At 44.6% G+C, this 57,671-nt stretch carries 46 protein-coding genes (1 of these 46 running past the window's edge); 15 read left to right on the top strand and 31 right to left on the bottom strand.

What is annotated here, in order from left to right; translation table 11 throughout:
* The 7 genes from EGI32_RS06525 to thrS form a co-directional block, all read right to left on the bottom strand.
* On the bottom strand, nt 1-591 hold the start of the coding sequence (locus EGI32_RS06525; protein ID WP_255154578.1) for a pitrilysin family protein. The gene continues 777 nt to the left of window position 1, outside the view; only the first 591 of its 1,368 coding nucleotides appear in the window; its start codon is at nt 589-591; the stop codon falls past the left edge of the window.
* 56 nt (nt 592-647) lie between these two features.
* The gene (locus EGI32_RS06520; protein ID WP_255154577.1) at nt 648-2,012 is read right to left on the bottom strand and encodes a pitrilysin family protein; all 1,365 of its coding nucleotides are present in this window, start codon (nt 2,010-2,012) and stop codon (nt 648-650) included.
* Between the two features lie 342 nt (nt 2,013-2,354).
* Complete coding sequence (locus tag EGI32_RS06515) at nt 2,355-3,608, bottom strand: multidrug effflux MFS transporter (protein ID WP_255154576.1); 1,254 nt, start codon at nt 3,606-3,608, stop codon at nt 2,355-2,357.
* Between the two features lie 332 nt (nt 3,609-3,940).
* Entirely contained in the window at nt 3,941-4,888 is a 948-nt protein-coding gene (locus EGI32_RS06510; protein ID WP_255154575.1) for an alpha/beta fold hydrolase, read from the bottom strand.
* Nucleotides 4,889-5,105: 217 nt separating this feature from the next.
* Nucleotides 5,106-5,849, bottom strand: coding sequence for a 23S rRNA pseudouridine(2604) synthase RluF (gene rluF, locus EGI32_RS06505; protein WP_255154574.1), 744 nt, complete (start codon nt 5,847-5,849; stop codon nt 5,106-5,108).
* 184 nt (nt 5,850-6,033) lie between these two features.
* The gene (gene infC, locus EGI32_RS06500) at nt 6,034-6,684 is read right to left on the bottom strand and encodes a translation initiation factor IF-3 (RefSeq protein WP_255154573.1); all 651 of its coding nucleotides are present in this window, start codon (nt 6,682-6,684) and stop codon (nt 6,034-6,036) included.
* Nucleotides 6,685-6,837: 153 nt separating this feature from the next.
* Complete coding sequence (gene thrS / locus EGI32_RS06495) at nt 6,838-8,790, bottom strand: threonine--tRNA ligase (RefSeq protein WP_255154572.1); 1,953 nt, start codon at nt 8,788-8,790, stop codon at nt 6,838-6,840.
* A gap of 120 nt (nt 8,791-8,910) precedes the next feature.
* On the opposite strand from thrS, the gene EGI32_RS06490 reads away from it, so the two are divergent.
* Nucleotides 8,911-9,969, top strand: a complete 1,059-nt coding sequence (locus EGI32_RS06490) for a hypothetical protein (protein WP_255154571.1) — start codon at nt 8,911-8,913, stop codon at nt 9,967-9,969.
* A gap of 137 nt (nt 9,970-10,106) precedes the next feature.
* The gene (locus tag EGI32_RS06485; protein ID WP_255154570.1) at nt 10,107-11,051 is read left to right on the top strand and encodes an ion channel; all 945 of its coding nucleotides are present in this window, start codon (nt 10,107-10,109) and stop codon (nt 11,049-11,051) included.
* A 132-nt stretch (nt 11,052-11,183) separates the two neighbouring features.
* Here EGI32_RS06485 and EGI32_RS06480 read toward each other — a convergent pair whose 3' ends face one another.
* The 3 genes from EGI32_RS06480 to EGI32_RS06470 all read right to left on the bottom strand — a co-directional run bounded on the left by EGI32_RS06480 (nt 11,184) and on the right by EGI32_RS06470 (nt 15,393).
* The gene (locus tag EGI32_RS06480) at nt 11,184-13,541 is read right to left on the bottom strand and encodes a TonB-dependent receptor (protein ID WP_255154569.1); all 2,358 of its coding nucleotides are present in this window, start codon (nt 13,539-13,541) and stop codon (nt 11,184-11,186) included.
* A 144-nt stretch (nt 13,542-13,685) separates the two neighbouring features.
* Nucleotides 13,686-14,300 (bottom strand): DUF3347 domain-containing protein, encoded by a 615-nt coding sequence (locus tag EGI32_RS06475; RefSeq protein WP_255154568.1) that lies wholly within the window; start codon nt 14,298-14,300, stop codon nt 13,686-13,688.
* A 94-nt stretch (nt 14,301-14,394) separates the two neighbouring features.
* Nucleotides 14,395-15,393 (bottom strand): D-glycerate dehydrogenase, encoded by a 999-nt coding sequence (locus tag EGI32_RS06470; RefSeq protein WP_255154567.1) that lies wholly within the window; start codon nt 15,391-15,393, stop codon nt 14,395-14,397.
* 156 nt (nt 15,394-15,549) lie between these two features.
* Between EGI32_RS06470 and EGI32_RS06465 the strand changes: the two genes are divergently transcribed.
* From EGI32_RS06465 to EGI32_RS06455, 3 genes are all read left to right on the top strand, one after another.
* A complete protein-coding gene (locus EGI32_RS06465) occupies nt 15,550-17,481 on the top strand; it encodes an ABC-F family ATP-binding cassette domain-containing protein (RefSeq protein WP_255154566.1) in 1,932 nt (643 codons plus the stop codon).
* Between the two features lie 221 nt (nt 17,482-17,702).
* Nucleotides 17,703-18,401: a hypothetical protein gene (locus EGI32_RS06460; RefSeq protein WP_255154565.1), complete on the top strand. Its 699-nt coding sequence runs from the start codon at nt 17,703-17,705 to the stop codon at nt 18,399-18,401.
* Between the two features lie 255 nt (nt 18,402-18,656).
* Nucleotides 18,657-19,751, top strand: coding sequence for a DUF6515 family protein (locus tag EGI32_RS06455; RefSeq protein ID WP_255154564.1), 1,095 nt, complete (start codon nt 18,657-18,659; stop codon nt 19,749-19,751).
* Between the two features lie 151 nt (nt 19,752-19,902).
* Here the strand turns inward: EGI32_RS06455 and EGI32_RS06450 are convergent, their stop codons facing one another.
* From EGI32_RS06450 to EGI32_RS06425, 6 genes are all read right to left on the bottom strand, one after another.
* Nucleotides 19,903-22,416, bottom strand: a complete 2,514-nt coding sequence (locus EGI32_RS06450) for a DNA gyrase/topoisomerase IV subunit A (RefSeq protein ID WP_255154563.1) — start codon at nt 22,414-22,416, stop codon at nt 19,903-19,905.
* A 94-nt stretch (nt 22,417-22,510) separates the two neighbouring features.
* Nucleotides 22,511-22,900, bottom strand: coding sequence for a VOC family protein (locus EGI32_RS06445; RefSeq protein ID WP_255154562.1), 390 nt, complete (start codon nt 22,898-22,900; stop codon nt 22,511-22,513).
* Nucleotides 22,901-23,022: 122 nt separating this feature from the next.
* The gene (locus tag EGI32_RS06440; protein ID WP_255154561.1) at nt 23,023-23,832 is read right to left on the bottom strand and encodes a DUF1835 domain-containing protein; all 810 of its coding nucleotides are present in this window, start codon (nt 23,830-23,832) and stop codon (nt 23,023-23,025) included.
* Between the two features lie 6 nt (nt 23,833-23,838).
* Nucleotides 23,839-24,582 (bottom strand): DUF3667 domain-containing protein, encoded by a 744-nt coding sequence (locus EGI32_RS06435; RefSeq protein ID WP_255154560.1) that lies wholly within the window; start codon nt 24,580-24,582, stop codon nt 23,839-23,841.
* Nucleotides 24,579-25,364, bottom strand: a complete 786-nt coding sequence (locus EGI32_RS06430) for a bifunctional 2-polyprenyl-6-hydroxyphenol methylase/3-demethylubiquinol 3-O-methyltransferase UbiG (protein WP_255154559.1) — start codon at nt 25,362-25,364, stop codon at nt 24,579-24,581. The genes EGI32_RS06435 and EGI32_RS06430 overlap by 4 nt, the downstream gene beginning before the upstream one ends.
* Before the next feature lie 55 nt (nt 25,365-25,419).
* Nucleotides 25,420-27,312: a DNA topoisomerase IV subunit B gene (locus tag EGI32_RS06425; RefSeq protein WP_255154558.1), complete on the bottom strand. Its 1,893-nt coding sequence runs from the start codon at nt 27,310-27,312 to the stop codon at nt 25,420-25,422.
* Nucleotides 27,313-27,710: 398 nt separating this feature from the next.
* On the opposite strand from EGI32_RS06425, the gene EGI32_RS06420 reads away from it, so the two are divergent.
* The 4 genes from EGI32_RS06420 (at nt 27,711) to EGI32_RS06405 (ending at nt 30,530) form a co-directional block, all read left to right on the top strand.
* The gene (locus EGI32_RS06420) at nt 27,711-28,331 is read left to right on the top strand and encodes a hypothetical protein (RefSeq protein WP_255154557.1); all 621 of its coding nucleotides are present in this window, start codon (nt 27,711-27,713) and stop codon (nt 28,329-28,331) included.
* 312 nt (nt 28,332-28,643) lie between these two features.
* A complete protein-coding gene (locus EGI32_RS06415; RefSeq protein ID WP_255154556.1) occupies nt 28,644-29,432 on the top strand; it encodes an SDR family oxidoreductase in 789 nt (262 codons plus the stop codon).
* Between the two features lie 157 nt (nt 29,433-29,589).
* Nucleotides 29,590-30,090, top strand: a complete 501-nt coding sequence (locus EGI32_RS06410; protein WP_255154555.1) for a BON domain-containing protein — start codon at nt 29,590-29,592, stop codon at nt 30,088-30,090.
* 23 nt (nt 30,091-30,113) lie between these two features.
* Nucleotides 30,114-30,530: an SH3 domain-containing protein gene (locus EGI32_RS06405; protein WP_255154554.1), complete on the top strand. Its 417-nt coding sequence runs from the start codon at nt 30,114-30,116 to the stop codon at nt 30,528-30,530.
* Nucleotides 30,531-30,678: 148 nt separating this feature from the next.
* On the opposite strand, the gene ftcD is transcribed toward EGI32_RS06405, so the two are convergent.
* From ftcD to murC, 3 genes are all read right to left on the bottom strand, one after another.
* Nucleotides 30,679-32,352: a glutamate formimidoyltransferase gene (gene ftcD, locus EGI32_RS06400; protein ID WP_255154553.1), complete on the bottom strand. Its 1,674-nt coding sequence runs from the start codon at nt 32,350-32,352 to the stop codon at nt 30,679-30,681.
* A 77-nt stretch (nt 32,353-32,429) separates the two neighbouring features.
* Nucleotides 32,430-33,674, bottom strand: a complete 1,245-nt coding sequence (gene hutI / locus EGI32_RS06395; RefSeq protein ID WP_255154552.1) for an imidazolonepropionase — start codon at nt 33,672-33,674, stop codon at nt 32,430-32,432.
* Nucleotides 33,675-33,682: 8 nt separating this feature from the next.
* On the bottom strand, nt 33,683-35,062 hold the full coding sequence (gene murC / locus EGI32_RS06390; RefSeq protein WP_255154551.1) for a UDP-N-acetylmuramate--L-alanine ligase: 1,380 nt from the start codon (nt 35,060-35,062) through the stop codon (nt 33,683-33,685).
* 244 nt (nt 35,063-35,306) lie between these two features.
* On the opposite strand from murC, the gene msrA reads away from it, so the two are divergent.
* Complete coding sequence (msrA, locus tag EGI32_RS06385) at nt 35,307-35,954, top strand: peptide-methionine (S)-S-oxide reductase MsrA (protein WP_255154550.1); 648 nt, start codon at nt 35,307-35,309, stop codon at nt 35,952-35,954.
* Nucleotides 35,955-36,059: 105 nt separating this feature from the next.
* Here msrA and EGI32_RS06380 read toward each other — a convergent pair whose 3' ends face one another.
* The gene (locus EGI32_RS06380) at nt 36,060-36,530 is read right to left on the bottom strand and encodes a hypothetical protein (protein WP_255154549.1); all 471 of its coding nucleotides are present in this window, start codon (nt 36,528-36,530) and stop codon (nt 36,060-36,062) included.
* 418 nt (nt 36,531-36,948) lie between these two features.
* Between EGI32_RS06380 and EGI32_RS06375 the strand changes: the two genes are divergently transcribed.
* Entirely contained in the window at nt 36,949-37,524 is a 576-nt protein-coding gene (locus EGI32_RS06375) for a hypothetical protein (RefSeq protein ID WP_255154548.1), read from the top strand.
* Nucleotides 37,525-37,722: 198 nt separating this feature from the next.
* On the opposite strand, the gene EGI32_RS06370 is transcribed toward EGI32_RS06375, so the two are convergent.
* Complete coding sequence (locus EGI32_RS06370) at nt 37,723-39,948, bottom strand: FUSC family membrane protein (protein ID WP_255154547.1); 2,226 nt, start codon at nt 39,946-39,948, stop codon at nt 37,723-37,725.
* Nucleotides 39,949-40,159: 211 nt separating this feature from the next.
* Here EGI32_RS06370 and EGI32_RS06365 point away from each other — a divergent pair, with 211 nt between their 5' ends.
* Nucleotides 40,160-40,651, top strand: a complete 492-nt coding sequence (locus EGI32_RS06365) for a glycine zipper domain-containing protein (RefSeq protein WP_255154546.1) — start codon at nt 40,160-40,162, stop codon at nt 40,649-40,651.
* Between the two features lie 78 nt (nt 40,652-40,729).
* The gene (locus EGI32_RS06360) at nt 40,730-40,990 is read left to right on the top strand and encodes a hypothetical protein (protein WP_255154545.1); all 261 of its coding nucleotides are present in this window, start codon (nt 40,730-40,732) and stop codon (nt 40,988-40,990) included.
* 147 nt (nt 40,991-41,137) lie between these two features.
* On the opposite strand, the gene holA is transcribed toward EGI32_RS06360, so the two are convergent.
* The gene (gene holA / locus EGI32_RS06355) at nt 41,138-42,136 is read right to left on the bottom strand and encodes a DNA polymerase III subunit delta (RefSeq protein ID WP_255154544.1); all 999 of its coding nucleotides are present in this window, start codon (nt 42,134-42,136) and stop codon (nt 41,138-41,140) included.
* A 184-nt stretch (nt 42,137-42,320) separates the two neighbouring features.
* Here holA and EGI32_RS06350 point away from each other — a divergent pair, with 184 nt between their 5' ends.
* Nucleotides 42,321-43,319: a hypothetical protein gene (locus tag EGI32_RS06350; protein ID WP_255154543.1), complete on the top strand. Its 999-nt coding sequence runs from the start codon at nt 42,321-42,323 to the stop codon at nt 43,317-43,319.
* A gap of 412 nt (nt 43,320-43,731) precedes the next feature.
* Here the strand turns inward: EGI32_RS06350 and EGI32_RS06345 are convergent, their stop codons facing one another.
* The 8 genes from EGI32_RS06345 to EGI32_RS06310 all read right to left on the bottom strand — a co-directional run bounded on the left by EGI32_RS06345 (nt 43,732) and on the right by EGI32_RS06310 (nt 55,300).
* Entirely contained in the window at nt 43,732-47,229 is a 3,498-nt protein-coding gene (locus EGI32_RS06345; RefSeq protein ID WP_255154542.1) for a hypothetical protein, read from the bottom strand.
* Between the two features lie 204 nt (nt 47,230-47,433).
* A complete protein-coding gene (locus EGI32_RS06340) occupies nt 47,434-48,198 on the bottom strand; it encodes a succinate dehydrogenase/fumarate reductase iron-sulfur subunit (protein ID WP_255154541.1) in 765 nt (254 codons plus the stop codon).
* Between the two features lie 40 nt (nt 48,199-48,238).
* Nucleotides 48,239-50,215 carry a fumarate reductase/succinate dehydrogenase flavoprotein subunit gene (locus EGI32_RS06335; RefSeq protein ID WP_255154540.1) on the bottom strand — a complete coding sequence of 659 codons (1,977 nt, stop codon included), beginning with the start codon at nt 50,213-50,215 and terminating at the stop codon, nt 48,239-48,241.
* Nucleotides 50,216-50,302: 87 nt separating this feature from the next.
* On the bottom strand, nt 50,303-51,010 hold the full coding sequence (locus EGI32_RS06330; RefSeq protein ID WP_255154539.1) for a succinate dehydrogenase cytochrome b subunit: 708 nt from the start codon (nt 51,008-51,010) through the stop codon (nt 50,303-50,305).
* Nucleotides 51,011-51,197: 187 nt separating this feature from the next.
* The gene (locus tag EGI32_RS06325) at nt 51,198-51,761 is read right to left on the bottom strand and encodes a hypothetical protein (protein ID WP_255154538.1); all 564 of its coding nucleotides are present in this window, start codon (nt 51,759-51,761) and stop codon (nt 51,198-51,200) included.
* Between the two features lie 295 nt (nt 51,762-52,056).
* Nucleotides 52,057-53,313, bottom strand: coding sequence for a T9SS type A sorting domain-containing protein (locus EGI32_RS06320; RefSeq protein ID WP_255154537.1), 1,257 nt, complete (start codon nt 53,311-53,313; stop codon nt 52,057-52,059).
* Between the two features lie 300 nt (nt 53,314-53,613).
* On the bottom strand, nt 53,614-54,441 hold the full coding sequence (gene murQ, locus EGI32_RS06315) for an N-acetylmuramic acid 6-phosphate etherase (RefSeq protein ID WP_255154536.1): 828 nt from the start codon (nt 54,439-54,441) through the stop codon (nt 53,614-53,616).
* 10 nt (nt 54,442-54,451) lie between these two features.
* Nucleotides 54,452-55,300, bottom strand: coding sequence for an N-acetylglucosamine kinase (locus EGI32_RS06310; protein ID WP_255154535.1), 849 nt, complete (start codon nt 55,298-55,300; stop codon nt 54,452-54,454).
* A 127-nt stretch (nt 55,301-55,427) separates the two neighbouring features.
* Between EGI32_RS06310 and EGI32_RS06305 the strand changes: the two genes are divergently transcribed.
* On the top strand, nt 55,428-57,026 hold the full coding sequence (locus EGI32_RS06305; protein WP_255154534.1) for a S41 family peptidase: 1,599 nt from the start codon (nt 55,428-55,430) through the stop codon (nt 57,024-57,026).
* Nucleotides 57,027-57,438: 412 nt separating this feature from the next.
* On the opposite strand, the gene EGI32_RS06300 is transcribed toward EGI32_RS06305, so the two are convergent.
* A partial coding sequence (locus EGI32_RS06300) for a hypothetical protein (protein ID WP_255154533.1) occupies nt 57,439-57,671 on the bottom strand: 233 nt, incomplete at its 5' end.

The raw sequence follows: 57,671 nt of genomic DNA, 5'->3' as shown, positions 1-57,671 counted from the left end.
TTCAGCGGCTGTAAGCGTTTTTACCGTGGCTTCGGTGCCTTCGGGACTTTTAGCATAATCTTTTCCTTTAAATGCCGTCTCTTTTGCAAGTTTGGATATAGCATAGTCCGGTTGTGAAGCCTGTGATTTCAGGCTGTTGATGGCATCCTGTTTCATCCGGTCAAACTCTTTCTGATCAAAAGCCGGCTTTGTGATGGCATCCGTGTAGAGCGGCCATACCACATCAAGATCGCTCTTGATACAATTCATATTTACCGAAGAGAAATCCATGCCCGAGTTGCCGTAGATGTAGGCGGTAACCTTGTCGAGTTTATTCTTGAAAGAATTTTTATCATCGTTCAAAGTACCGCATTCCGTAAGGCCCGAAAAGGCCAGGCGCTCGATCCCTTGTTTGTTGAGCGGATAATTCTGCACCCCACCTTTGATCACCGTCTGTATATCCACAATATCGTTGCCGCTTGGCTGCACGATCACTTTCACCCCTTCCACATTCATTTCATACGCGGGGGCCTTTTGCGCCGCGGCATATTGCGTGCCTGTAACAGCCAGCAGGAAAAACGACCATTTAGCTGCGTTAAATAGCTTGTTCATATTGTATGAGTTTAAATTATTTGATGTGATTTGTCCGAAAGATCTTTTCAGACGAATTAAAAATTTGGTTTAAAGAACATAGATGCACCAGTGGACCTGTTCATTTCAGGGTTGATGATCATACCTGCTACATAACTTTTACCAGTGATGTATTTCGCTATGTAATTTTTGATATCGGCCCTTGAAACCTTCATCACATTGTCTATATAATCCGTACCAAATTCATAAGAAGTGCTGCACCACCAGTAAGTAAGCGAGCTAGGCAGCGACGATGGCTTTTCTTTCTGCCTGATATCATTCCGTCTCATCACCTGCTTGGCCAACGCTATTTCATCATCGGTGATGTAATCATCATTGCCCCACATCTTTACCTGGCGGGCAATTTCTTCATAACACTCTTTCAACTTATTTGGATTGGGCAATGTATAAATAACGATCGGCCCCACATATTTTTCCGTCTGATAACTTACGCTTGCATAAGTTGTAAGCCCTTTATCTACCAGCGCCTGCTGCCATTTGGAAGCATTGAGGCCGAGAATTGTATTGAATACATCTGCCGCCATTGTTGCCGCAGAATCGTGGCGATAATCGGGGCCCTGCCACATGTACATCAGGTTGGGTGTTTGGGCAATGGTAGATTCTTTTACGAAATAGTCGGTTGCAGTAAGCGGTTTAAATTCAGGTATAGGAAATTTTTCATGCGGATCAAAACCACTATTCGGCCAGTCGCCATAAATGCTTTCAGCAAGGGCGAAAGCGTTGTCGTGTTTAACATCTCCGGCAATTACCAGCAATGAATTATTGGGATGATAATATTTGTCTTTGATGATCATCATCTTTTCCGGCGTAGCTGTGTTGATGATGTCGTGCTCGCCTATGGGGTTCTTACGGGTAAAAAGATCGCCCCATACTTTTTTGCCGACCGCCATCCAGAGTTGGTTCTGCGGATCGCTTTCTCCCCGCTGAAATTCGCCGTCCACCACCGGGCGTTCCTTCAGCATATCCTCTTTTTTGTAGATGGGAAAACGAATTGCCGCATTCATGAATTTCAGCCCGGCAGCAAGGCTATCGCGATCAAAAGTGAAAAAATAATTCACGCGTTCATCTCCTGTGGTGCCATTCCAGATGGCGCCAAGTTCCTGCACACGTTTCAGGAATTTCTCCTGGTCGGGATAATCCCTGTTTGCTTTGAAGAACATGTGCTCAAACAGATGGCTGAGCCCGCTATATTCAGGGCCTTCGGTGTAGGCGCCATTTTTTACAGCAATTTCGATGGTAGCCAGCGGAACCTTATTGTTTTCGATGACTACCACTTCGAGGCCGTTGGCAAGTTTTTTATAATAGTAATCTTTCGGGAGCCTGGGCTGGGCGATCACTTGTATGGAAGCCAGCAGCAGGATGCAGGTCAATCTGAGGGTCATAGTAGATAGTTTTTAAGGACTGTCAAAGTACATTAATTAATTAAGAATGAAAAATTAAGAATGAAGAATGGTAATCGCAGATTTCAGGAGGATGAAGGGGATTACAGAGATTATTGAAGCGGATAAGATAATCACAGATTACAAAGGGATGAAGGGGATTGCACAGATTGTTTCCTGCTCCGCAGAAAACGAAAATGCAGTTAGTAATTACCGCAATTTATTCAAGTAAACCAAGGCATTATAAACTGCATTTTCGTTTTTCACTGCGTGAAAAACAATCTGTGTAATCCCCTTCATCCTCCTTAAATCTGTGATCCCCTTTTCGCTTTCTATTCTTAATTCTTAATTCTTAATTCTTAATTGACTAACTACCTGTTCCTCCAGGTTCGCCCGATCTGCCGGTTTGGATATCCGGGTAACTCCATATAGCAATATTACTAATGCGATGAGTGCACAGGCAGCCATCACACCCGTTACCGGCAAGGCCGATCTTGCATTCAGCATGCCCACTATCGCTGCTGCAAGGGCGCCCGCTCCCATCTGCATGGCCCCCATCAGGGCCGAAGCGCTTCCTGCATCTTTGGTAAACGGAGCCATTGATAAGGCCGATGAATTGGGAAAACTGAACCCCTGGCAACTGAGGAACATGGCCATCAAAGCGATGGTACTATAGAGGTTAAGCCAGTTCAATAATGTTCCGAAGAAAAGTAATAAACCCACCGCGGTCTGTATGCTCAGCGTTACCACGCTGAGCTGCTGGCTGGTATATTTTTTCAGCAATAAGGTATTGAGCTGGCTGCAGGTGATGAGGCCGGCGGCAATGATGGCGAAAATATAGCCATATTCCTGCTCGGTAGTGCCAAACAATTCCATGAACACATACGGCGAACCGGCCAGGTAAGCAAAAAGCCCGGCGGAAGAGATGGCGCCGGTAAGTGAATAGGTATAAAACTGCGGCACTTTGATCACGTTGTAAAAATTGGTCAGGATCGGTTTTGCCCGTAGTGAATAGGCAGGATCCGGCTTCTTGCTCTCGGGCAGCCAGAAGATCACAGCTATCAATACCAGTGCGGTAATGACTGTGAGTACAAAGAACACGCTGTTCCAGCCGAAATGACTGATGATATAACTTCCGGCGGTGGGCGCTACTATTGGCGATACGCCGAGGATCAGGATCATCAGAGAAAATATTTTCGCGTTTTCTTCCACCGGGAAAAGATCACGTATAACCGCCCTGGGTGCTACAACGCCTACACAGCCGCCGAGTGCCTGTAAGAACCTGAATATCACCAGCATTTCCACACTGTGGGATAAAGCACACCCAATGGACGCGATAATGTACAAGGTGAGCCCGGCCAGCATCGGCATTTTTCGTCCAAACCTGTCGAGCAGCGGGCCAAACAGCAACTGGCCGAAACAGATTCCCACAAAAAAACTCGCCAGCGAATAGGATATCATGTCTACAGATGTGTGAAGATCCTTTGCCATGGCGGGAAAACCGGGCAGGTACATGTCTATGGAAAACGGGCCTATCGCTGATAACAGGCCTAATATTAAAATGATGAGTGACCTGTTCTTACTGTTCATTGCCTGCATGAGGGTATTTAAAATGATGAATCGGCGGCAAGCTATCGAAGGATGGAGGAATTAAAAACATTCCTGTCTGAAATGTAAAAATACCTTTCTCTGGTGTATATCTGCACATTGGGGCAGGTTTGGGTTTATCAATCAGGGAATTTTTTTTGTGATTTTTTTTTGTGAACTTTTTTTGTGGACCTTATCGGGGTTCACCGTGTAGGTCCACACGCATCCAACAGATTGTCAACAAATTAAGTTTGTGGACTTTTGGGCAAAAATGGCCAAAAAGCGTGTGAACTTCCGTATTTGTGGACTTCCTGTGGATTTTAAGGAAACCTGGCAGATCCGTGCTATTTCAGAAATGCTGAAATACTATTTTCAAACGCCGTAATATCCTGAACATGAGGGATATGCCCGACACCCGCTATTTCTTTCAGCATACTTCCTTTGATCTTTGCATGCGCCATTTTACCGAGCGAAGGATAATCGCCATATTTCTTTTTGCCGGCGTCATCCAGTTGATCTTTACCAACAACCGTTCTGTCTGCCTGCCCGATGATCAACAACGTTGGTACAACAAGCCTGTCAAATTCATACAGCACGGGTTGTTCATAGATCATCTGGTAAGTAAAGGCATTGGCCCGGGCAATGTTGTCGAACTGCGGAGAATTAAGATCAGCAGCCTGCGCCTGCACATACTGCTCATACTCCGGTTTCCATTCCGGATAATAGGATTGCTGGTATTTTTTATACGATTCATAGGTGGCCTTTTTTTCTTTCGATAATAATTTTTCAAAAGACTGGTAAGGCACAAACGTTTTGTAATCTTCCAGCCCGATCGGGTTTTCGAGGATGAGTTTTTCCACCATCGACGGAAACATCAGCGCAAACCTGGCTGCCAGCATACCACCCATGGAATGGCCGAGCACAATGGTTTGTTTTATACCCAGGCTATCGAGTAATATTTTGGTATTGTTCGCCAAAAGATGAAAACTGTAATGAATATCAGGATGGTCCGATTTCCCCCATCCTACCTGGTCGGGAATGATGATTCGGTACCCAAGCTTCGTAAAAAACGGAATCACATTTTTCCAGTAATATCCATTGAAGTTTTTGCCGTGCAGCAAAAGGATATTCTTGCCGGTTTCCTTTGCAGGACGGACGTCCATGTACGACATGTTCACCTTTCGGCCTTCGATCGACAGGGAAAAAGTATTGGATGCTGAAGGATATTCAATTTGTGTGTGACCAAAAAAGAAAAGATGCATGAGCAGTGCGGTGGCGAGACTTTTTTTCATGAGCTAAACCCTGAAATAATTGTGCCATTCCTTACCCCCACGCCATTAATGCGGGGCAGGCGCGGAGAACATGAGGGAGCAGAGTTTTCGCAGAGATGAATTTCCGATAGTATAGTCTTGATGAAATATTTATAGCTTCGAAGGTTTCACTATTCACTATTCACCATTCACTATTCACTATTTACTATTCACTATTCACCATTCACCATTCACCAAATCATTCTCCCATCGACTCACTCACTTCACCTCCGGCCGTTTTGCTGCTGTTTGCCACCATGCTGTTGATGGCTTCGAGTTCCTGCGGACTGAAAAAACGCCATTTGCCTGTTGGCAAACCACTTAGTGTGATGTTCATGATACGTACACGTTTGAGCGCAGTCACCCGGTAATCGAGGGCTTCGCACATACGCCTTATCTGCCTGTTGAGCCCCTGCGTAAGGATGATCTTGAAACGGTTGTCGCCTTCCTGTTTTACAAAACAAGGAGCTGTAACGGTTCCTAATATCTTCACCCCGTTCCGCATTTTTTTTATAAAATCGGGCGTGATGGGTTTATCTACATTCACCACATATTCTTTCTCATGGCCATTGCCGGCACGCAATATCTTGTTGACGATATCGCCGTCATTCGTCAGGAATATCAGCCCTTCCGAAAGTTTATCAAGTCTTCCTATCGGGAAAATTCTCGTCTTGAAATTTACAAAATCGATGATATTCGTTTTGTCTTTGAGGTCGGTGGTGCAGGTAACGCCCTTGGGTTTATTGAGTAAAATATATACCGGCGCTTTTTTCTTTTTCAACGGCTCGCCATCAATTTTCACCACATCCCCTTCTTCCACACGATTGCCTTTATCGGCATCACGGCCGTTGATGGTAACGCGGCATTCTTCGATGTAGCGGTCGGCTTCCCTGCGGCTGCAGAAACCGGAATCGCTGATGTATTTGTTTAAACTGATACTCATAAATCAATTACGAATGTATAATTACGAATGACGAATGAAAAGAACGCGCCATTGGCACGTTCCTACAGATCTATCAAAATTGTTTGCGAATGAAAAACTTTTGAAAAACATAAAAAATTTCGAAGGTTTGACCATTCACTATTCACCATTCACAAAAAAGGGAAACGTTAGTTTCCCTTTTAACTTATTCCGGTTTCGCTTCCGGTGCCGCTTCAGGAGCGGGTTTATCTTCTTTTATCAGTTTACCAAGTCCCTGGTCTTTTTTCTTGCTTTGCGCTTTTGGTGCAAACATGACCAGCATCCTCTTACCTTCCATCTTTGGCAAACCTTCCAACGCACCTACATCTTTCAGGCTATCGGCAAATTTCAGCAATAACAATTCGCCCCTTTCCTTGAACATGATCGCACGGCCTTTGAACTGTACGTGTGCTTTTACCTTATCTCCGTCTTTCAGGAATTTTTCGGCATGTTTCACTTTAAATTCAAAATCGTGGTCATCTGTATTTGGGGTAAAACGAATTTCTTTTACTTCACTCGTTTTGGCTTTCGCCTTCATTTCTTTTTTCTTCTTCTTCTCTTCGTACAGGAATTTGTTGTAATCGATGATCCTGCACACCGGCGGGTTAGCACCTGGTGAGATTTCAACAAGATCCAGTTCCTGGTCTTTCGCGATACGCATCGCATCCTGTAAGGAATAAACTCCCGGCTCGATGTTTTCGCCGATCAACCTCACTTCAGGCACCTTGATCATATGATTGGTACGGTGCTCCTGCTGTTGTTCTTTTTTAAATCGTGGATTAAACGCTCCCCGGGGCGGTCTTGGTGGAAATGCCATTTAGATTTTTTAATTTACAATGTTGTTTATTTTTTATTACACGAATTTTGCGAATTACACGAATTAGCGAAGAAACTTTTTATCCCAAAAGAATGCTGTCATTGCGAAGCTTTATTTCGATTCGCCCTTGTCGACATTCTTAATTCGTAATTATTAATTCGTAATTGATTCGTTTCCTCTTCTCTCCTTGATTTCCTGAACCAGCTCTGCCACAAATTCATCCAGTCCTTTCACACCGGCATCGCCTTTCCCTTGTCTGCGAACCGCTACCTGGCGCTCGTTCATTTCTTTTTCTCCTACTACCAGCATGTAAGGCACTTTTGCCATTTCGGTATCGCGGATCTTCTTCCCGATCTTTTCATTACGGTCGTCGATTTCTACACGAATATCTGCTTTTTTTAGCGTTTCCAAAATAGTATTTGCATAATCCATGAATTTATCGCTGATAGGCAATATTTTCACCTGTAATGGCGCCAGCCATGCCGGAAATTTACCCGCATAATGTTCCAGCAGGAACCCGATGAAACGCTCGTGCGTACCCAGCGGCGCCCGGTGGATGATCAACGGAACATCCTGTCCATTCTCCTTATTATTATAAGAAAGCTTGAATTTGTTGCCACTGTTGAAATCTACCTGGTTGGTTGCCAGCGTAAATTCACGGCCGATCGCACTCCATATCTGAACGTCAATTTTCGGACCATAAAAAGCCGCTTCGTCCTGAACTTCAATGTACGGGATGTTGGAATCGATGAGCACCTGGCGCACCATATCTTCGGTTTCCTTCCATAATTCCGGTTCATTCACATATTTCTGTCCCAGCTTCGCCGGATCGTGGAGGCTTAACCTCATCACGTATTTATCTACTCCAAAAATGCCGAAGTATTTGATATACATTTCATTGACCGCCCTGAACTCTTCCGCGAACTGCTCCTTGCTGCAATAGATATGCGCATCGTTCATATGCAGGCAACGCACCCTCATCAGCCCAAACAATTCGCCGCTTTGCTCATAACGATAACAGGTTCCATATTCCGCTATGCGGAAAGGCAGGTCTTTGTAACTCTTGGGTTCCGCGTCAAAGATCTTATGGTGATGCGGGCAGTTCATCGCTTTCAGGTAATATTTTGTACCATCCAGTTCCATCGGCGGAAACATGCTATCCGCATAATACGGAAGATGCCCGCTGGTGAGGTACATACTTTCCTTGGCGATATGCGGGGTAACCACCCGTTTGTACCCTGCCGCTTTTTCGGTCTCTTTCGCCAGTGTTTCCAGTTCTTCAATAATGATAGTACCATTGGGCAACCACAAAGGCAGGCCCTGGCCCACATCATCGTTCATAGTATAAATACCCAGCTCTTTTCCAAGCTTGCGGTGATCGCGTTTCTTTGCTTCTTCGAGCATCGCCAGGTATTCGTCCAGCTCTTTTTGCGCCGGGAACGAAACACCGTAAACACGGGTCAACTGCTTATTTTTTTCATCGCCTTTCCAGTATGCTCCGGCAACACTCATCAGCTTTACAGCTTTGATGAAACCGGTATTCGGGATATGCGGCCCCCGGCAGAGATCGGTAAAACCGCCCTGGCTGTACAAAGTGATATTGCCATCCTGCAGGTTGCTCAGCAGGTCCAGTTTATATTCATCGCCTTTTTCCGTAAACAACTGCACCGCTTCATCTTTTGAGATCGGCTTGCGCAGGTATGGGTTCGCCTGTTTGGCCAGTTCACCCATCTTTTTTTCCAGTTTTACCAGGTCTTCATCTGTCATCACATTATCGCCCAGATCCATATCGTAATAAAACCCTTTTTCCACAGCGGGGCCTACCCAGAATTTCACACCGGGATACATGGTTTCCACCGCTTCAGCCATCAGATGCGCCGTAGAATGCCAGAAAGTAGATTTAGCGTCCGTATCGTCCCACGTCAGCAGTTTCAACGAAACATCCTTGTTAAGGGGCCTTGAGGCATCCCACACTTCGCCATCGACATTCGCTGCCAATACTTTTCTTGCCAGTCCTTCACTGATAGATTTCGCTACGTCCAAAGCCGAAACGCCTTGCTCGTACTCTCTTACAGAACCATCTGGTAGTGTTACTTTGATCATCATTTAATTAATACGGTGTATTTTTAAAGTGCAAATTTAACGAAGTCTTTAGTAATGAAAAGGATAAATCAAAGTTTTCAAGGTTTAAATGCTGTTAATTTGTAGTTCGAAATTTTTTGTTACATGAAGTCTTTGTTACTCTCCCTGATTTTTACCGGCATTTGCATCACCGTTTCAGCCCAGGATTTTACCGGCCAATGGAAAGGTGAATTCATTGATAAAAGCTCGTCTACAAAGAGTTGGGCGGGCGACAAATGCGAATATGTGCTCGACCTGGAGTTCAAAGGAAACCAGGTATCAGGTTTTTCTTATACCTATTTTAATGGTGATGGCAAACGGTTGTACACCATTTGCCGCCTTAAAGGCACCGTAGACAAATCAAAAAATTATGTAGAAATAGAAGAAGTGGAACGCACCAAAACGAATGTTCCTGTACAGTTCAGCAACTGCTTCCAGGTGCACCGCCTTACCTACACCAAAACCGCCGATGGCGAAAGCCTTGCCGGTAGCTGGGTTCCGGCCCCCAACCAGTCTGGCGGATGCGGGTATGGCACCACAGCGCTCTACAAACGTACACTGAGGTCAAGCATTCCTAAATTCAACAGCACCCCGAAATCCGGAGTGGCAAAAACTACCCCGTCAAAAACACCTGCAAAAACATCCACGGCTACCGCTAAAAAACCGGCTGCTACCCCACCGGTTGCCAAAGTAACCACACCCAAAAAGAATGTTCCCGAAACCAGTCTTACCCCCAACAAAGGAAATATGCCTGTGGAAAGCACACCATCCGTTCAGGTACCGGTAACCATCAATAACATTCCCTTGAATTATGAGAAAAGGGGGAATGCTTTGCTGAAGACACTTGAAGTGGAAAATGATGTGGTGAAGGTAGAATTGTACGATAACGGTGAAGTGGACGGCGACAGCATTTCCCTTTACTACAACAACGAATTATTGCTGGGCAAAAAACGGCTGACCACAAAACCTATCACGCTCAACCTGACTGTACCTGCTGGCAGCAATGTGAACGAACTGGTGATGTTTGCCGAAAATCTCGGCACCATCCCTCCAAATACAGCATTGATGGTCGTTACCGACGGAACAAAACGTTACGAAGTAAGGATCACTTCGGATTTGCAGAAAAGCGGAACAATCAGATTTGTTCATAAGAAGAACAATTAGGCTGAATTAATAATTAATAATTTTTCCGGATTGCTGTTTATTGAAGCGTTCGGAATTACATTTGTTTGTATCAATAAGAATAATAGAGTTCCTCAGGTTTTCCAATTATTCATTATTAATTATTAATTATTAACTGAATGGGCTTTTCTAAAAACAAACAACTCAAGGAGCTGGACAACACCGGCTACTCCAACAATAATCAAAGTCTTGATGGCAGGTTCCTGAATAAAGACGGCACTTCCAATGTGATCAAATCGGGACTGAATCCTTTCGAGCGTTTCAGTATTTATCATTACATGCTGAAACTACCCAACTGGAAATTTTTCCTGCTGATCTTTTTATTCTACACTGTCATCAACTTCCTGTTCGCCTGCATTTATTACCTCATCGGACTGGATAAAATGAATGGCCTGATACAAGGCACTCCTTTCGAGAATTTTGAAGAAGCTTATTTCTTTTCGGCACAAACGCTTACTACTGTCGGGTACGGCCGAATCAGCCCGATAGGCCTGCTGGCAAATACCGTATCATCACTGGAAGCGCTCATCGGTATCATGACACTCGCTATCATCACCGGCCTGCTATACGGAAGATTCGTAAACCCCAAAGCATTCATCCGCTACAGCCACAATGCACTTATAGCGCCTTTCCAGGAAGGAAAAGCATTGATGTTCCGGCTGGCGCCAACAAAGAACAGCACATTATCCGAACTAACGGCTACGGTTACACTAACCATGAATGTGGATCAGAATGGTGTACTCACCACCAAGTTCTTTTCATTGCCGCTGCAGCTGGATAAGGTAATGTCACTCGCCCTCAGCTGGACGGTTGTGCACCCCATCAATGAAGATAGCCCGCTGTATAATTTATCCAAAAAAGAGATCGATGATTCCAAAGTGCAGGTGCTGGTAAACATCCGTGCATTTGATGAAGGATACTCCAATACCGTGGTTTCACGCACCAGTTATACCTGGCACGAGATCGTCTATGATGCAAAGTTCAACCCGATGTTCAGGAAGATGCCGGATGATTCGGCGATACTGCTGGAGCTGGAGAAGATCAATGATTATTCGAGAATTTGATTACACGAATTTTTTCGAATTACACGAATTACACGAATTCTTGAAAAAGCTTTATAGGAAATATCGCGTTTTTTCGCGAATTCATGTAATTCGTGTAATCCATCTGCCGCAGGCAGATACTAATTCGTGTAATTAAAATTTAAAGTTCCATGTCACCGCCGGTATTACCGGAAATATCGACACCTGTTTTGCCTGTACTTTCAACGAGCCATCATACGGGCTGCCGGATTGATCGAAATAGATGAAGTAAGGATTCTGCCGGCTGTATACATTGTAAATACTAAAGACCCATTCCGTTTTCCATTTACGGTTTTCATTCTTTTTAGGGGTTAATACCGCGGAAAGGTCAAGACGATGGTAAGATGGAAGCCTGTACTGGTTTATGCTGCTGTATTCCTGCGACAATACACCGCCGATGATATAAAATCGTTGAGGCAACGTGGCGGCGTTACCTGTGCCATAAACAAAGCTACCGGAGAGTTTCCATTTTTTATTCAGTTCATACATCGCCACGATGCTCATGTCGTTCCTGCGATCATATTTTGCAGGGTATTTATTTCCCGCATTCAATGCCGGGAATTTACGCCAGGTATAACTGAATGTGTAACCGATCCAGCCCGTAAACCTGCCTTTCACCTTATTGATGAAAAGTTCCGAACCATAGCTCCATCCTTTTCCAAAAACAAAATCGTCTTCCGTATCCGACAGAGTATTGGGTGTATAACCTTCGCGGTACTCGATCTGGTTTTGCATCTGTTTGTAATAAAACTCGATGGAAGTCTCGTAAGTATTATTCTTAAAATTCCTGAACAAGCCGGCGGCATACAACCAACTCTGCTGCGGCTTTACCTTGTAGGTACTCGGCACCCAGATATCTGTTGGCAATGTAGTACCGGCATTGCTCACCAGGTGGATGTATTGCAGGTTACGCGTAACAGAAGCTTTTACGGAAGTGGCTTCGTCTATGCTATACCGTAAGGTCAGCCTCGGCTCGAACCCTCCGTAGGTTTTCACGGCTTTTCCCCCACTATATACGGTGCTGTCGATGCGGTTGCCATCTGCATCCGTGATGTATTTTTTATATGGACCAACCTGTTGGAAAGCACTGTAACGCAAACCGATATTGGCTTTCAGCCGGCTGCTGATATCCCAGTCGTCCTGTACATAAGCAGCCACTTCATGAGCAAATTTCACCTGCGCATTTAACGGGTTGAACACCACTGTATCCTGTTGGCCACTGATGATCGACGGAGTAAAACGATGGTAAGTATACATGCCACCAAACTTCAACTTATGTTTGGAGAATGGATAAAAATCAAAATCCTGCTTCAGGCTGAAGTCACGGATACCTGAGGCAAGTTTTATCTGGAAATTATTCTGTAACCCCGTAAAGCTGAATTTATAATCGTTGAACACCGCGGTGGTATTGGCGAAGAGTTTGTTGTTGAAAACATGGTTCCAGCGGAAAGTACCGGTAGCATTTCCCCAGGGGATATTCACATTCAGGCTTTGCCTGCTGTTTTTAAAATCGAATACATCGCGTCCAAAATAACCACTCAGGTAAATACGGTCCTTCTCGCTGAATTTATAATTGAACTTTGCATTGAGATCATAGAAATAATATCCCGAACCATAAAACTGGCTCGACTTTTTTACGAATGGTTTCGCGATGGCATCCACATAAGTGCGCCTCGCCGAAATGATGAACGAAGACTTATCTTTTTTGATCGGCCCCTGAATAGAAAATCTCGACGCGATCAGCCCTATGCCGCCCTCCACCTGCATCTTCTGATTGTTGCCTTCTTTCATCGACACATCCAGCACACTTGATAACCTGCCGCCATATTGCGCCGGCATACCACCTTTTATCAGCGACACATTCTTGATCGCATCCGCATTAAAAATAGAAAAGAAGCCGAAAAGATGGCCAGTGTTATATACAACTGCATCATCCAGCATGATAAGGTTCTGATCTGGTCCACCGCCACGCACATAAATGCCCGCACTCCCCTCCCCTGCATTGCGTACGCCGGGCAGCAACTGTACTACCTTCAGCAGGTCCACTTCGCCCAGGAAAGCCGGCACGGACCTTATCTGCTCGATGGGCAAAGTTATTTTTCCCATCTGCGCATTCCTGATATTACTTTCCCGCTTGGTGGCGGTAACGATCACTTCTTCAGACAAAGCCACCCCGGGCGTGAGTGAAATATTGATGACCGTATCTTTGTTAAGATTTGTGCGGAACACGGTGGCCTGGTAACCGATATGCGTGCTGATAAAAGTATACTCGCCTTCCGTAAGTGTGATGGAGTAAAAACCGTACTGGTTACTGCTTACAGCCTTACTATTGCCATTAATGGAAATGGTTGCGCCAATAATCGTTTCACCGCTGGCAGCATCCTTTATATATCCACTGACGGTATGCCGGCTTTGCGCAGCAGAACTTAAGGCAATACAGGAAACGATGCTCAGCAGGAATAAATATTTCATTGAAAATAAATAAGAAATAAAAAACTTTAAATAAGAAATAAGAAAGTCAGCATCAGGAAATAATGAAGGTCCGGTTATCGGGAATAATACAAACTGAAAGTCCCACTTCCTTATTTTTTATTTCTTATTACTTATTTTGTATTTCTATTTAGCAAATATGGAATCTTTCACTTCGCCGCAATGCAGCATGGTAGCCTTGTGTTTGGGATCGTTTTTCCCAAGATAAGGGTTCACCACTTCATCGCTGTTGCTGATCCAGTTGGCAGCCTTATCGTCGCCAAAAGCCATCGGGCAATTTTGCAGGTATAGTTTTTCCCCTTCGTAATTGATCGATTTGAAAAACCCCGGGTACATCATTTCTGTCACCATGCTGAAATCCATACGCATTTCTGTAATGTTGGTTTGTTTCAGCAGGGATTGTGCATTTGATCTTATATCGTTAACACTCGCCTGCGCCGTTTCGAAAATGCTGGCCGTATCTTTTTTAAGTTCATCTAGCGGAATACTGTCAAGTGCGCTGATGAACGCCTCCGTATTTTTTTTCGCGGCAGCGGTATCCCCTTCCACAAAGGCATTTTTAATGGCGAGGTAATCATTCACCAGCTTATCTACACTCTTATTGAATGTTTCGGAATGTTTCTTTAACACGATCGCTGCCTGTTTAGGCGCCCTCGGCCCAGACTCTTTTTTTCTTAACATGAACCAATAAACGCTTACTGCCACCAATACGGCAACGAGTAAAAAAAGGAGTCTTTTCATATGTTTTTTTTGTAAAGTTAAAGCACTATTTACACGAATTATGCGAATTAGTTTATATAATTGGAGAATCCCTATGATTTTCCAACGTTAATGATTAATTTTTAACCTCTAATTTTAAATTTGCATAAATTTCTTCATTCACCACAAACGGCAACCTTTCTCCTGCCAGCCCGGCCAATATATTCCTTGCGGCAATCACAGACATCGCGTTTCTTGTTTCCACCGTTGCGGAGCCAATATGCGGCAGCACTGCTACATTCGGCATGCTCAACAATACATTCGAGGGATCCATCGGTTCCGGATTGGTCACATCCAGTCCTGCTCCCCAGATCAGCTTTTGTTCCAATGCCTGTATCAGGTCTGCTTCATTGTGAATTGCCCCGCGGGCTGTGTTTATAAAAATGGAACCGGGTTTCATCTTTTTAAAAACACCGATGTCAAAGAGGCCTTTTGTTTCGGGAGTGAGCGCCGTATGTACGGTCAGTATATCACTTTGCGCCAGCAATTCATCAAAAGAAACCTTTACTGCGCCCAATTCCTGCTCGGCTTTGAGATTGTTTCCACGATTGTGATAGATCACTTTCATCCCGTATGCACCTACACATTTACGCGCCATTTCAAAGCCGATGCTTCCCAATCCGAATACGCCCAGTGTTTTTCCTTTTATCTCAATGCCAAGTCCGGCAGTGGGCTCAAAAAATCCCCAGTTGCCTTCCAATATACGTTTGTGCTCAGAGAACGCTTTGCGGCTGGTTGCCAGCATGAGCAGGAAAGCCGTATCAGCGGTGGCATCACTCAATACTCCGGGGGTATTGCCGATCGGGATCCTGAGAGCAGTAGCGGCCGCAATGTCCACCTGGTCGAACCCTACAGAATGGAGGGCGATCACCTTGAGATGTTTGCAGGCCTCCAGGAAAGCAGCATCGATCTTACTGGGACCGGCACTCAATAAAGCATCATTTTTCAGGCAAAAATCAATGAGTTCGGATGGAAGCAGGTCACGCTTCTCTTCCCATATGGTGATGGTATGGCCAGATTGTTCCAATAGCTGAAGGCCCGCCTGAGGTATTTTTCTTGTGAGGAAGATGTTCATGGTGTAAAGTTACGGGTTGCGGTTATCAATTGCCCCGGACTTAAGTTCGGGGCAATTGATAACCGCAATCATTTTGCCAAAGAACTCCAAAGATTTCACCATTCACTCTTCACCATTCACTAAATAAGTTACTTTTGCAAAAAAATACGAGTTAAAATGCTGTTAGGTTTACAAAATGTGACTTTTGAGTTTGGGGCAAGAACAATTGTGGAAGATGCTACCTGGCATATACAACCGGGTGAACGCATCGGGTTGATCGGTTACAACGGAACTGGTAAATCTACTTTATTGAAGGTGCTGACCGGCCAATACAGCCCTGCTGCCGGAACGGTAGAAAAAGGCCGTGAAACTTCCATCGGCTTCCTGAACCAGGATCTGCTTGGGTTTGAAACCAACGAATCCATTCTCGAAGTAGCTATGGGCGCTTTTGAAAAAGTGAAAGCGATTGAAAAGGAACTGGAAGTCGTAGGAGCGGAACTGGAAAAGACCGGCGATGAAAAGCTGGTGGAAAAATACAGCGATCTGTTACACGAAATGGATGTACTCGACGGGTACAGCATCCATCACCGTACTGAAGAAATATTGCAGGGACTGGGCTTTCAGAATGCCGACCTGCAGAAACCATACAAACTATTCAGCGGGGGCTGGCGCATGCGTGTGCTGCTGGCGAAAATGATCCTCATGAACCCTGATGTGCTGCTGCTCGATGAACCGACGAACCACCTTGATCTTCCGAGTATCGAATGGCTGGAAAAATACCTTTCGCATTATCCCGGTGCTGTGGTGATCGTAAGCCATGACCGTTTTTTCCTCGACAGGATGGTGAACAAAGTGGTGGAATTATACCAGCGCGAACTTCATTTTTACACCGGAAATTATTCGTACTACGAACAGGAAAAGCAGATAAGGATCGATATGCAGAAGAAGGCATACGAGAACCAGCAGGATTATATCCGCCAGAATGAACGTTTCGTAGAACGCTTTAAGGCGAAAGCCAGTAAGGCCGCGGCTGCGCAAAGTATTGTGAAGCGATTGGAAAAACTGGAACGCATTGAAGATGTGGAACTGGAAAGGCCGAATATGAAGATCAATTTTGCCGTGGAAAAACAACCGGGCAGAACGATCGTTACGCTGAAACATATCAATAAAAGCTTTAAGGAAATAGAGATCGTGAAAGATGCTCATGCGGAGATCGAACGGGGCGACAAGATCGCTCTCATCGGTGCCAACGGCAAGGGTAAATCTACCCTGCTAAGGATCATCGCCGATGCGGAAACCTTTGAAGGCGACCGTACGTGGGGACATAATGTACAGGAATCTTTCTATGCACAGCATCAGCTGGAAGCTTTGAACATGAACAATGATATCCTGGAAGAGTTAAAGGACGCCCGCAGCGGGAAAAATGACCTTGAGCTGAGGAGCCTGCTGGGAGCATTCCTGTTCAGTGGTGATACGGTAGAAAAGAAAATAAAAGTATTGAGTGGTGGTGAAAAAGCACGTGTGGCGCTGGCAAAAACCATTGCCAGCAAAGCGAATTTCCTGATGCTGGATGAGCCTACGAACCATCTGGATATTCATTCGGTAGACCTGCTCGCGGAGTCGTTGATCAAATATGAAGGCAGCATAGTACTGGTAAGCCACGACCGTTATTTCATCAGCAAACTGGCCAATAAGATCTGGGAGATCGAAGACCATAAGATCGTTGAATTCAAAGGCTCATACGCCGAATGGGAGGACTGGAAAGAACGCCGTGTAAAAGCGGAAGCTGAAGCAAAAAAAAACGCTAAGCCTGAAGAAAAAGTAGTGGCCAAGCCTGCGCCAAAGCCTGAACCGAAGCCTATCAGCAACGATGCTAAAAAAGAATTGCAGAAGGCAAGGACAGATTTTAAAAAACTGGAAGATAAACTGGTAACGCTGAATAAAAACAAGACGGAACTGGAAAATGCACTCGCGGATCCACAGGTATACGGCGACAAAAACAAATTTGTGCAAGCCGAAGCCAGCTACAAAAAAGCCGCCAAAGAACTGGATGATGCCAATGCGGAATATGAGGTGTTGTTTGAAAAAATAATGGAGCTTGGAGGGTAAATAGTCGGGGGTGACGGGTTGCGGGTAGTTTGAACATTAGAAACGATTATCCTTAGAACTGAAAATGATGGCAGTATAGTTCGTCTACTCTTCCTTCGCTGAAGGTTCGCTCAGGATATATCTTACATACCGGGTAAAGGCTGGATTGCCTGGCATACTGGTTTTATATGGAATTCCAATGAGGACGGCATCTTACAACACAAACATCCCTTCATACTAAGATGATTAAACTATTGGCCAGGTGCGCCATAGCTGCTCCATTTTTATTCCTGTTCCTGATTAGTTGTAAGTCAGGAAACTCCAACGCCCCGGGAAGCCGTGTGGCCACCAATACTGTAAATGCTGTAACCGCAGGTGATCTGGATTATTCTTCATTTTTAAAAAGGGTAAAAGAAAAGAATCGTTCCGCAGCAAATAAGCAGGTCTCGATACTTAAAGCGAACTTTTGCAAAATAATATCCGACAGCATTCCGGCATACTGGACAGGAACACCTTGGGATTTCAACGGCACTACCCGCCTGCCGCAAAGAGGCGCCATCGCCTGCGGATATTTTATAACCAATACGCTGGATGATATCGGTATCCCATTGAACAGGACCAGGCTGGCGCAGGAACCCTCTTCTGTATTGATCAAAGCCCTTTGTGTGAATATCACGCGGGTCGGTTCCCTCAAAAAACTTCAGCAATACGTATCAGCCTTTCCCGCTGATGCCGTTTTTATCATCGGACTTGACTTTCACACAGGTTACCTTCTTAAAGAGAATGGGATGCTATATTTCCTTCATTCCAATTACATGGGTAAAAAAGGGGTAATGAAAGAACCTATCGGGAGTTCACTTGCATTGAAAAACAGCCGTTCCTGGATGATCGGGTGTATAAGCGAAAATGAACTTTTACTGAGACGATCAAAATTCTTCTGACCGGGTGAAACGTTCCCCAAAACAGATAAAAAAAGAAGCGCAATCATATTTATTTTATCTTAATAACCAACACTTTATAATATTATTAAAAACCTTATACCTGATAATCAAATGATTATTAATTATTGAAAATAAAATATCCAATTTTTTCGATTTATCTGTTATAAATATGTGAAAGCCTGTACATTACAATTAAACTTGCAGCCTATTTGCTGTCTATAGGGTGTAAGTTTCTTACAATTAAACTCTAAGGACATGAAGACGATTCATCAAAAGTTCTTTTTACTACTTGCCATCAGCGGTCTTTTTGCCGTGCAGTCTTTTGCGCAGCGCATGGGCGAAAGGCGTTCATCTGGTGGTGGTACTGCAAGGAGCTTTACCCCATCAGGCAACAACCAGCCAAGATTCCAGCAGTCTCCGCGGTCAAATACTTCGCAACAGCCGCTAAGAAATAATAGCAGTTTTAACCAGCCGAGACCAGCTACTTCTCAACCGCCCCGCTCCGTAAGGCCGGCTACCGACTTCAATTCAAATTCGGGAGGTTATACTCCAAGGCCAAGGCCTACCCGCCCGCAGGCTTCGGTTGATAACCCAACACTGAATAGCAATCCAAGGCCTACACAGGTGACGGTTCAGAACCCCACAGGTAACAGCATTCCAAGGCCAAACCGTCCGCAGCCTGCGCCGCAGGTTCCAACAACGGCTAACCTGACACCTGCTGAGTCCCGCCCGAATACGATAAACAACAGGCCACCATACGCGAACAATAATTTCAACAATCGCCCGGGTGATAATATCAACACCCGCAGGGGAAGAGGTGGAAATACTTATGTATACAACGATTACAGGGGAAACAATTATTATAACAGGAATTATTACAGCAACAGGCCAAGGGTTGTTTACAATGCTTACAACCCGAGCTGGAGATATAATTACTATCCGAGAAGGCATACAAGGATAACAGTTTTCCCTTTTGCATACTCCTCTATTTTCTGGGGCGGATATAACTACCGCTATTACGATGGCCTCTTCTATCAGCCATTCGATAACTACTATAGCGTAGTAGCGCCACCGATCGGTATTTATATCAATACATTGCCTATCGGATATAGCAGGATATTGGTTCGCAATTACCCGTATTATTATTATAACGGTACTTATTACAACCAGGATAATGATCGTTACACGGTTGTACAGCCGCCATTGGGCGCTATTGTAGAAAGTATTCCGGAAGGGTATGAAACGATCGTGATTGATGGTGAAACATACTATAAAGTTGACGATGTACAATACAAACCCGTAGTGCAGGAAAACGGTGAGATATGGTACGAAGTCATTAAAGTCGGTTAATAATTGACAAGTACAAAAGAGCCCGCAGGATTTATCTTGCGGGCTCTTTTAACAGACGACGGACAACGGACCACTGACCACCGTCTCTAATTACCTGTAAATTCCTTACAAAGTCTCGAAGGTTTGACTATTCACCATTCACCACCATTCACTACTCGAAGAGCGCTCCCTGTCCTCCATCTTCAACAGGTTTGTCCCATTCCATTTCTACAGATTTTGAAAAGTCTACGAGCTTGGCCCCAACTGCTTTCCAGCCCATCACTTCCACCATCTTATCTACTTTGAATTTAGCCTTGTTGATAGATTGTCCACGGCCCGTCTGCACTTTCAATACGGGGTTTGGATCGGTGGTAACGGCTTCGAGCCTGTTATCTTTTCCTTCTTTGATGAAGAGGAATTTGCTGTTCAATGTGCTGGTTTCAATCTTGAAACGCTTGATGTTGAACTGTTGTTTTTCATTATCGAGATACACAGCGGTAATGACTTTTTCAGCGTCGTATTTTTCAATGAGTAATATCTTATCGGTTTCAAAACGCTGGGTGAGTTCCTGGTCTACAATCTCGTAATTACCATCGATGAATATCACCAGCAACCTGTCTTCCGCTTCAAACTTGCCAAGGTATTCGCCTTTTTCATCTGTATTCAGCCTGCCAAATTTATTATCGAACCATAGCTTCTTGGCATCCAGGGTTGATTTTCCGGCTTCCTTGAACTTTACCGATTTGATGGGGTATTTGGTTACCTGGTTGCCGATGCTTCCCCTGCCTTTTATTTCCAGTTCTTCAAAATAGAATTCAAGTTCTTTTTTCTTGGCGCTGCAATTAGGACTCAATACGATCTTAACAACTTCCGCTTCGCCGTTGGGATTGGTAGTGAAATAATGCACCCGGCTTTTTTCGGAGCCTTTGGTCAGATCATATTCTTTATCGCGGGTGACACCGGTGACGTTGAAACGTTTGGCATAACTCACGCCGGTTTTGCCATCCACATAGATCATATTGTAAGTGGTTCGTTCATCACCTTTCTGGAATACAGCCGCATGAATGATATCTTTTCCGATAAATACTTTATCAGAAACCTTCACTACTTTCATGATACCGGCTTTGGTAAATGCCACGATATCATCCAGGTCTGAAACTTCCGCGATCAGTTCATCTTTCTTCAAACCGGTACCGATAAAGCCATCCGCGAAATTCGCATACAGCTTGATATTCGCTATAGCAACAGATTTTGCCTGTATAGTATCGAATTGCCTGATCTCCGTCCGGCGTTCCCTGCCCTTGCCATATTTCTTCAGCAAGGTTTCAAAATACGCTACCGCAAAATCCACCAGGTTGGCCAGGTCGTGTTTTACAGCCCTGATCTCAGCCTCAAGATTTTTGATCTGCGCATTCAGTTCATCAATATCCAGGCGATAGATCCTTCGTACAGGCTTCTCCGTTAGTTTGATGATATCTTCACGGGTGATCTCCCTTTTCAGTTGTTTTTTGAAAGGGTCAAATCCTTTGTCGATCGCCACCAATACTTTTTCCCAGGTCTCGTGTTTCTTCTCCAGTTCCTTGTATATCTTTTCTTCGAAGAATATCTTTTCGAGTGAGGTATAATGCCATTTTTCCTGCAGTTCGGCCAGTTTTATCTCCAGTTCGCGGCGCAGCAATTCCTTGGTATTATCTGTAGCGATGCGCAACAATTCCGGCACGCCGAGGAACATCGGTTTGTTATTTACGATCACGCAGGCGTTCGGCGAAATGCTCACTTCACAATCTGTGAATGCATACAACGCATCGATGGTAATATCAGGCGAAATACCCGCTGCCAGTTCGATGATGATCTCCACATCGGCAGCCGTATGATCCGCTACTTTCCTGATCTTGATCTTCCCCTGGTCGTTAGCCTTCACGATGCTTTCCATCAGCTGAGTGGTGGTAACGCCATAAGGCACGCTACGGATCACGAGTGTTTTTTTATCGATCTCTTCTATCACTGACCGCACTCTTACTTTACCGCCCCTTCTACCTTCATTGTAATTGCTGGCATCCATGCTGCCACCGGTGAGGAAGTCCGGTAACAATTCAAACTTTTTACCGCGAAGGTATTTGATAGAAGCATCGATCAGCTCGCAAAAGTTGTGCGGCAATATTTTAGTTGCAAGGCCTACAGCGATACCTTCGGCACCTTGTGCCAGCAGCAAAGGAAACTTCATCGGAAGCGTGATGGGCTCGTTCTTACGTCCATCGTAACTCAATTGCCAATTGGTGGTTTTGGCATTGAAGGCAACCTCCAGTGCGAATTTGCTGAGCCTCGCTTCAATGTATCTCGGAGCAGCGGCATCATCGCCGGTACGCACATCTCCCCAGTTTCCCTGGGTTTCAATGAGCAGTTCTTTTTGCCCCATATTCACCAGGGCATCACCGATACTGGCATCTCCGTGAGGGTGGTATTGCATGCTCTGCCCGATAATATTGGCGACTTTATTAAAACGGCCGTCATCCATTTCTTTCATGGCATGCAGTATCCTGCGCTGTACAGGCTTCAGTCCGTCTTCGATAGCCGGTACCGCACGCTCCAATATTACATAGCTGGCATAATCCAGGAACCAGGTCTTGTATTGCCCGCTCACACCGGTTTCGCTGTGCTGGTATTCTTCTTTTTCTTTTTTAGCCATATTTTTATTACACGAATTTTTCGAATTACACGAATTACATGCAGTTTTTATTTACCTCAATTTTATAACAAACCCACGAAGGTTTCACTATTCACTATTCACTTTCATATAATTCCAACGGCTGCCCGTTAGGATCATAGAAGAAACAAAATTTCTTATTTGTCAGTTCGTCGATGCGTATGCCCTGAACGTCTACTTTTTTTTCTATCAGTTCTGCCACTGCCGATTCTATATCATCTACCGCAAAAGCCAGGTGCCGCAGGCCTTTCGCTTCCGGAAAAGAAGCACGCTCCTTATAGTCCGGGAAGGAAAATAATTCTACCTGGTATACCCCATTGATCGCAAGATCCAGCTTGTAGGATTGCCGTTCTTCCCGGTATGTTTCGGCAATGATAGTAAAACCCAGCACATCGGTGTAAAAGGATTTACTCTTTTCATAATCATCCGTGAGGATGGCGATGTGGTGGATTGCTTTTATGTTCATGTTAATAATTTTACAATGGATAATTGATAATGGATAATTTTTTCAACCGGATAATTCTTTAATTAATAGAATATTGTAAAAACTGAAAAAAAATTATCCATTATCCATTGTCACATTATCCATTATTCCTTTGTCTTTATTTCAAAATCCTTCATGTTCCCCACTTTCCCCTGCACATCAAACATCTCCTGTGCGATCATCACTTTCAATCTCCAGAGCAGGTAAGCGTCGCCGGTAGTATGTTTGGCTTTGCTTAAAAAATGACTGATCACTTTGGAACCTTTCTGCCAATCGGGTGTGATGGCTTTCTTCAGCTCGGCATCATAAAAATCATAATCGTATTGCGCCAGCTTTTTTCCACCTTCCAGGATGCGTACGCCTTTATTTTCATTCGAGAGTTTTGTCCATTCATCGGGATCCACTTCAAATTCGCTGAGTGTGATCTCCCGCGCCAGTTTTTTTGCTTTGAGAAATTCTTTTGCAGGGATCTCTGAAAGCCAGTTTGGATAAAAGATGTTTCCTTTTTCGTTGATGAAAGGAAGGTTATTGAGGTATAAAATAAATACCCTTCCCTGGAATTCTTTCATGTAATGGAGCAGCCAATAATAACCACTTACATCGTGTTTGTTTTGCGCAGCCCATATCCATATCTTCTGGTCTTCCTCGCGGCGCATTCGGCCTACCAGTTCGGCTACTGTCTTGTAATCATCCACTTCTGCGGAAGCCGCTTTGCCATCGTAATCACCGCCGGCCAGTACTTCCGTCCACCACTCCCTGCGGGCATTGATGCCTTCGCCGATGTAGATATCCGAAATCGGACCAACCGCATAATCATCTTTTACCTGGATCACTTCGCCGGCGAGGCTCTCATCGAGCGCTACAGCGGCTTCCAGTACCTTTACATCTGCTTCGTTGAATACTATGTGTATCATATATTATTAAAATGAGTTTTTAATCATGAGCTTTAATTTTTCCACCGGCACGCCCCATTGCCATAATGCGATCAACTGCGCCAGCCACTCCACCAAAAAATAAATCAGTATTGTTATGAATAAACACTGCAGCACTTCCCACCATTTTTTGGGCTGGATAAAACGTAACAGTACATAGAAAAAAATAAAATAACTCAGGTATTCTTCAAAATGAGAAGCGTTATGGTACCTGATAAGCGGGAAATACGCCAGTTGGATAATGATGTGAAAAAAATTGATCAAACCATAGGTAAATACAATAAACGTAACCCATTCTGCATAATTATATTTTCTCCTGAAAAATATAAATTTGAGAAATACTGCTATGAACGGCATACAACAAAGAATAATATAGTTGCGGTGCAGGTTCAGGTATTGCCCATACTCGTTGTTAAATTTATATAATTTGTCTTCGTATTTATAGACGAGGTTGGTAATAAATATCAGCAGTGCTGTCGTAACCAGGTAAAAGGTATATGGGCTGAAATATTTTTTTCGTTTGCCCTCGATATATTCCCTGATCACTACGCCCGGTTGCAGCACCATCGCCTTCAGCAATGACATATACCCTTTGTCGGTATGCGTAAAGTTGTGCCAGAACTCATGCAGCACATTCGACACTTTAAGACGGCCCGTACCTGCTTTTTGCGAGCAGTTGTAACAGTATGCCCCCCTGAAGTGAACCCCGCAATTTTTACAAGTGATCGTCATTTTGCCTTTTGTATTAAATAATAAACACAGGTAGTGAGAAAGTTCCTTACCCATGGGATAGCCTGTATTGCTGCAAACTGTTTTCTTGGTTTCCACCCAAACTTATATTGATAGATCGGGTTGATGAGGTAATGTTTTTTATTGAGCAAACTATACCCTGCCGCACCTGTTATCTTCTCGAACCGTTCGATGGAAATACCGGTTTCCTTTATCTCCACCATTTCATCCACATTTTCTTTCGCCGACCTTAATATCCATTTGTACACCGGCATCGGCAGCAGGTGATAATAAGGCACTTTCGACCAGAACCTGCTCTGCAATATCTGTTGGTGCCCGCCGAGTGGCATCTGCCATGGCGGAAAACCGAAAAATATCACTCCATCGCCTGTAAGAAAATGCTGAAGATGGGCGATGAGCTGCTGTTGGTTGGGAATATGCTCGATCACGTCTTTCAGGAGGATGAGGTCGAATTTTCCGCCCAATGCTTCCGGGGTAGTATTGTAAATATTTTCCAGGAAAAAAGAGACTTTTCCCTGCGCAATTTCTTCCGATAACCATTCGCTTGCGTCTACCAGCCTGACTTTATCCAACTCGATCCCTACTCCGGTCATGCCCCTGTCGAGGAATGCCCTCAGCACGCCACCCTCGCCACAACCCAGTTCCAATACACGCATGCCCGGTTCTATCGTGAATTTCTCCTCGATGAACGGCATGATATATTGTTTCGCGTTAGCGCTATTTATATCGAAGTATTTTTTTTTATCCTGGTGGAATTCAAACATTTTTATTACACGAATTTTGCTAATTACACGAATTGACGAAGATGACGCGATTACGTTACGCTTCTGCTTCTTCTATTGCATCCAATTCAACCTTTAGGTTATCGATGATAAAATCCTGGCGGGAAGGTGTGTTCTTACCCATGTAATATTCCAGCAGGTTTTGTACATGTTCACCTTGCTCCATGATGACAGGCTGCAGTTTCATATCTACACTGATGAAACGGGCAAATTCGTCCGGGCTTATCTCTCCCAAACCTTTGAATCGTGTTATTTCAGGTTTGGCGCCCAGCTTTTTAATGGCGGCCTGCTTTTCTTCTTCATCATAACAGTAAATGGTTTCCTGCTTATTGCGCACCCTGAACAATGGTGTTTCCAGGATGTACACATGCTGGTTCTTTACCAGGTCGGGGAAGAACTGCAGGAAAAATGTCATGAGCAGAAGCCTGATATGCATCCCATCCACATCCGCATCGGTAGCCACTACAATATTATTGTACCGCAGGCCTTCATATCCTTCTTCAATGTTCAGCGCATGTTGCAAAAGGTTGAACTCTTCATTTTCATACACGATCTTTTTGGTAAGCCCAAAGCAGTTCAATGGTTTACCCCGGAGGCTGAAAACCGCCTGTGTGCCTACATTACGGGCTTTCGTGATCGATCCGCTCGCACTGTCCCCTTCCGTAATGAAGATGGTACTTTCCTTTTGTTTTTCGATGATGCTGTCCTTATCTTTTCCTGTAGGCTCGTCGTTATAATGAAACTTGCAGTCACGCAATTTTTTATTGTGGAGGTTCGCTTTTTTAGCCCTTTCATTCGCCAGTTTCTTGATACCCGCCAGCTCTTTCCTTTCGCGCTCGTTCTGCTCGATCCTTTTCTTCAACGCATCCGCCAGTGTGGGATTACGATGCAGGAAATTATTCAACTCCTTACCCAGGAAATCGCCGATAAAATTCTTCATGCTCGGGCCATTCTCGTACACCGTCTGCGAACCCAGTTTGGTCTTCGTCTGGCTCTCAAACACCGGCTCCTGCACCCTTACGCTGATGGCGGCGCAAATGCTGCCGCGGATATCCGCCGCATCGTAATCCTTTTTGAAAAACTCACGGACTGTTTTTACATACCCTTCGCGAAAAGCGGCGAGGTGTGTTCCACCCTGGGTGGTAAACTGCCCGTTGACAAAGCTGTAATATTCTTCCCCATAGCCATTTTCGTGGGTGATGGCCACTTCTATATCCTCGCCTTTGAGGTGGATGATCGGGTAACGGATCTCGTCGGCGTTGGTTTTGCGTTGCAACAGATCCAGCAGGCCGTTCTTGCTAACATACCGTTTGCCGTTGAGGTTCATCACCAGGCCGGCGTTGAGGTAACAATAGTTCCAGAACTGGTTGTCGAGGTATTCCTGTACGAAATGAAAATTCTTGAAGATCGTTTCGTCCGGGATGAACGTAACGAAAGTGCCGTTATCTTCTTTAGTAGCGGCTTCCTTATGTTCCTTGCTTAAAAGGCCGCGTTCAAATTCAGCGGTCTTTTCTTTACCATCACGATAAGCAGTCACTTTAAAATAATTGCTCAATGCGTTCACAGCTTTGGTACCCACACCATTCAACCCTACACTTTTCTGGAAGGCTTTACTATCGTATTTGGCGCCGGTATTCATTTTACTCACCACATCCACTACTTTACCCAGCGGTATACCGCGGCCATAGTCGCGTACGGTGATGGTTTTGCCATCAATCTTTACATCTACATGTTTACCATAACCCATGGTGTGTTCATCGATACAGTTATCGATCACTTCTTTGAGCAGAACATATATCCCATCATCCGGGCTGCTGCCATCTCCTAGTTTCCCGATGTACATACCCGGGCGCAGGCGGATATGTTCCTGCCAGTCGAGGCTCCGTATATTGTCTTCGGTGTATTCCGATTTGTTCAAGTTATCTGCCATCTTGCGGTTAAAATCTGTTTTTAATACTGAAAGGGCGCAATTTACTAAATGTTTTAGTAAATCTACATTGTCGCAAATATAATTAAATGGAAATTGGAAAAATGAGGGGATTTTAAACAGGTGGGGATAAAAGGTTACGGACGGCGTGCGAAGGAGTTAAGGGTTGGGTTTGTTTTATAGCAAATCTATTTGTGGCAATCTGAAATGCTACAAATAGATTTGCTACAATTGATTTGTAATAATAAATCGATCAATACAATTGATTTTCTTCACCCCACGCCATTCGGCGGGACAGGCGCGGAGAGCAAGAGTTTCCCAAACCCGCAACTCCTCACCCGCCACTCTATTATTAACATCTCCCTTACACCTGCGGGAATACTATTTGCGTAAGTTCTGGTATGAAAAAATTATCAATTTTATTACCCGCGATCCTGTTGTTGCTGGCTTCGTGCAACAGCACTAAGATCACTTCCTCCTGGAAGTCGGACGAAGCGCCACAGAAAAGTTATAAAAAGATCATGGTACTGGGTATCCTGAACCAGAAAGACCGCACTTTGAGGGAACAACTTGAAAAACAATTGGCTTCGAACCTCAATAGCAACGGTTATTCCGCCGTTTCTGCCATGGACGAATATGGCCCTAAGGCTTTTGAAAAGATAAAGGAAGAAGATATCGCACAAAAACTGAAATCCAGCGGATATGATGCCGTTATCACCACCGTTTTACTCGACAAATCCAAAGACCAGTATTATCAGCCTGGCAGGGTGAGTTATCAGCCGATCGGTATCAGGCGTTTTGGCAGGTATTATACTACTATTTATGACAGGGTTTACGACCCGGGGTATTATACCAATTCCACCCAGTATTTCCTGGAGTCGAACATGTATGATATCCAATCGGGCAACCTGATCTACTCTGTGCAAAGTAAAGCTGCCGATCCATCTTCTATTGCCACGTTAGGAAAGGATTACAGCAAGAAAATCGTGAAAGATCTGAAGGAAAAGCAGGTGTTGAACTGACGAAGGACCACGGACAACAGACGACCGGCCACGGACGACCGACAACAGTAAGTTCTCTCTAAATGGGAGGACTTTTTTTGTGGGATGTGCGCAATGGAAGAAGACCGACTACTGACGACCGACTACTGACGACCAATCACCGACAACCGTGGGTTCGTGAAAAAAGTAGCTATTTGCCCGAGCTGGATTTTTAAAAGTATTTGCAACCTTAAGACCTGACGGTCGTGAGAGGTCCGTCGTCGGTGGTCGTTTACATTTTAATAATTTTTTTCCAGCGAAATATTAAATAGCTTCGGAGAAAGATTGTAACAGATGAATTTGAATTTAAAAGGAAGGAATGCGCTTGTTTGCGGCAGCACGCAGGGATTGGGTTTTGCCAGCGCCGTAGAACTGGCTTTGATGGGCGCCAATGTGATCCTGATGGCCCGAAATGAAGAAAAACTGAAAGATGCGGCATCGAAGCTCGACACGTCACTCGGACAAATACATCGCTACCTCGTAGCTGATTTTTCGGCGGCACACAATGTACAGGCCGCTATCGACGGGTTTGATACCGTGGAAACCCCCATTCATATTTTAGTGAACAATACTGGTGGCCCTGCCGGAGGAACCGCACAATCCGCAAAAACACAAGCCTTCCTGGAAGCTTTTGAAAGCCATTTGCTCTGCAACCATATATTGATGCAGGCGGTAGTACCCGGTATGAAAATTGCAGGATTTGGCAGGATCATCAATATCATTTCCACTTCGGTGAAAATTCCGTTGGCGGGATTGGGCGTGAGTAATACGATCAGGGCGGCGGTGGCCAACTGGAGCAAGACGCTGGCAACAGAACTGGGATCCTTTGGTATAACAGTGAACAATGTATTGCCTGGTTTCACCAAAACAGTACGTGCGGATTATGTAATTGAAAAGAAAGCCAGAGATTCGGGTAAAAGTGAGGAACAGGTGCTGAAAGAACTGGTAGCTGAGATACCTGCGGGAAGGATCGGCCAGCCGGAAGAATTTGGCGCTGCAGTAGCATTTCTTTGTTCGCCGGCGGCGGCATATATCAACGGGATAAATTTACCTGTGGATGGAGGGCGACTTGGATGCTTATAATATCGTCTAGTTATTTTAGTTGCGGGTGACGAGTGACGGGTTGTTGATCTTTCGCGAAAAATAGAATTTTATACACTTTGTGAACGACAAGCAACCCACAACCTTTCACCCGAAACCATACTCATACCGATTTAATCATTTATTAAAACAACAAACAATGAAAATTACAAAAACGCTCATGGCGCTCGCCATTTTGTTGACGCTTGGATTTGCAGGCTGTAAGCCGAAAGATGCAGATATCAAAGCAAATGTTGAAACTGCTTTAAAAGCCAATCCGGATGCAGCCAATGTGACTGTTTCGGTTAATGAAGGTGTTGCCACCATCAGCGGCGAAGTCAAGGATGACGCTACTAAAGCGGCTGTAGCAGCTGCTGCAAAAGGGGCAAAAGGTGTAAAAGACGTAGTAAACAACACTACCGTTCCTGCACCAGTTGTGGTAGTACCAGAGCCAGCTTCGGTTACAACAGCATTGGATGAAGCTACCCAGCAAAAAGTAAAAGACGGATTGAAAGACATCAAAGGTGTAACAGTAACTTTCTCTGCTGATAAGGCGGTGCTTGAAGGTGAAGTAACTGCTGCGAACAGGATGAAGATCATGCAGATCCTCGCTGCCGCAAAGGTAAAATCCGATGTTTCAAAACTTACTGATAAAAAATAAACTCACCCTTAAATCTTAAAATAATGGCTTTACAAGATAAATATGCAGAATTGCTGCAAACTGCCAACACGCTTGGCGTTGACAACCTGGCGGTAGCTGAAAAAGACGGCACGCTGCATGTAAGCGGCACTGCAAAAAGCACCGCAGATTATGATGCTCTCTGGGCATTGTACAACAAGATCGATCCCAACATGGCGAGCGGCGATCTGATGATGAACCTCGACATCAAAGCTGATGCGGGCGCTTCATTAAAAGTTACCACGGATTCTACCAACCTCAACATTCGCAGCACTCCAAGCACCGAAGGCGATATCGTAGGCAAAGCTGCTCATGGCGAAATCGTTACCCTGGTTGAAAAAACGGATGACAGCTGGTGGAAGATCAGGACGAAAGATGGAGAGGAAGGTTATGCGTATGCGCAGTATTTGTCTCCGGAATAATAATTTGTTGTTTCCAAATAAAAACGTCCTGCTGGTTTCAGCGGGACGTTTTTATTTAGAAGATGCTGGATGCGGAATATCGTAGCGAAGCAAAGAATATATTTCAGCCATAAGATATCCAGCATCCAGCATCAGCATTCATCATCTGCTACACTCCTATCTTTTCATTTACCACTTTCAAGATCTCCGCCTCCAGTGCAATCGTTTTATCTTCTATGGCTTTGCCTTTGGCGATGATGTCTGCTACAAAATCCTTATCATTATAACCGGCTGCATTGATACGTACGTTCATGAAAGCACCCATCACGGCGCTTCTTGCGCAAAGCGCGCCCACACCTGCATCCGATACCGAATTTGGATTACCGGTTTCCGCCATCGCCTTTATCACTTCCATGCTCCCGTAGGCAGCATTCATCACTTTGAATGGTATATCGATGGCAAATTTTGTAGCATCCTGAATTGCTTTTGTTCTGGCAGCTTTTTCCGCATCGCTGCTTTTCGGCAAACCGAATGCTTCCATGATGAGGTTAAAGGCTATGGTATCCGCATCCACCAACCTAGTAAGTTCGTTCTTATAACGCTGCCCTTTGGCTGCCCAGTCGCTGAATTCTTCCCAGCGATCATCCCACCCTGTTTTATGGCTGCTGAGGTTGGCTACCATCGTTGCCAGTGAAACACCCAGGGAGCCTATGTATGCCGCGATAGAGCCCCCACCCGGTGCCGGGCTTTCGCTGGCGGTTTCATCGGCGAAGTCAGACAAGGTCATGTTCACCAGTTTGCTGTCCGCTTTGTTGGCCAGCATGTATTCGATGATCCTTTCTTCAGGGTTGAAAGGGCCGAGTTCATCGAGCCCCATAGATTTTATCGCGATGCGGATCAATTCTTTTTCACTTACACCCACAGAGCGCTGTTGCTTGCGCAAAAAATATTCTCCTGCATCGAGCATCGCTTTCAGCGGTATCAATCCAACAAGTTCGCTGCCCGTAACACGTATGCCACGTTCATTACCTTTTTTACATACTTCATCAAACGCAATGTGAACGGGCGTTACATTGATATTGGTAAGATTGATGGATATCTGTGCAATACCATATTCTTCAATGAACCAGCCGATGGCCTTTACGCTTTTGAGGCTACCGGGAATGTTGACCGGATTACCATGCTCATCTTTCACCGGTTTGCCATCTACTTTTTTCACCCGTCCCGCTTCGCGGATATCAAACGCAATCGCATTTGCCCTGCGGGTAGAAGTTGTATTGAGATTGACATTATAAGCAATGAGGAAATCACGGGCACCGATGACAGTGGCACCGCGTTTCGCATCAAAAACAGCAGGGCCGAAATCGGGTTTCCATTCTGGTTGCCCGATCTTTTTCGCAAAACCTTCGTATTCGCCCGCACGGATCACGGAGAGATTATTACGGGATGTATCGGGCTGTGCAGCTTCGTATAAATAAACTGGCAATGAAAGTTCTTCACCTACCCTTTTCGCCAGCTGCTGCGCATATTTCACCGTTTCTTCCATGCTTATGTTGGCGATCGGTATCAGCGGACAAACATCGGTTGCACCCATTCGTGGATGCTCCCCTTTGTGCTTGCTCATATCGATCAGCTCACCGGCTTTTTTAATGGCACGAAACGCGGCTTCTATTACATTGGCCGGTTCGCCCACCATTGTAACTACTGTACGGTTGGTAGCTTTGCCCGGATCTACATTCAGCAGCCGTACGCCTTCTACCGATTCAATTTCGGCCGTTATCTGGTGGATGATATGGAGGTCGTTTCCTTCTGAAAAATTTGGCACGCATTCGATTAATTGCATATAATTAAGTTTAGGGATTAGGGTTTAGGTTTAGGGGTTTAGAAGAATTAGTAGTTCATGATCGAACGACCGTTCTCCTACACTCTAAACTCCCCTTCTATCATGACTTTATCTATCAGGTTGCTACCAAAAGCATATGGCAGATAAGCGATTGAAGGGATTGGTTTTGTAAAAATAAGGTTTGCTTTTTTGCCTACGCTGATACTACCCGTAGTTTTCTCCAATTCCATTGCGAAAGCCCCATTAATAGTAGCAGCGTTGATCGCTTCTTCAGGCAGCATTTTCATCTGGATGCAGCTTAAAGCTACCACGAGGTTCATATTACCGCTCGGCGATGACCCGGGATTGAAATCGCTGGCGAGTGCGATGGCGGCCCCGGCGTCGATCAATTGCCGGGCTGGCTGAAATGGCATCCGCAGAAAAAAAGCTGCTGTTGGTAATAATGTCCCGATACTTCCGGAAGCGCTGATGAGGCGTATATCTTCCCCGGTCATCGTTTCCAGGTGATCCATTGAAATGGCGTTGAGCCCGATACCTGCTTCTATCCCCCCGATGGAATTCAACTGGTTTACATGAAGCTTGGGCTTTAGCCCGTATTGCAGGCCTGCTTTGCAGATTGTTTCCATTTCTGCCGGAGAAAAAAAGCCTGTCTCGCAAAATACATCGATGTAATCCGCCAGTTTTTCAGCGGCAATGGCCGGCAACATCTTGTCAATGATCAGCTGAATATAACCTGCATTATCTTCCTTGTATTCCGCCGGAAAAGTATGTGCCCCTAAAAAAGTTGACCGGATACTCAGCGGAGATCTTTCTTTGAGTTTTTTTATCACCCGCAACATTTTCAATTCGGATTCTAACGTCAACCCATAGCCGCTTTTTATTTCAATCGCGCCTGTTCCAAGCCTGGTAAGCTCTTCCAGCCGTTTCCAGGCATCATTGAACAACTGGTCCTCCGTTGCATCATTCAATTTTTTCGCCGAATTCAGAATGCCGCCGCCTTTCGCTGCAATTTCAGCATACGTTGCCCCTTTTAGTTTATCGATGAATTCTTCTTCGCGGCTTTTAGCGAATACAAGATGTGTATGGCTGTCGCACCATGCCGGTAATACATATTGCTGATGCGCATCGATCACATGTTTTGGCAGTTGCGGAACCAGTAATTCCAGTTCGTACATATGGCCATAGGATGCAATCATGCCATCTTCGATCAACAAAAAAGCATGGTCTATTGAAGGCAATTCTGCCAGTGCCGTACCGCGGAGCAGTTCAGTTGTTTCGCGGCAACCGGCCAGTAATGCTATATTGGTAATGAGTGTGGTCATTTCTGCGGCTAAAGTTTTTCGAATAATTCCTTTCCAAAAGTTTCCAGCGAAGGATCACGGGCGCCCATCAACAACAGGATGGAATTGCCCGCCAGGTGCGGTTTTACAGCCTCCAGGAAATCCTTGCGGTTTTCAATAAAAAATGCCTGCTTGCCTAAGGCCTTGATATCATTGATAAGATCGTTGGCCGATATATCTTTCACCGCCGTGCCTCCTGCATAAAAAATCTCACTCATCCATATCTCATCCTGCGGACGAAGCGCCGTGGCAATTTCTTTTACAAAATCATTGCGCAAAAATCTCGTGGGGCCGTAACCGTGAGGTTGAAACCATGCCACTACTTTATCGGCTATCGGCTGACAGGCCTCAATACTCCTGGCACATTTCACCGGGTTGTGCGCATAATCATCTATCACCCACACATTATTTTTTTGACCCAATACCTGGTGGCGGCGATAGATCCCTTCGTAATCTTTCAGCGCAGCAGCACATATTTCCAGGCTTACACCCAGTTGATGGGCGACTGTGGTGGCAGCAAGCGCATTCTCCATATTTAGCTTGCCAACTGTATTCAGCGAAAAATCCACTCCATTGATGAGGAAAGAAATTGTAAGCCCATCCTGCACGAAAGCGGTGGCTTTGTATCCGGCTTCGGAATCGATGGCGAGTGAAAAATCATTCTCAATGTTGACCGATAATTCTCTGGCGTAAACATTTGATTGGTTTACCACAAAAAGTTGCGTACTGTTTTTCCGGAATGTGCTGAAGATACTCATCAGTTCATCTATCTCCTGGTGATCCTTGTCGATGTTCAGCAACAGCCCTACTTCCGGATGATATTGCACGATCGACCCATCGCTTTCATCGGCTTCAATGATGAGCCAATCGCCCAGCCCGGCTTTTGCATTTCCGATCTTGCCTTCGCGTATGATGCTTACCAGGCCAGCGCCGCTGATGATGCTGGGCTGTAACCCGGCTTTCTCCATGATCTGGAAAAGCATGGCGCTGGTAGTGCTTTTGCCCGATGTTCCGCCAACGGCGATCGTCTTTTTGCTGGCTGCAATGATGGCCAGCAATTCGCTCCGCCGGATGATCTGTATGCCCAGCGATTTTGCTTTCTGCACTTCCGGAACGGTATCTTCCACGGCCGTTGAAACAACTACCAATTCTGTCTGGGGAGTAATCCCATCGCCATTTTGCAGGAAACAGGTAATGCCGGCGGCTTCCAGCTTTTGTTTCGTATCGTTGGGTTGATCCGGTAAAAAATAACGGTCGCTCCCACTTACCATTTTACCGGTACCCTGCAGGTATTGTGCAATGGCACTCATGCCTGTGCCTGCTATACCGATAAAAAATACATTGCTGAAATCGTTGATCGTACTAACCATTTTTTTCGTTTAAAGTTGCAATTTAAGGTAATTAACAGCTTTTTCATTTAAGTTCACCTTAACACAAAACAGTATCAATTTTGCTAAGGGTTTAGGGGTTTAGAGATCAGGGTTTAGAGAGGCTTGGAAAGTTTAGTAGTTAATTGTCAATGGTCGGCTCTCTCAACGCTAAACCCTAAACTTATTTTAACAGTTTATCCGAATCTTACACCCTGCCGCTTTCGTTTGTACAAAAAATATTTTTATGAAATTTCCTTTAACCTGCCTTACCCCGTTGTTGCTTTTGTTTTCCTGTAATCAATTTCAAAATAATGCTGCTGCAAATATTCACCTGGCTAATAGTACGCCACTTTCGGGTAATGAGGCTGTGGCTACATTTGCGGAGGGGTGCTTCTGGCATAGCGAGATAGTTTTTCAAAGCCTGGAAGGTGTACGGGATGCCGTTTCCGGTTATGCCGGAGGAACAACTGCCAACCCCGATTACGAATCTGTTGCGGAAGGCAATACGGGGCATGCGGAAACTGTGCAGGTGTATTATGATCCTTCAAAAGTTACGTATGCTGAGCTGGTGCAGGCTTTTTTTGCCAGCCAGGACCCTACTACGCCCAACAGGCAGGGCAATGATGCAGGTCCCGAATACCGGTCTATAGCATTTTACAGGAATGCTGATGAAAAAGCGATCATTGATGCGGAAATAAAAAGACTGACGGATGAAAAGAAATATTCAGACCCGATTGTGACTGAAGTGGTTCCTTTTACCAGATTTTACCCGGCCGAAGATTACCACCAGGAATATATCAGCCGGAATCCGGGGAACCCATATGTGCAAAATGTTTCTATCCCGGATTTTGCTGCCTTCAAAAGAGAGTTCAAAGGGAATTTTAAGAAATAAAAATCTCACTCTGCGAAAACTTTGCTATCGCTGGCTCTCTGCGGTGACGCTAACTTCCCTTTACCGCAGAGAACTAGAGTTAAAAGAGATTTCCGCAGAGAAAATTTACAATTCGTCTATTTCTTTCAGGTAATCATATTGCAGATCTTCGTGTAAAACCGAAATGGCTTTATTTATTTTTTTGACCTGTGCGGCGTAAAGGTTCTGGAGTTGTACGCTTTTTTTATAATCGATCTTAAGTTTTTGCATTCGTTTACAAACGAATATCAACAGTTCTATTTCGGTAGTTTTTTCGTCACTGTATTTAATATATTTCCCTGCGATACGGACGATCTTACGGAGATTCTTTTTTGTGATGTAAAGGTTACGGGTATTGACTTCGGCAAAAAGATCATCCAGCATTTCTTTTACCTGTTCTGTATATTCCTGCTCATTGTGCGCATCAAACAACAGGTAACCTGCCAGTTCCTTCGTTTCCTTTTTAAACTTGATCAGGCGGAGACAGAGTTTCACTAATTCATCCTGCGGTAGATGTTCCAGTTCGGTTTTGATCTCTTTTACTGATGCTGTTCTCATCCGGCAAAAATACAGAGTTCAAAAGGTTCAAGGTTCAAAATGTTCTAGAGGTTCTATTCTAATAGGTTTCATCAACGTCTTGAACTTTTGGAACTTTTGAACTTTTGAACTTCTTAAAATGAAAAAAACCTTCTTTCGAAGGTTTTTCATAGTAAGGGGGTTACTATTGATTTTAATTCGGTCTTTGAATAGGTATTAGCAACGGAACTTTAATAGGATTTGGATAATTTGATAGAACAAATATGACCCTTATTTTTAAAATAAACTGTAGCGTGTTTTGGAAATGACTGTAGTTTTTATTCTAGTACGTTTTACCAGGTATTTTTACGAATCGCAAAGTTGTGCACACCAGTGGATTAAGTTTTTTAGAAGCAGATAAATGGCGTTTCGTAATATTGCAATGAAACCAAAAAATGCTATGAAAAGAATATTTCCTTTAATGATCGTACTGATCTTATCCATGATCACATGCCCTGCACAATTTTATAAATCCATTTTACCTTCCCCTGCTTTTTCCGATTCGCTCAACACGATCGTGAAGGATTTTCGTTCCAATTATTACAATATCCAGGGAGAAGTTGTGAGCGAACAGGATGATGTTGATATCTATCAATCCAAAAGCAGCCTTCCCGGCGCATTGGAATGTTTCGTATACCGCTTCCATTCCGTGCAGGATACTTCAGCCAGCCTGCAGGCGATCATGTATAAAGGGGAAAGTTATAAAGAAGCGGCACGCATCTACCGCAACACTTTCAGGTTGGTCAACAAAACAAAACTCCACCTCAATACCGCGGGTGGCAGCTTCAATGGCAGCCTGGAAGAACCTACAGAAAATTTACGTTTCGCATCCAGCCACCTGAAAGCCAACAGCAGCGATGTTGCTTACAAAAACTTTGTCGCGGAGATCGAAATGGTGAACAACTACACCGGCTGGGAAGTACGATTGAACCTGCACAATAAAAAAGATGATAAGGATAAGTATCTGCAACAATAAATCGCAAAGAAAGAATCGCTGATTTTAAAAAGATGTCTTGATTTCGCCGATTGTTTTGCTGAAGCAAAACGCAAATGCATGTTTTATAAGATTAAAAGCTATAAAAATTTTATCCCTATAAAGCATGCATTTTTTTACGAAGTAAAAATCAGCGAAATCATTTTATCAATTTATAATCAGCGTTTATTGTTAGCTCAATCAGGCTTTGCGTAGTAATTCACTTGCCTTCTCCAGGTCGGCAGAAACGCCATAGATATAATTGAACTGGTCGATCACTGATTTGCTTTCCACCAGAGCCTGCTTGGTTTCCGTTTCAAGCTGCCCTTGCAATAATTCTTCTTTTCGCTGCGCCAGTAAAAGTTCTGCATGATCATTGATCGCATCCAATGCATTCCTGTCGGCTTTTTGAATATCCCCTTCTTTCTGCTGCAGATGATGGATAGCATTGGAAAAATTCAATTGCGTATTGTCGATCACCGGTTGAAGATCTGCAGAACGGAATTTACTTTGACGCACATTCAGGTAATAAGATAATGTTGCAAAATGTGAAGTGAGGATATGGCTCAGCACCACAAACTGATGGATATGCTCGATGCCTTTCTGAAACCTTTTCGGTTCGGATAACATGCGGCTGAATGCATCGGAAACATTCGCCAGTTCCGTCAGCACATCGCGGCGCACGATCCTGAACTGCTGCTTCGGAAGCTCAGTGTTAGCGCTGAATACACCCGATACCATACCGTAATAACGTTGATTGGCTTCCAGCATTTTCACCATGAACGAGCGGATAGATTCGTGTTCCCACGCCGGCACAAAAAATATGCTGGCGATGAATGCTATGGCAGACCCGATGGAAGTATCTACCAGCCGGTCTTTCAGCACTACCTGTATGGTATCGGGATAGAGCATGTGAAAAAAGATCACGAGATAAGGCGTCATGGTGAGCACGCTGATAAAATAATTCGTACGCAGGAAAGCATAACAGGTAGCCATAAACGCTATCATGATCACAAACAAGGCGGTCTTATCATGAACGAAATATAATACTGCCACGCCGATGAATATCCCCAGCAAAGTACCGATGAGCCTGTCGGAATTGCGCTTCTTGGTAAGGCTGTATGCGGGTTTGAGGATCACTACGATAGTCAGCAATATCCAGTAACTATGCCCGATGACAAACGCGAGCGAAATGATATAACCTACCAGTAATGCCAGGGCAACCCTTAATGCATGTCTGAAAATATTCGAACCGAAGTTTAGATTATTGAAAAATATCGCCGGGCGGATATCCTGCGAAGCGGCATAATTACTTTGATCGATTGAATCTGCATTCGCTTTTTGTATCTTCTTATCGTAACTGGTGTAATAATGGAGCCCGTTGATCTTTTCGGTCAAATGCTGCAGGTTGTTAACGATACGCCCCAGGCTCACGAATTGTTCTACATTTTCGTCCGACATGAAGTTCAGTCGCAATGCTTCGAAAGCCGTTTTTATTTCACGGAAGCTTACGAGGTTTTCATCTGTTCCCCGGGAATGAAGGCCGCTTTTTACTGCCAGGCCAACATCGTTGAGTTCTTCCGAAAGGGAGATGATCTGTTGCTGGATCATTTCGAGAATGCCCGTTTCATCAAACTGTTTGTGGAGCACACGATAATCCTGGAAAGCCGTCATGATACTTTCAAAAAGTTCCGCTACATCGATGTATATTTTGAGCAATACCCTTCCCGTGTGCGTGGATTCCTTAGTGATAGCGCGGGTTTTAAACAATATTTCGCTGAGCAGGCTTTGTTGTGTCTGAACATTTACCTGTTGTTGCAACAAGAGCTGATACGTCTTTTCATAAGCGGGATCGTGTTTGTAAAAAGAACTCCTGATGCGGAAGTAGGTGCCTATATCAATGATAAAATCACCCAATATCTGCTGAATGATCTTGTAAGGCCGGATGCTGTAAAGCAACAGGCTGAATAACATATACCACACACCGCCGGCCAGTATATACAAGGCATTGAGCCAGATCCCGATGCCATGCTTCGGGGTTTGCAGGCTAAGTATCATCACCAGCAATGCAGCAATGCCTATGGCAGAAGTGCGTATACCGTATACCGTTAGCATGGAAAAAAAGAAGCCGAAAACAAAGATCAGTATTCCTAAAAGCAAGGGAGAAACAGCTGCATAACATACGATGATAACCACGGCAGTGATGATCAGGTTGCAGAAAAACATGCCGTTAAGCCGGTGATGTACTGGTCCCGGACTATCTGTAACGCTTACGCAGAGCGCCCCGAGGGAAACCACAAAACCGATGTTCAATAAATCAAAATAACTCAATATAAGCGCCGGAAGTACTATTCCTGCTGTATTACGGATGCCTTCGCTAAGATAACGGCCGTTGACAAAATTTTTGTATGTGTCTAATTGATTCAAATGATCGTGCTATGAATAACAAAATTGCATTAAAGTTAGCAGTCCAGCAACACCTGCATTTTATTTAATATTTATAAAACCCGATATGTTATGATTTAAGCAGTTGAATCGGGTACTTATAAAAAAATATCGCGTTGCTTTGAAAGTTTGGCACAGTTTTGTCAATATACAGTTTCATAATCTTAAACAGCATAATTATAAATCTACGATCATGAAAAAGGTATTAATCGCACTTGCTATAACAACTTCGTTTATAGCTTGCAAAGGAAAAACAGACACAAAGCTTGATTCTAATAAGGATCTCATCTTATTGAGCGATTCTGCAAGGCAAGGCAGTTATCTTACTGATACGGGCGTAACAGCGACCGCTGCTACAAGAAATGCCGATAATGTAACGACTACTGCGCCTAAAAGGAACAACAATAATTCTTCTGCCTCTTCCGGTAGCAGCAATAACAATAATTCTTCCGGAAATACCAGTAGCGGATCATCCAATACCGGAACATCCACCGCTGCGGCACCTCAGAAAAAAGGTATAAGTAAAGCGGCGAAAGGCGCTATCATTGGTGGTGTGGGTGGTGCAGTCATTGGTGGTGTAGCAAGCAAAAGTGGTAAAGGTGCCATCATTGGTGGTGTAGTAGGTGCAGCAGGTGGTTATATCATCGGCCGTAGCAAGGACAAGAAAGACGGAAGAGTACAATAATCCATTCCATTTAAGCAATAAAAATAAAGCGTCCTGTCAGATGATGGGACGCTTTATTTTTATCCTTACTTTTGGGGCATGTCAGCATGTAATTTTAATATACCATTCTCCGGGTCGCCGGAAGAAATTTTTCAAAAAGCTAAAAAAAGCGTGGAAAGCCAGGGTGGCACTTTCAATGGTGATACCAGTGGCGGCAGCTTTGAATTAAGCATTTTTGGCAATGCCATCATCGGCGGATATACCGTTTCCGGCAATGAACTGAATGTTGTGATTGAAGAAAAGCCTTTCCTGGTACCGTGTTCGGCGATTGAGAGTTTTTTGAAAAAGCAACTGGGCTAGTCAATAGTGAATAGTCAATAGTCAAACCTCTGAGGGTTGCACATCGAACCAAGTTTTTAATCTCACCATTATTGCTGTTATTAAAAATGTAAAAAACATTATAACCTTTAAAGGGTTGACCATTCACTATTGACTATTCACCATTGACTACAACATCATTTTCACCACCATCTCCTTCATCAGCATCGCTCCTGATGAGCCGCTATCGCCTACCCCGATGCTTTTCAGGTTATAATGGTGCAGTAAAAGCAATATCCTTTCAACGCCGTTGTAGCCGTAATTTTTCATCATGTCTTTCGCCTGTTGCAACGAATTGCTGTTAAAATAAAACAATGGCTTCAACGCATTATCGCTTTTATCATTCATACCATATACCGTATACACTTTGCTGAAATTGGCGTAAAGAGCCGGTAACGCCATCTGTATCGGCACAGCTTTGGGATTGCTTTCAAAATAGTTTATGATCGTAATGGCTTTTACCAGGTCTTTGCGGGCAATAGCAGCCTGGAGTTCAAACACATTGTACTCCTTGCTGATACCGATGTATTTTTCGATATCGTCTTCATCGATCGTTTTCTTTCCTTTAAGATTTACGGAGAGTTTATCGATCTCGTTGGCGATGCGGCTGAGGTCGTTGCCGATATGCTCTTCCAGCAACGCCACTGATTTTGGCTGAATGTTATATCCTTTGCCTTTCACCATTTCGGCGATCCATTCCTGCACTTTTCCTTCCTTGATCTTGGCAGAAACAAACACTTCTGCTTTCGCCTGCAGCACTTTATAAAGCTTTGTACGTTTGTCGAGCGTTTTACCCTTGTAGCCCACTACAAAAATGGTCGAATCCAGCGGAGCAGAAACATATGCTTCCAGTTTGTCGATATCTTTCATATGCTGCGCTTCCTTGAGCAGCACCACTTGTTTTTCTGCAAACATCGGGTAACGTTTGCAGGCATTCATCACAGAAGCCCAGTCGGCATCGCGGCCGTAAAATACGGTAAGATTGAAAGATGCTTCAGATTCAGGCAGTAACTCATGCTCCGCATAATTCATCAGCTGATCGATATAATATTCTTCTTCTCCTTCCAGCCAATAAACGGGTTTGAAGGATTTTTTTTTCCAACTCCCCAAAATTTTTTCTGCACTCATAAAACGCTGAATTTCTAACTTATATTAAACAAAAACAGCATAAATTTAGGCTGTAATTTTCTTTTTGGCATAGTTTTGGAAATCAACTAGCGAAATTGAAATAAAGATCAAAATTATCCAATATCGTTTGAAACTTTACTTGTTTTCTAAATAAGATTATTAACTACAATAAAATCTACCTATTATGGCTTTCGAAAATTTTCCAGAAGCTGAAAAAACTCCAAGAGAAGTAAGCTCAACAACAACGAACAAATCCAACACCCGTGCGATCCTGACTGGTGTTCTGGTAGCTGCATTACTGGGTACATGGGGCTACATCATCTATGATAAGAATCAGAAAAAAGAAGAGATCGCTCAGAAAGAAACCGTGATCGCAACTACATCTACTCAACGTGATGAATTGCAGAAAGAACTGGAAGATGCGGCAATGCGTTATGATATGCTGAAAACTTCCAATTCAAAAAAAGACAGCTCTATTACCGCAAAGGATAAAGATATCGAAGAAAAAAGGGCCCGTATCGCAGGTTTGCTGAGCAAAGTAAATGCTACACAGGCTGAATTGAGCGAAGCTAAATCATTGATCGCTTCATTGAACGGCGATATTGAAGGATACAGGAACCAGGTGGAGATCCTGCAGGGACAGAAGATCCAGTTGACCCAGGAAAAAGCAGCAGTTACAGCACAGCGTAACAAAGCACTGAAAGATTATGATTCAACAACTGTGGTGATCAAAGAAAAAGAAGATATGATCAATGTAGGTTCTACCCTGCAGGCGTCTAACTTCAATATCATCGGTATCAATGAAAAAAGTAACGGAAGGGAAAAAACAACTTCTACTGCTAAAAGGGTAGATAAGTTAAGGATCAGTTTTGACCTGAATGAAAACATGCTGGCACAGAGCGGAAACAAGGAAGTGTATGTATGTGTTACCGCACCAGACGGTACTCCGGTAGCCGTTGAAGCATTGGGTTCAGGCACTTTCAGCACAAGGGATGGTGAACAAAAACCATTTACCCAGAAACTGGAAGTTAATTACACTCAGAACAAAAAACAGAACGTGAGCTTTGACTGGAAACCAAATTCAAACTTCATGACTGGTAACTATAAAATTGAAGTGTTCAACAACGGATTTAAAGTTGGTGAAGCTTTCAGGCCTCTAAAGAAAGGCGGGCTTTTTAGCTAATTTAAAATCCAACAAATCCTATTACAAAGACCTGGAACCGGCAATATAAGAACACAGATACAGAATACTATATCAAAATCCAATATTATACAAATGCGGCTATTTTGGCCGCATTTGTAGTTTATAATTACGAATTACGAATTTGGGCGAAGATATAAGCAGACGAGGATCACAGATTTCAGAGGGATGAAGTGGATTACACAGATTATTTCCTGCAAGCAGGAAATGAAAAATGCATTTTACAAGAAGACGAATGATAATAAAAATTCGACATTTTGTAACCTGCATTTTTCGTTTTTACTGAGTAAAAACAATCTGTGTAATCCGCTTCATCCCTCTGAAATCTGTGATCATTTTTCTGCTTCGTTCTTCGCTTGCATTCTTAATTCTTAATTTTTAATTCTTAATTATTTTAGAACAGCGCTCTTATCGATGCCCTCCCGGTATGCACTGTCTGCGCTGTACCTGGCTTACGGCCTTCGTATTGCAGGCTCATTTCGATATTTCCGCCGAGGCGTTTGGTATATTCAGCATTCCAGAGATAATTTTTTCCGGGAAGCAGTCCGTCGAGAAGAATGTAGCCTACAGTGGTATTAGCAGCTCCGGGATAAGCTTTGAAGCCGATCTGGTTGTAAATGAATTTAATATTGATACTGCTGCTCGCAAGGATATTATATTTCAGCTCCGTCGTCAAAGCATTGTTGATGGCTCTTTCCATCGAATCGATGCGGTTCTTTTTTTGCGAATAGGAATAAGCGAGCGTTGCACGCAGATTGGATCTGTATACATAAGTGATATTCGGCTCCAGGTAATTTTGCAATACATTATAATTCCTGTTATCAAATTTTGCAGAGCTGGTGCTGAGTTCGTTGACAGTTTGTTTCAATACAAAATTGCTGACAAAATTCCTGCTCAGGTTTATCCTGATCTTCCCGGTAAGGTTATTCAGCCTGCGGCTTTCAAAACCATAAGCCAGTATTGACTTTGCAGAAGATTTGCTATGCGTGAACTCAAAGCCCCACCTGGTACTTGTACGATTATAAAAATACGTATTGGAAAAATAAGAATTCAAGGTGATCAAAGTGGTATCCACCAGCTTCTGGCTGAAGGGATTAAAAAGAAAATTACCATCCGCAATATTTTTTTTGCTGATCTGTAATGCCGAACTGGTATTGCTTCGCAGCAATAATTTCTTGAATCCCCTTGTAGCGGAAGCCGGATCCAGGATGGCTTTCGGGTCGAGATTGAAGCTGTAGTTGAACTGGAGGTAATTCGCTTTTACATATTCGCTTCCCGGGGTAAACACACGGATGTATTTTCGCTGATCCTGGTAAATGGCTTCTTCAAATTCATTCAACTCGGGAATACCGTTATTATTGTAATCTATCCAGGTATACTGCCCCTGCCCCGCCGTCACTTCCACATAACTGTATTCACGTTTCTGTTCCTGCCCGCTTCCTATTTCGTACAACATGTTTCCGTTGAGGAACCCTTTAAATTCATTGATAAAATATTCAGCACGGCCTAATACGCTGTTATCTTCCTTTTGCCTGCTCAGCCCCGGATCGATGATGTGCAGGCTACGGTAAGTGAGGTTAAATTTAAACTGATGCTTTTCATTTTTGAGCAACTCCGTATTGAAATTGATATTGTTGCTGCGGTCGGCCTGTTTCAATGCAGTATTCACCGGCAACAGGTCATTCCTACGGAAAAATGAAAGTCCCCATTTGTTGAGTTTTGTTACATCAGAACGAAGATAAAATTCATACACATTAAAACCGAAACTCGTAGAAGCCAGTGTATCCGCCAGTTTATCGCGTAGTTTATTGAATTCGCCCATATAGCTGATCCCCGTTTCCATTTTACGGAATTTCACCAATTGCTTTTTGAAATCCAGCGATGGCCGGAAAAAATCGCCTTTGTTGATCCTGCTGTCAAAAAAAGTATAACTGATGTTGTCAGTAAGCTTCCATCCTTTTACATCGCTGAAATGGCTCAGCGTCTGGCGGTACCCCTGGTAACCGTCGCTCCTGCCGTAGTTGACAACTTCATAGCGAAGATTGTTTCCTTTTTTATCACTCAATCTTGCAGATGCATTGATGAGCTGTTCATCTGCCACTTCCACATTATAAGGAAGGCTCCAGTCGCGGTAAAACTCCACATTGCGCAACCTTTCCAGCGCTTTAAATTTACGTTCTACATACTCGTAACCCACGATGGTTTGAAGATAAAGCTGGCGTTTCGCGATCCGTGCTTTTGTTGAATCATTCTGCAACGAAAACTTTCCGGCCAGCCCGCGGTCATTCCCTTTATCTTTTGAAGCAAACAGGTTTACATCATAATTACTCATCGCCAGTTCCCCTTTGAAGCGGGTGTTGGGCCTCAAGAGGTATTCCGTGCCAACGGTAAAAACCTGCAACTGTTTGGGTGTAACCAATAAAGTCACCGGTTCCCAATCGCCCTGAGGTTGTCCAGCAGCATTGGGTTGTACCCAGGCGAACAGTTTGCCATTGGTAGCATTGAGTACCTGCACGTAATTTCCCCTGCCTGTACCAAGATACGTGAAAGCCAGGCTGTACAACACTTCTGAAGGATCGGCAGATTGCACATAAATGGAATCGTGCTGCGTCAGGTTGTAAAGTGTATCAATTTTTTTATACAGTATCTTCCCGGGCGAAAAAGTATCCCTCACCGCACTCTGGTAAAAAGCATCGTTGAGGCTATCACCCACACTCGCCAGGAATTGTTTCTGTTTTACATCCAATGTCTGATCGATGGAAGAATTTTTCGCATCGGTATTAGAGTATGCTCCCAGGTATACATTCAGTTTCTTTCCCACTTTTATCTCATCGCTCACATAGATCTGCGAGTTCAGGTAGTTCCTGTCGGCATATTCAAATTCCACCTGCACCCTGCTGTCTTTGGTGATCATTCGTTTAGGCGTAAACGTTAGTTCGGCTGTATTGTAGTTGATCACGTAATCCTGGTCTTCTCCACGCTGCAGCAACTGCCCATCAAGATAAACCCTTTCGGTACCCGCGAGGATCACAAAATAAAATTCGTTGTTGGCACCCGAAAGCCTGTATGGCCCCTGGTTTCCTTCGAGCGTGGTAAGTATGTTGCGGGTAAATTTACCTTTGGCAATAGCGCCGCTCAGCAATAATGAATTGGAAACATTTTTGCCGATCTTATTGTCAGTGATGAAAGAAACACCTTGCAAACGTTTATAAAAATTGAGGAAATAATTTTTGCTTTGCCTGATATCGATGTCGCCAAAATTGACCTGCCAGTTGCGTTTTTTTATCTGCAAAAAGATCCTGTCAAAATCACGCAGATCCTGGGTATTTCCATCGGGCTGTATCGGGATATTGTTATCCGTAACTGCTGCTGTAAGTTCGAGGCTGTCGCCGATAAAACCATTCAGTTGAAGGTTCATCGTGCTGTTTACCACCGCATCCTGGCTATTGCCAAAAGATATGGCCCGGCCAAAACTACCCTCGGTATGTATCGTACCAAAATCGAGAAAGGGGTTACCGCTCTGCCGCGAAGAATTTTTTACGGTAAAAGGTTTTTCCGCCAGGAAATTAAAACGGATGCTGTCGTAGTTGTAACGGCTGGCCACCGCATTCAGTTTAAAAGGAAAAACGCGGTACGTGACGGCGATGCTGTCGGAGGAAGGTTTCCCGTTCCAGTAGATGGTGGCATTTACTTCATCGATCCTGTAAGCTGATTCAGGAATCCCGGCTATTGTCAAAGTACCAGGCGCAATACTCATGCTGTCCAGCTTTTGTGAAGGCATACGCACCGCAAGGCTTTTTTTCCGGAGGTTCGACAATGGATTCACCTGAGCCGACAATGCCTGTACGAGCATCAAGGCAGCAACAAGCAGGTATATCCGTTTAAATTTCAATCTTTGGGAGTGTAGTTCTGTAGTTTAAAAATAGGGTATTTTGCTGGATGCTGGTTACCGGATGCAGATACGGTTACGGAATAATAGATACCGGATACCACAACAGAGTTGCCTGCTAACGAACATCGGGCAACCAGCATCCCGCATCCCCAAAAAAATACCCTCTATAACAGAGGGTATTAACGAATATTATAAACCTTTAGTCTATTCTTCGGAGTTCAATTCCGCACTCAGGAATTCCCGGTTCATACGGGCGATGTTGCTCACCGAGATCCCTTTAGGGCATTCGGCTTCGCAGGCGTAAGTGTTGGTACAGTTACCAAACCCTTCCTTATCCATTTGCGCTACCATGTTGAGTACCCTGGTTTCCCTTTCAGGCGCTCCTTGCGGAAGCAATGCCAGCTGGCTCACCTTCGCACTGGTGAAGAGCATGGCGCTACCGTTCTTGCAGGTGGCCACGCAGGCTCCGCAACCGATACAGGCTGCTGCCATAAATGCTGCATCCGCATCTTTTTTATCGATCGGCAGTGCATTGGCATCTACCGCGTTACCGGTATTCACGCTGATATAACCACCAGCCTGGATGATCCTGTCGAAGGAAGTACGGTCTACCACCAGGTCCTTTATCACCGGAAAAGCCCTGCTGCGCCATGGTTCTACCACAATGGTATCGCCATCTTTGAAAGCACGCATGTGCAACTGGCAGGTAGTGTTCTGCTGCCATGGGCCGTGTGCCTGTCCGTTGATATACATGCTGCACATACCACAGATACCTTCGCGGCAATCGTGATCAAATGCGATCGGTTCTTTATTTTCTTCAATCAACTGCTCGTTCAATACATCAAACATTTCGAGGAAAGACATTTCCGAAGAAATATTCTTTACCTGGTAAGTTTCAAAACCACCTTTTGCCTTGCTGTTCTTCTGTTTCCACACTTTAAGTGTGAGGTTCATATTGTAATGCTCCATATTGAATTGTTATATGGTTATATTGGTAAATTGTTCCTTGTTATTTATAACTCCTCTGCGTCGGTTTCACGATCTCAAATTCCAGCGGCTCCTTGTTCAATTCCCAGTTGCTATCACCTTTATATTCCCAGGCGGCTACGTAGCTGAAATTTTCGTCATCGCGTTTTGCTTCACCGTCTTCTGTCTGGCTTTCTTCGCGGAAGTGGCCACCACAGCTTTCGTTACGGTTCAATGCATCTTTACACATCAGTTCGCCCAACTCTATAAAATCTGCTACCCTGCCTGCTTTATCCAGCTCGGTATTGAATTCGTTTACTTCGCCGGGGATACGAACATTGCTCCAGAATTCTTTTTTCAATTGCTGTATCTCAACGATCGCTTCCTGCAAGCCTTTTGCGTTTCGCGCCATTCCGCATTTATCCCACATGATCTTACCAAGGCGTTTGTGGAAACTTTCTACAGATTCGGTTCCTTTGATATTGATCAGGGTATTCAGCCTGTCGCTCACCGCTTTTTCTGTTTGTACAAACGCGGGGTGATCCAGTGGTATTGCATTCACACGGATCTCATCCGCCAGGTAATTACCCAGTGTGTAAGGAATCACGAAGTAACCATCTGCCAGCCCCTGCATCAGCGCCGAAGCACCCAGCCTGTTGGCACCATGATCGCTGAAGTTGGCTTCGCCCAAAGCATATAATCCCGGAACGCTTGTCTGCAGTTCGTAATCCACCCAAAGTCCGCCCATGGTGTAATGCACGGCCGGATAGATCCTCATCGGCATTTCGTATGGATTTTCGCCGGTTATCTTTTCATACATATCAAACAGGTTACCGTATTTTTCTTTCACTACGGCTTTACCCAAAGTGATCGCTTCATCGTCGGAAGGATGATGGTTACCGGTTTTGCCGGCTTCGATCTTACCATAACGTTTGATGGCATCAGCGAAATCAAGATATACCGCCAGTTTGGTAGTGCCCACTCCGTATCCTTCATCACAACGTTCTTTTGCCGCACGGCTCGCCACGTCACGGGGTACGAGGTTACCAAAGGCAGGATATCTTCTTTCGAGGTAGTAATCCCTTTCTTCTTCCGGGATATCCACCGCTTTACGTTTATCGTCTTTTGCTTTTGGTACCCAGATACGGCCATCGTTGCGCAAACTCTCACTCATAAGCGTGAGTTTGCTCTGGTGGTCACCGGTTACCGGGATGCAGGTAGGATGTATCTGTGTAAAACATGGGTTGCCAAAGAAAGCGCCTTTTTTGTGGGCTTTCCACGCGGCCGTAACATTACTGCCCATGGCGTTTGTACTAAGATAAAAAACGTTTCCGTAACCGCCGGTGCATAACAGTACCGCGTGCCCGAAATGACGTTCGAGTTCGCCGGTCACGAGATCGCGTGCGATGATGCCGCGGGCTTTGCCGTCGATCATCACCACATCCAGCATTTCGTGGCGGCTGTATTGTGTTACATTACCCAGCGCCACCTGCCTTTCGAGGGCGCTGTAAGCTCCTAATAATAATTGTTGGCCTGTCTGGCCCGCTGCGTAAAAAGTACGCTGTACCTGCGTGCCTCCAAAGCTCCTGTTGCTCAGCAACCCACCATATTCCCTTGCGAACGGAACACCCTGCGCCACACACTGATCGATGATGGCAGCGCTCACTTCGGCGAGGCGGTGTACATTGGCTTCACGTGCACGATAATCGCCCCCTTTTACTGTATCATAAAACAGACGGAAAACGCTGTCGCCATCGTTCTGGTAGTTTTTTGCGGCATTGATACCACCCTGTGCGGCGATACTGTGTGCACGGCGCGGACTATCCTGGAAACAAAATGTTTTGACCTTATACCCCATTTCACCCAAAGATGCGGCAGCGGATGCGCCTGCAAGTCCGGTACCTACTACGATTATTTCCAGCTTACGTTTGTTGGCCGGATTTACCAGTTTTACATGTCCTTTGTAGTCATCCCACTTTTCATCCATTTTACCATGAGGGATCTTTGAATCTAAAGCCATAATAGTTGATAGTTGATGGTTGATAGTTGATAGTGTGGCAAGGGTTGCGTAACTATCTTATCGGTTAAACTTAGTTAATTCAGTTTTTTAATGTACCGGTATAGCCGGAACTACTTCAGGAGTGTAAGTGATCCATCCGAAATGAAAAGCGATCGGCATCAATGCGAACGCCAGGCAGATGATCACCGTATATCCTATTCCTGCTGCGTTGATAATAGGTATGAATTTTTTGTTATTGACACCGAGTGACTGGAATGCACTTTGAAAACCGTGCATCAGGTGCCAGAACAATGCCACAATACCAAGCAGGTAGATCGCAACCACCCACCATTGCTGAAACACTTCATGCATTTCTGCATACAGGTTGTGCGGGGCATCATGATGTGCATATAAAGCTACTTTGGTACCTACATAAAAATGTGCGAGATGGATCACCAGGAAGATCAGCAACAGTGTTCCCAGGAGCCCCATGGAGCGGCTGTACCAGGTACTGTTCTTCTCTGGTTTGTTGCTGTAATATTTCACCGGGCGTGCAGCCACATTTTGCCTCCAGAGCATAAGCCCCTGGATTATATGAACTATGAGCCCGGCAAACAATCCTAACTCGAGGAAACGTACTATCCAGTTATGGCTCATGAAGCGGCCTACTATATTAAAAGTCTTTCCGTTATCGTTTAAAAAAATGCAGGAATTGATTCCTGCATGCACGATTAAGAAAGTTATCAGAAAAAAGCCGGTAAAGGCCATTACGTATTTTTTACCAAGGGAAGAAGTGAAAAAATGTTTCCAAGTCATAAAGAGAATATTGATAAGAGTAATTTGGTGTTGCAAAAGTACGTCACAAAATTGTAAAATAATTAGTTTTACGGAACAAAGTTTGGCGGGAACGATTGCATGCTTTCAAACACCCGAAGTTTCAAACACCCGGAGGTTTCAAACCCCGGAGGTTTCAAACCCCGGAGGTTTTGAAAACCTCCGGGGTTTATTCTAACCGCCTTCCCATCTCACTATCGATCAGCTGAAAGATCACTTCCGGTTTCAATGTGCGCCATTGCGGAAGTTCCAGGAGTTCGATGTAATTGGTGAGCCGGGCTTTTTTGAAATCATGTTTGCTTTGTTCCGGCAATCCTATCAGCACCACCCAGCCATGATCGTCTTCCAGTTGCTCACGCCATTCCTGGTAATAACTATCATCGCTGCTGTGAAAGTTCAACACGTTTTCGGCCACGATGATGTATTTAGTTATCCCTCTTGAAAACAACTGATCCATGACATCGTATCTCAACGTCATGATATCGTTTTCGATCGCGTCGTTCCATTCTCCCAGTAATTCGATGATAGCATAATGCTGTTCATAATCTACAAACAACAATTTCATGTATAAAGTTCGCGAGCCGAAATCGTCCCATTGCGGGTGAATGTAATAATTGTAAAGCGTCATCGAATATTCGAACTCGCTGTAAGTGCGGCCGAAAAATGGGGAAAGCCTGTCTTCTTCTGCGGCGTATAAGTGGCGCCAGTTGTAATATGGTTCTATATCCTGCATCCCTGTTCCTTTTTGATGCAAAATTCCGAGAAAACGGGCAGAAAATGGCGGGGATTTTTATATTTATTTGTGAAAGCGACGAGCGACCACCGACAACCGACCACAGACAACAGACTGTCTTGACGACGGACAACTGATACCGGCAAGCTTTTAAAGTTGTTCTATAAATAATCCAATACCTATTGCAACGGTTTACCAGAATAAATTAATCTGTGTAATCCGCGTGATCCATAAAATCTGTGATAAAAAAAGGCTACCAAATGGTAGCCCCTGACTTATTAACCCAAAAAAATCTTTATTGAATGATCAGTTTTTCTGTAAATACCACCTGGTTCTTTTCATCCAGCGCTTTCAGCATGTACGTTCCTTTTGCAGGACTTCCATTGAGGCTGATCGTTTCTGTCTGCTGACCTTTTACGATCGTCACTTTCTTTGATTGAAGCGGACGGCCGGTGATGTCGGTGAGTATTAATGTATAAACGCCATTCTTATTATTGTCAAACAATACTTTGAAAGTTGAGCCCGTCACAGGATTCGGGAATACCCTGTTATCCGTGTTGATAGCGATCTTTGGCAGGTCTTCCACCACTACAAATTTCTTTGCCGCATCTGCTTCTTTTTGCAACAGCAGGTTGCCATTGGCAAGGTCGGAAGCATTGTATACCACATCCGAACCTTCCATCTTCACTGCTTTCAGGTCGTCGAGTTTCAGCTTATAATAACCTTCAAATACATTGGCGCTGCTCACTATGATATTGCCTTCGGCATCCACCGCCGCACCGTTGGTGGTATAACCGCCCGGAAGCCCGGTGATGGCGCCTTTGTAAGTGGCTACGCGGCTGTTGAGATCGATTGAAAAAACACTATGGCTGGCCGAAATGATGTACAGTTTGCCGAAAGCATCGGCTACCATATCTCCACCCCAGCTGGTGCATTTGTTGTGAATGGAAATACCGCCGTTCTTTTCATCATCGATCAGGTTGCCCAGGTCGGTGATGACAGGCTTTTTACCGGTAGTGAAACGAATCACGCTGTTACCATCATTGGTGATGGCATAACCGTTTCCATCAGCACCGATCACCATACGGGTGATATGATTGGCTTCATCGGTTGCTACCGCCGATACTTTCAGCAGCGGGCTGCTGATGGTATAAAACTTCGGTGCATCCTGTTTGCTGTCCAGGTCGAGCCAGCGCAGTTCGCCCATGCGCATAGGGATGAAGAATAATTTATTCGACCGCCTGTCGTAAGCCGCGCCAGCCACAAATGTGCCGGTAGGATAATCTTTGGAAGCAAAAATGTTTCCATCGGTGTTGAACGATTGATCTATCGTTTTTTTGCTGGCAGCATCCGTCATGGTAAAATTCGTTTTGCTGCGCTGGAAGATCGTTTTCTCCACTTTGCCTGTCGAGAGGTCCACCTGGCGGATATTCATCCAGAGGAAATCTTTCGTTCCGTCTCCGGTGATCGCATATGCTTTGTTGGATTGCTGTGCATTGGCGGCGAGGGCAGTTACCAGTAATGCAGAAGAGAGTAAAATTTTAGATTTCATAAGTGCCTTTTTTTGGTTAAACTAATCTGAAGTCTAATTTACGGAAAAAAGGAATATGAAATAAGAAATATAGAATAAGTAATCAGAAAGTGGATGAGCGGTGGAGGATGACGACGGACCACAGACCACTGACGATAGACCACGTACCATGGACGATCGGTTCCCTGGAGTTGAATTAGGTTCAGGGAATTTTATAATAATGTATTACTAAGCAAGAAAACGCCAGGAAATTAACAATACTCCCGGCCGAAAGTCAGTACGGTGGTCGGTCGTCCGTCGTCTGTAGTCGGCCGTCAGTCATCAGTCGCCGTTGGTCGTTTTATAGGCTTCCGTGGCTTTTTTCACCGTTTTATTTGCCAGCAACAATTCTTTGGCGGTTTCATATGCTGTGATGCCGGTATTTTCCATCAGCATTTTCACGCCGCGGTCTACAAGCTTGTCGTTCGTCAGTTGCATGTTCACCATCTTGTTATCTTCTACCCTGCCCAGCTGTATCATCACCGAAGTGGAGATCATGTTGAGTACCAGCTTCTGCGCCGTTCCGCTTTTCATGCGGGTGCTTCCGGTCACGAATTCGGGGCCTACTACCACTTCTACCGGAAAGTCGGCGGCGGCGCTCAGGGGCGCATCAGGATTGCAGCAGATGCTCCCGGTGATAATATTATGTTCGCGGCATTTTTCCAACGCGTTGATGACGTAAGGAGTGGTGCCGCTGGCCGCGATGCCTATCACCACATCGGCGCTGTTGGCATTGTGTTCCTGCAGGTCGAGCCAGCCCTGCTCGGTATCGTCTTCGGCAAATTCAACCGCTTCGGTGATCGCCTTTTTGCCCCCGGCAATGATGCCCACCACCAGGCCGTATGGCACACCGTAAGTAGGCGGACATTCGCTCGCATCCACAATTCCCAGCCTGCCACTGGTGCCCGCTCCGATATAAAAAAGCCTCCCACCGGCAAGCATCTTATCTACTATGGCATGCACCAGCACTTCTATCTGCGGGATCACCCCTTCTACTACGTCAGGTACTGTTTTATCTTCTTTATTTATATTTTTCAGTAACTCCCCGATTGGCATCTTTTCCAGCCCGTGATAATGGGAATCCCCTTCAGTCATTTTTACAAAAGCCATAATGCTGCGCCTATTTTTGTTGATGAAATTTGATCAGCCCATCCATGGGGCGTTTGATCACTTTACCGAGCTGAAGCTCGTATGAATTACAGAGATCCTTCAGCACGTCTCTGAAGCCGTAAGCGATGCTGCCCGCAAAATTGATCGGCATGGTCCAGCTTTCCCTGTATTTATAAATATGGTTGAAGAAAAAATCGTTGAACCCGTCCTCAATGATATTCTCGATCATGAAATGCCCGCGGTTCTCTGCGAGGAACATGGCAAAATTTGCCAGGTATTTGTTGGGCAAAGGTTTTTTGTACACATTCTCCAGTATCTCCGACGAATTGGTGTTGAAAGCCGCATCGAACCTGTCCATCAGGTCGGCATCGAATGTGTTGTAAAGGTAATATTGTATCACTTTTTTACCCAGGTAAGCCCCGCTTCCTTCATCACCGAGGATGAAACCCAGTCCCGGGCTGTTCTTCATGATCTTTTTTCCATTGAAGTAACAGGAATTGGCACCCGTGCCAAGTATGCAGGCGATGCCTTTTTCGTTTCCGCAAAGGGCTTTGGCAGCGCCCATCAGGTCGTGGTCTACCGACACTTTAGCGCCTTTGAAAACCGAGCTGAGTGCCTGGCGGACGATCTTTACATTGTTGGGATTACTGCAGCCGGTACCGTAAAAATGTATCTCATCCGGCAGGAAATTTTTGATCTTCGGAAAAAGTTCATTCTGCAGCACTTCGGAGATCTGCGCCCCTGAAAGAAAATAAGGGCTTAATCCTTGTGTATCGAGGGTTTTCTTCTTTTTTGCCCCGTCGAGAAGGCACCATTCGGTCTTGCTCGAACCACTATCGGCTATTAATATCAGGCTCATGGTAATTTCCTTTGAAACATCAAGGTAGAACATTCGTTCGAAAATTTCATAAAAAATAGTTGGCACAAAAAAAATTAACTTTGCACTTACTCCTCTGATGGAACGACGGGTATTTAAGTTTTTTTATATGACGAACAACAAAAAGTTACAGGTCTGGTTACCCCTGTTATTTAGTATCACATTGATCGCCGGCATGTTCATAGGCTACAAGATGAGAGATGGTATCCCCGGCAAAAGTTTTTTTTACACCGAAAAACGCAGGCCTATACAGGAAGTGATGGACCTGATCCAGAGAAAATATGTGGATGACGTAAACCTCAATATGATCGCCGATTCGGGCATACAGGCCATGTTGCTGCAGCTCGATCCCCACTCGGCATTTATTCCTGCTTCGGACGTACAGCGGGTGAATGAAGACATCAACGGCAGCTTTTTTGGCGTAGGCATCGAATTTAACATCATACAGGATACGCTGCATGTGGTGAACGTGTTGAAAGACGGGCCTTCGTTTGCCGCGGGCATCAAGACCGGCGACAAGATCCTCAAAGCCGGCGACAGCATTATTTCCGGAACGAAGATCGATTCGGAACGTATCCGCGGCCTCCTTCGCGGCCCGTTGGGCAGCGATGTAAATCTCAGCGTGCTCCGCGACAGCAAGAAAATGAATTTCGCCGTAAAACGCGGCGTCATTCCGCTGGTCAGCCTGGATGCGGCTTATATGATCGACAAAACGATCGGTTATATCCGCCTCAACAGGTTCAGTACAAAAACTTACCGCGAATTCATGATCAGCCTGGAAGACCTGAAGAAAAAAGGTATGCAGAAACTGATCCTCGACCTGCGTGACAATGGTGGTGGTGTGCTGGAAGAAGCGGTAGAAATTGCCGACGAATTCCTTGCCGGCGATAAAATCATCACTTACACCGAAGGTAAACATACCGCCAAAAAAGAATACCGTTGCCGCCGCCAGGGACAATTTGAAACCGGCGAACTGGTGGTATTGGCCAATGAAGGAACTGCCAGCGCCAGCGAGATATTGCTGGGTGCTTTGCAGGACTGGGACAGGGCGACCATCGTGGGCCGCCGCAGCTTTGGAAAAGGGCTGGTGCAGGATCAATATACCCTGAGCGACAACAGTGCACTGCGACTGACCATTGCCCGTTATTACACCCCCGCAGGCCGCAGCATACAGCGCCCGTACACCAAGGGCAAACATGCTTATTACGATGAAGTATACAACCGCTATACCGATGGTGAAATGGTAAGTGCCGATTCGGTAAAGAACGATACTACAAAAATTTTCAAAACATTGGTGAAGGGCAAAAAGATCTTCGGCGGAGGAGGTATTTCACCCGATTATTTCGTAGCGGCGGATACCAGCAAAATAGGCCTTGTAACTGCCAGGCTTTTCAGCAAAAGCATCCTCACCGATTATGGGTACCGCTATTACCTGCTGCACCCCACCCTCCAGCAAACTTATAAAACGCCGGAAGAATTTGTAAAGTCATTCAGCATCACCCCCGAAAGCTGGCTGCTGCTGGAAACGATGGCTGCGAAGGATTCCATCAAGCTTTCGGGTATCTCCGAAAAGGAAAGGACATTCCTTAACAATTCGATGAAGATGGCCGTGGCCAGGCAACTTTACAGGAGCGAAGGATATTTTGAAGCGGTGAATGCCGATGATGCGAATGTGAAAAAAGCAATAGAGATACTGATTAAGAATTAATAATTACGAATTACGAATGAGTGCGAAGAGCTAAGCGAAGGAGGATCGCAGATTTCAGAGGGATGAAGGGGATTACACAGATTGTTTTTACTTCGTAAAAACGAAAATGCAGTTTATAGCAAATTGAAGAGTTTTTAAAACTTCAACTTCTCATAAACTGCATTTTTGTTTTGCGCCAGCAAAATAATCTGTGTAATCCCCTTCATCCCTCTGAAATCTGCGATTATTTTTTCCGCGGCAATCTCCGCTTACATTCGTAATTCGTAATTGCTAATTCGTAATTAAATAAAAAACCTCCCATTTTCAGGAAGGCCTTTAAAATCACTCGTTTGGGAAACACAGATTGTTCTGACTTCGTAAAAACGAAAATGCAGTTTATAGCAAATTGAAGAGTTTTTAAAACTTCAACTTCTCATAAACTGCATTTTTGTTTTGCGCCAGCAAAATAATCTGTGCAATCCCCTTCATCCCTCTGAAATCTGCGATTATTTTTTCGCGGCAATCTCCGCTTGCATTCGTAATTCGTAATTGCTAATTCGTCATTAAATAAAAAACCTTCCATTTTCAGGAAGGCCTTTAAAATCACTCGTTTGGGAAACACAGATTGTTCTGACTTCGTAAAAACGAAAATGCAGTTTATAGCAA

Origin of the sequence: Ferruginibacter sp. HRS2-29, from assembly GCF_024343615.1 — a bacterium.
Taxonomy (GTDB): domain Bacteria; phylum Bacteroidota; class Bacteroidia; order Chitinophagales; family Chitinophagaceae; genus Ferruginibacter.
Note: the sequence above shows the minus strand (reverse complement) of the source record. Positions and strands in the feature narration are given on the sequence as shown.

Bases quoted from the DNA above. Each gene is read 5' to 3' on its own strand.
- ftcD (WP_255154553.1), bottom strand. From the start codon at position 32,352: ATGCAATTAATCGAATGCGTGCCAAATTTTTCAGAAGGAAACGACCTC.
- EGI32_RS06440 (WP_255154561.1), bottom strand. From the start codon at position 23,832: ATGATACACATAGTATTCAACGAAGCAGATGTAAAGGTACTGGAAGCC.
- msrA (WP_255154550.1), top strand. From the start codon at position 35,307: ATGAAATTTCCTTTAACCTGCCTTACCCCGTTGTTGCTTTTGTTTTCC.
- EGI32_RS06425 (WP_255154558.1), bottom strand. From the start codon at position 27,312: ATGGCAGATAACTTGAACAAATCGGAATACACCGAAGACAATATACGG.
- EGI32_RS06305 (WP_255154534.1), top strand. From the start codon at position 55,428: ATGACGAACAACAAAAAGTTACAGGTCTGGTTACCCCTGTTATTTAGT.
- EGI32_RS06335 (WP_255154540.1), bottom strand. From the start codon at position 50,215: ATGGCTTTAGATTCAAAGATCCCTCATGGTAAAATGGATGAAAAGTGG.
- EGI32_RS06430 (WP_255154559.1), bottom strand. From the start codon at position 25,364: ATGTTTGAATTCCACCAGGATAAAAAAAAATACTTCGATATAAATAGC.
- EGI32_RS06445 (WP_255154562.1), bottom strand. From the start codon at position 22,900: ATGAACATAAAAGCAATCCACCACATCGCCATCCTCACGGATGATTAT.
- EGI32_RS06420 (WP_255154557.1), top strand. From the start codon at position 27,711: ATGAAAAAATTATCAATTTTATTACCCGCGATCCTGTTGTTGCTGGCT.
- EGI32_RS06310 (WP_255154535.1), bottom strand. From the start codon at position 55,300: ATGAGCCTGATATTAATAGCCGATAGTGGTTCGAGCAAGACCGAATGG.
- rluF (WP_255154574.1), bottom strand. From the start codon at position 5,849: ATGAGTATCAGTTTAAACAAATACATCAGCGATTCCGGTTTCTGCAGC.
- EGI32_RS06340 (WP_255154541.1), bottom strand. From the start codon at position 48,198: ATGGAGCATTACAATATGAACCTCACACTTAAAGTGTGGAAACAGAAG.
- EGI32_RS06455 (WP_255154564.1), top strand. From the start codon at position 18,657: ATGAAGACGATTCATCAAAAGTTCTTTTTACTACTTGCCATCAGCGGT.
- hutI (WP_255154552.1), bottom strand. From the start codon at position 33,674: ATGACCACACTCATTACCAATATAGCATTACTGGCCGGTTGCCGCGAA.
- EGI32_RS06460 (WP_255154565.1), top strand. From the start codon at position 17,703: ATGATTAAACTATTGGCCAGGTGCGCCATAGCTGCTCCATTTTTATTC.
- EGI32_RS06515 (WP_255154576.1), bottom strand. From the start codon at position 3,608: ATGCAGGCAATGAACAGTAAGAACAGGTCACTCATCATTTTAATATTA.
- EGI32_RS06380 (WP_255154549.1), bottom strand. From the start codon at position 36,530: ATGAGAACAGCATCAGTAAAAGAGATCAAAACCGAACTGGAACATCTA.
- EGI32_RS06350 (WP_255154543.1), top strand. From the start codon at position 42,321: ATGGCTTTCGAAAATTTTCCAGAAGCTGAAAAAACTCCAAGAGAAGTA.
- EGI32_RS06330 (WP_255154539.1), bottom strand. From the start codon at position 51,010: ATGACTTGGAAACATTTTTTCACTTCTTCCCTTGGTAAAAAATACGTA.
- EGI32_RS06490 (WP_255154571.1), top strand. From the start codon at position 8,911: ATGAAGTCTTTGTTACTCTCCCTGATTTTTACCGGCATTTGCATCACC.
- EGI32_RS06410 (WP_255154555.1), top strand. From the start codon at position 29,590: ATGAAAATTACAAAAACGCTCATGGCGCTCGCCATTTTGTTGACGCTT.
- EGI32_RS06375 (WP_255154548.1), top strand. From the start codon at position 36,949: ATGAAAAGAATATTTCCTTTAATGATCGTACTGATCTTATCCATGATC.
- EGI32_RS06325 (WP_255154538.1), bottom strand. From the start codon at position 51,761: ATGCAGGATATAGAACCATATTACAACTGGCGCCACTTATACGCCGCA.
- thrS (WP_255154572.1), bottom strand. From the start codon at position 8,790: ATGATGATCAAAGTAACACTACCAGATGGTTCTGTAAGAGAGTACGAG.
- EGI32_RS06450 (WP_255154563.1), bottom strand. From the start codon at position 22,416: ATGGCTAAAAAAGAAAAAGAAGAATACCAGCACAGCGAAACCGGTGTG.
- murC (WP_255154551.1), bottom strand. From the start codon at position 35,062: ATGGTTAGTACGATCAACGATTTCAGCAATGTATTTTTTATCGGTATA.
- EGI32_RS06415 (WP_255154556.1), top strand. From the start codon at position 28,644: ATGAATTTGAATTTAAAAGGAAGGAATGCGCTTGTTTGCGGCAGCACG.
- EGI32_RS06465 (WP_255154566.1), top strand. From the start codon at position 15,550: ATGCTGTTAGGTTTACAAAATGTGACTTTTGAGTTTGGGGCAAGAACA.
- EGI32_RS06470 (WP_255154567.1), bottom strand. From the start codon at position 15,393: ATGAACATCTTCCTCACAAGAAAAATACCTCAGGCGGGCCTTCAGCTA.
- EGI32_RS06360 (WP_255154545.1), top strand. From the start codon at position 40,730: ATGTCAGCATGTAATTTTAATATACCATTCTCCGGGTCGCCGGAAGAA.
- EGI32_RS06480 (WP_255154569.1), bottom strand. From the start codon at position 13,541: ATGAAATATTTATTCCTGCTGAGCATCGTTTCCTGTATTGCCTTAAGT.
- EGI32_RS06485 (WP_255154570.1), top strand. From the start codon at position 10,107: ATGGGCTTTTCTAAAAACAAACAACTCAAGGAGCTGGACAACACCGGC.
- EGI32_RS06510 (WP_255154575.1), bottom strand. From the start codon at position 4,888: ATGAAAAAAAGTCTCGCCACCGCACTGCTCATGCATCTTTTCTTTTTT.
- EGI32_RS06320 (WP_255154537.1), bottom strand. From the start codon at position 53,313: ATGAAATCTAAAATTTTACTCTCTTCTGCATTACTGGTAACTGCCCTC.
- EGI32_RS06405 (WP_255154554.1), top strand. From the start codon at position 30,114: ATGGCTTTACAAGATAAATATGCAGAATTGCTGCAAACTGCCAACACG.
- EGI32_RS06365 (WP_255154546.1), top strand. From the start codon at position 40,160: ATGAAAAAGGTATTAATCGCACTTGCTATAACAACTTCGTTTATAGCT.
- EGI32_RS06520 (WP_255154577.1), bottom strand. From the start codon at position 2,012: ATGACCCTCAGATTGACCTGCATCCTGCTGCTGGCTTCCATACAAGTG.
- holA (WP_255154544.1), bottom strand. From the start codon at position 42,136: ATGAGTGCAGAAAAAATTTTGGGGAGTTGGAAAAAAAAATCCTTCAAA.
- EGI32_RS06435 (WP_255154560.1), bottom strand. From the start codon at position 24,582: ATGACGATCACTTGTAAAAATTGCGGGGTTCACTTCAGGGGGGCATAC.
- EGI32_RS06475 (WP_255154568.1), bottom strand. From the start codon at position 14,300: ATGAAAAGACTCCTTTTTTTACTCGTTGCCGTATTGGTGGCAGTAAGC.
- murQ (WP_255154536.1), bottom strand. From the start codon at position 54,441: ATGGCTTTTGTAAAAATGACTGAAGGGGATTCCCATTATCACGGGCTG.
- infC (WP_255154573.1), bottom strand. From the start codon at position 6,684: ATGGCATTTCCACCAAGACCGCCCCGGGGAGCGTTTAATCCACGATTT.